The organism is Saonia sp., from assembly GCF_056326165.1.
On sequence record NZ_JBWFBN010000012.1, the window covers coordinates 1 to 57,671 of the forward strand.

At 35.8% G+C, this 57,671-nt stretch carries 49 protein-coding genes (1 of these 49 running past the window's edge); 21 read left to right on the top strand and 28 right to left on the bottom strand.

Features of this window, described 5'->3' with window-relative positions; translation table 11 throughout:
- Positions 1-333, top strand: a 333-nt coding sequence (locus AC000W_RS11245; RefSeq protein WP_474748375.1) for an OmpA/MotB family protein, incomplete at its 5' end; no start/stop codon positions are given.
- A 107-nt stretch (positions 334-440) separates the two neighbouring features.
- On the opposite strand, the gene AC000W_RS11250 is transcribed toward AC000W_RS11245, so the two are convergent.
- The 5 genes from AC000W_RS11250 to AC000W_RS11270 are packed head-to-tail and all read right to left on the bottom strand — an operon-like array spanning position 441 to position 6,118.
- Entirely contained in the window at positions 441-1,061 is a 621-nt protein-coding gene (locus AC000W_RS11250) for an L-threonylcarbamoyladenylate synthase (protein WP_474748377.1), read from the bottom strand.
- Positions 1,062-1,775: a DUF6624 domain-containing protein gene (locus tag AC000W_RS11255; RefSeq protein ID WP_474748378.1), complete on the bottom strand. Its 714-nt coding sequence runs from the start codon at positions 1,773-1,775 to the stop codon at positions 1,062-1,064.
- Between the two features lie 4 nt (positions 1,776-1,779).
- The gene (locus AC000W_RS11260; RefSeq protein ID WP_474748379.1) at positions 1,780-2,886 is read right to left on the bottom strand and encodes a serine hydrolase domain-containing protein; all 1,107 of its coding nucleotides are present in this window, start codon (positions 2,884-2,886) and stop codon (positions 1,780-1,782) included.
- A 27-nt stretch (positions 2,887-2,913) separates the two neighbouring features.
- A complete protein-coding gene (locus AC000W_RS11265) occupies positions 2,914-3,741 on the bottom strand; it encodes an alpha/beta hydrolase (protein ID WP_474748381.1) in 828 nt (275 codons plus the stop codon).
- Positions 3,742-3,790: 49 nt separating this feature from the next.
- The gene (locus AC000W_RS11270; protein ID WP_474748382.1) at positions 3,791-6,118 is read right to left on the bottom strand and encodes an ATP-dependent helicase; all 2,328 of its coding nucleotides are present in this window, start codon (positions 6,116-6,118) and stop codon (positions 3,791-3,793) included.
- Positions 6,119-6,261: 143 nt separating this feature from the next.
- On the opposite strand from AC000W_RS11270, the gene AC000W_RS11275 reads away from it, so the two are divergent.
- The 5 genes from AC000W_RS11275 to AC000W_RS11295 all read left to right on the top strand — a co-directional run bounded on the left by AC000W_RS11275 (position 6,262) and on the right by AC000W_RS11295 (position 11,114).
- Positions 6,262-6,807 (top strand): DsrE family protein, encoded by a 546-nt coding sequence (locus tag AC000W_RS11275; RefSeq protein ID WP_474748384.1) that lies wholly within the window; start codon positions 6,262-6,264, stop codon positions 6,805-6,807.
- Positions 6,808-6,818: 11 nt separating this feature from the next.
- Positions 6,819-8,129, top strand: a complete 1,311-nt coding sequence (locus AC000W_RS11280) for an amidohydrolase (RefSeq protein ID WP_474748385.1) — start codon at positions 6,819-6,821, stop codon at positions 8,127-8,129.
- Entirely contained in the window at positions 8,129-9,703 is a 1,575-nt protein-coding gene (locus AC000W_RS11285; RefSeq protein ID WP_474748387.1) for an FMN-binding glutamate synthase family protein, read from the top strand. Before AC000W_RS11280 ends, AC000W_RS11285 begins: the two co-directional genes overlap by 1 nt.
- 28 nt (positions 9,704-9,731) lie before the next feature.
- Positions 9,732-10,514, top strand: coding sequence for an OmpA family protein (locus AC000W_RS11290; RefSeq protein ID WP_474748388.1), 783 nt, complete (start codon positions 9,732-9,734; stop codon positions 10,512-10,514).
- A gap of 81 nt (positions 10,515-10,595) precedes the next feature.
- Positions 10,596-11,114 (top strand): DUF7935 family protein, encoded by a 519-nt coding sequence (locus AC000W_RS11295; protein WP_474748390.1) that lies wholly within the window; start codon positions 10,596-10,598, stop codon positions 11,112-11,114.
- A 78-nt stretch (positions 11,115-11,192) separates the two neighbouring features.
- Here AC000W_RS11295 and AC000W_RS11300 read toward each other — a convergent pair whose 3' ends face one another.
- Entirely contained in the window at positions 11,193-12,110 is a 918-nt protein-coding gene (locus AC000W_RS11300) for a patatin-like phospholipase family protein (RefSeq protein WP_474748391.1), read from the bottom strand.
- Entirely contained in the window at positions 12,107-14,188 is a 2,082-nt protein-coding gene (locus AC000W_RS11305; RefSeq protein ID WP_474748392.1) for a M1 family metallopeptidase, read from the bottom strand. Before AC000W_RS11305 ends, AC000W_RS11300 begins: the two co-directional genes overlap by 4 nt.
- Before the next feature lie 81 nt (positions 14,189-14,269).
- Here AC000W_RS11305 and recG point away from each other — a divergent pair, with 81 nt between their 5' ends.
- A complete protein-coding gene (recG, locus tag AC000W_RS11310) occupies positions 14,270-16,375 on the top strand; it encodes an ATP-dependent DNA helicase RecG (protein ID WP_474748394.1) in 2,106 nt (701 codons plus the stop codon).
- A 12-nt stretch (positions 16,376-16,387) separates the two neighbouring features.
- Here the strand turns inward: recG and AC000W_RS11315 are convergent, their stop codons facing one another.
- The 3 genes from AC000W_RS11315 to AC000W_RS11325 all read right to left on the bottom strand — a co-directional run bounded on the left by AC000W_RS11315 (position 16,388) and on the right by AC000W_RS11325 (position 18,717).
- Entirely contained in the window at positions 16,388-16,786 is a 399-nt protein-coding gene (locus tag AC000W_RS11315; RefSeq protein ID WP_474748395.1) for a GlcG/HbpS family heme-binding protein, read from the bottom strand.
- Between the two features lie 114 nt (positions 16,787-16,900).
- Positions 16,901-17,476 (bottom strand): Crp/Fnr family transcriptional regulator, encoded by a 576-nt coding sequence (locus AC000W_RS11320; RefSeq protein ID WP_474748397.1) that lies wholly within the window; start codon positions 17,474-17,476, stop codon positions 16,901-16,903.
- Positions 17,477-17,604: 128 nt separating this feature from the next.
- A complete protein-coding gene (locus tag AC000W_RS11325) occupies positions 17,605-18,717 on the bottom strand; it encodes a DUF2911 domain-containing protein (protein WP_474748398.1) in 1,113 nt (370 codons plus the stop codon).
- Between the two features lie 193 nt (positions 18,718-18,910).
- Between AC000W_RS11325 and leuC the strand changes: the two genes are divergently transcribed.
- The 4 genes from leuC to leuB are packed head-to-tail and all read left to right on the top strand — an operon-like array spanning position 18,911 to position 23,581.
- Entirely contained in the window at positions 18,911-20,329 is a 1,419-nt protein-coding gene (leuC, locus tag AC000W_RS11330; RefSeq protein WP_474748400.1) for a 3-isopropylmalate dehydratase large subunit, read from the top strand.
- A gap of 24 nt (positions 20,330-20,353) precedes the next feature.
- Positions 20,354-20,950, top strand: coding sequence for a 3-isopropylmalate dehydratase small subunit (gene leuD, locus AC000W_RS11335; RefSeq protein WP_474748402.1), 597 nt, complete (start codon positions 20,354-20,356; stop codon positions 20,948-20,950).
- Between the two features lie 48 nt (positions 20,951-20,998).
- The gene (locus tag AC000W_RS11340; protein ID WP_474748403.1) at positions 20,999-22,510 is read left to right on the top strand and encodes an alpha-isopropylmalate synthase regulatory domain-containing protein; all 1,512 of its coding nucleotides are present in this window, start codon (positions 20,999-21,001) and stop codon (positions 22,508-22,510) included.
- A gap of 15 nt (positions 22,511-22,525) precedes the next feature.
- Positions 22,526-23,581 (top strand): 3-isopropylmalate dehydrogenase, encoded by a 1,056-nt coding sequence (leuB, locus tag AC000W_RS11345; RefSeq protein ID WP_474748404.1) that lies wholly within the window; start codon positions 22,526-22,528, stop codon positions 23,579-23,581.
- A 71-nt stretch (positions 23,582-23,652) separates the two neighbouring features.
- On the opposite strand, the gene AC000W_RS11350 is transcribed toward leuB, so the two are convergent.
- On the bottom strand, positions 23,653-24,852 hold the full coding sequence (locus AC000W_RS11350) for an MFS transporter (protein ID WP_474748406.1): 1,200 nt from the start codon (positions 24,850-24,852) through the stop codon (positions 23,653-23,655).
- Positions 24,853-25,193: 341 nt separating this feature from the next.
- Here AC000W_RS11350 and AC000W_RS11355 point away from each other — a divergent pair, with 341 nt between their 5' ends.
- Together AC000W_RS11355 and AC000W_RS11360 are read left to right on the top strand one after the other, a co-directional pair.
- A complete protein-coding gene (locus AC000W_RS11355; RefSeq protein ID WP_474748407.1) occupies positions 25,194-26,321 on the top strand; it encodes an FIST signal transduction protein in 1,128 nt (375 codons plus the stop codon).
- On the top strand, positions 26,318-28,087 hold the full coding sequence (locus AC000W_RS11360) for a PAS domain-containing hybrid sensor histidine kinase/response regulator (RefSeq protein ID WP_474748409.1): 1,770 nt from the start codon (positions 26,318-26,320) through the stop codon (positions 28,085-28,087). Before AC000W_RS11355 ends, AC000W_RS11360 begins: the two co-directional genes overlap by 4 nt.
- Before the next feature lie 13 nt (positions 28,088-28,100).
- Here AC000W_RS11360 and AC000W_RS11365 read toward each other — a convergent pair whose 3' ends face one another.
- From AC000W_RS11365 to AC000W_RS11410, 10 genes are all read right to left on the bottom strand, one after another.
- Positions 28,101-29,693 (bottom strand): NADP-dependent glyceraldehyde-3-phosphate dehydrogenase, encoded by a 1,593-nt coding sequence (locus AC000W_RS11365; RefSeq protein WP_474748410.1) that lies wholly within the window; start codon positions 29,691-29,693, stop codon positions 28,101-28,103.
- An 87-nt stretch (positions 29,694-29,780) separates the two neighbouring features.
- Positions 29,781-31,256: a ketol-acid reductoisomerase gene (gene ilvC, locus AC000W_RS11370; RefSeq protein WP_474748411.1), complete on the bottom strand. Its 1,476-nt coding sequence runs from the start codon at positions 31,254-31,256 to the stop codon at positions 29,781-29,783.
- A 23-nt stretch (positions 31,257-31,279) separates the two neighbouring features.
- Positions 31,280-31,813, bottom strand: coding sequence for an acetolactate synthase small subunit (gene ilvN / locus AC000W_RS11375; RefSeq protein ID WP_474748413.1), 534 nt, complete (start codon positions 31,811-31,813; stop codon positions 31,280-31,282).
- A gap of 51 nt (positions 31,814-31,864) precedes the next feature.
- Entirely contained in the window at positions 31,865-32,458 is a 594-nt protein-coding gene (locus AC000W_RS11380; RefSeq protein ID WP_474748414.1) for an O-methyltransferase, read from the bottom strand.
- A gap of 2 nt (positions 32,459-32,460) precedes the next feature.
- On the bottom strand, positions 32,461-34,194 hold the full coding sequence (gene ilvB, locus AC000W_RS11385; protein WP_474748416.1) for a biosynthetic-type acetolactate synthase large subunit: 1,734 nt from the start codon (positions 34,192-34,194) through the stop codon (positions 32,461-32,463).
- A gap of 21 nt (positions 34,195-34,215) precedes the next feature.
- On the bottom strand, positions 34,216-35,892 hold the full coding sequence (gene ilvD / locus AC000W_RS11390; RefSeq protein ID WP_474748417.1) for a dihydroxy-acid dehydratase: 1,677 nt from the start codon (positions 35,890-35,892) through the stop codon (positions 34,216-34,218).
- 398 nt (positions 35,893-36,290) lie between these two features.
- Positions 36,291-37,130: a 5-oxoprolinase subunit C family protein gene (locus tag AC000W_RS11395; RefSeq protein ID WP_474748419.1), complete on the bottom strand. Its 840-nt coding sequence runs from the start codon at positions 37,128-37,130 to the stop codon at positions 36,291-36,293.
- A complete protein-coding gene (gene pxpB, locus AC000W_RS11400) occupies positions 37,123-37,860 on the bottom strand; it encodes a 5-oxoprolinase subunit PxpB (RefSeq protein ID WP_474748420.1) in 738 nt (245 codons plus the stop codon). Before pxpB ends, AC000W_RS11395 begins: the two co-directional genes overlap by 8 nt.
- Entirely contained in the window at positions 37,857-38,600 is a 744-nt protein-coding gene (gene pxpA / locus AC000W_RS11405) for a 5-oxoprolinase subunit PxpA (RefSeq protein ID WP_474748422.1), read from the bottom strand. The genes pxpB and pxpA overlap by 4 nt, the downstream gene beginning before the upstream one ends.
- A 4-nt stretch (positions 38,601-38,604) precedes the next feature.
- A complete protein-coding gene (locus AC000W_RS11410; protein WP_474748423.1) occupies positions 38,605-39,798 on the bottom strand; it encodes an Nramp family divalent metal transporter in 1,194 nt (397 codons plus the stop codon).
- Between the two features lie 210 nt (positions 39,799-40,008).
- On the opposite strand from AC000W_RS11410, the gene AC000W_RS11415 reads away from it, so the two are divergent.
- From AC000W_RS11415 to AC000W_RS11430, 4 genes are all read left to right on the top strand, one after another.
- On the top strand, positions 40,009-40,452 hold the full coding sequence (locus AC000W_RS11415) for a hypothetical protein (RefSeq protein WP_474748424.1): 444 nt from the start codon (positions 40,009-40,011) through the stop codon (positions 40,450-40,452).
- 40 nt (positions 40,453-40,492) lie between these two features.
- Complete coding sequence (locus AC000W_RS11420) at positions 40,493-41,038, top strand: hypothetical protein (RefSeq protein ID WP_474748426.1); 546 nt, start codon at positions 40,493-40,495, stop codon at positions 41,036-41,038.
- 173 nt (positions 41,039-41,211) lie between these two features.
- On the top strand, positions 41,212-42,471 hold the full coding sequence (locus AC000W_RS11425) for an aminotransferase class V-fold PLP-dependent enzyme (RefSeq protein WP_474748427.1): 1,260 nt from the start codon (positions 41,212-41,214) through the stop codon (positions 42,469-42,471).
- A 98-nt stretch (positions 42,472-42,569) separates the two neighbouring features.
- On the top strand, positions 42,570-43,997 hold the full coding sequence (locus AC000W_RS11430) for a M20 family peptidase (RefSeq protein ID WP_474748429.1): 1,428 nt from the start codon (positions 42,570-42,572) through the stop codon (positions 43,995-43,997).
- 9 nt (positions 43,998-44,006) lie between these two features.
- Here the strand turns inward: AC000W_RS11430 and AC000W_RS11435 are convergent, their stop codons facing one another.
- Both AC000W_RS11435 and AC000W_RS11440 read right to left on the bottom strand, forming a co-directional pair.
- Complete coding sequence (locus AC000W_RS11435) at positions 44,007-45,542, bottom strand: YifB family Mg chelatase-like AAA ATPase (RefSeq protein ID WP_474748430.1); 1,536 nt, start codon at positions 45,540-45,542, stop codon at positions 44,007-44,009.
- A gap of 1 nt (position 45,543) precedes the next feature.
- The gene (locus AC000W_RS11440) at positions 45,544-47,943 is read right to left on the bottom strand and encodes a penicillin acylase family protein (RefSeq protein ID WP_474748432.1); all 2,400 of its coding nucleotides are present in this window, start codon (positions 47,941-47,943) and stop codon (positions 45,544-45,546) included.
- Positions 47,944-48,111: 168 nt separating this feature from the next.
- Here AC000W_RS11440 and AC000W_RS11445 point away from each other — a divergent pair, with 168 nt between their 5' ends.
- On the top strand, positions 48,112-49,314 hold the full coding sequence (locus tag AC000W_RS11445) for a hypothetical protein (RefSeq protein ID WP_474748434.1): 1,203 nt from the start codon (positions 48,112-48,114) through the stop codon (positions 49,312-49,314).
- A 43-nt stretch (positions 49,315-49,357) separates the two neighbouring features.
- On the opposite strand, the gene AC000W_RS11450 is transcribed toward AC000W_RS11445, so the two are convergent.
- The 5 genes from AC000W_RS11450 to AC000W_RS11470 are packed head-to-tail and all read right to left on the bottom strand — an operon-like array spanning position 49,358 to position 55,360.
- The gene (locus AC000W_RS11450) at positions 49,358-51,325 is read right to left on the bottom strand and encodes a protein-disulfide reductase DsbD family protein (RefSeq protein ID WP_474748435.1); all 1,968 of its coding nucleotides are present in this window, start codon (positions 51,323-51,325) and stop codon (positions 49,358-49,360) included.
- Positions 51,322-52,629 carry a tRNA lysidine(34) synthetase TilS gene (tilS, locus tag AC000W_RS11455; protein ID WP_474748437.1) on the bottom strand — a complete coding sequence of 436 codons (1,308 nt, stop codon included), beginning with the start codon at positions 52,627-52,629 and terminating at the stop codon, positions 51,322-51,324. The genes AC000W_RS11450 and tilS overlap by 4 nt, the downstream gene beginning before the upstream one ends.
- Before the next feature lie 13 nt (positions 52,630-52,642).
- Complete coding sequence (locus AC000W_RS11460; RefSeq protein WP_474748438.1) at positions 52,643-53,467, bottom strand: lysophospholipase; 825 nt, start codon at positions 53,465-53,467, stop codon at positions 52,643-52,645.
- A 35-nt stretch (positions 53,468-53,502) separates the two neighbouring features.
- On the bottom strand, positions 53,503-54,816 hold the full coding sequence (locus tag AC000W_RS11465; RefSeq protein ID WP_474748440.1) for an anthranilate synthase component I family protein: 1,314 nt from the start codon (positions 54,814-54,816) through the stop codon (positions 53,503-53,505).
- Between the two features lie 10 nt (positions 54,817-54,826).
- Positions 54,827-55,360, bottom strand: coding sequence for an NADPH-dependent FMN reductase (locus tag AC000W_RS11470; RefSeq protein ID WP_474748441.1), 534 nt, complete (start codon positions 55,358-55,360; stop codon positions 54,827-54,829).
- Positions 55,361-55,482: 122 nt separating this feature from the next.
- On the opposite strand from AC000W_RS11470, the gene AC000W_RS11475 reads away from it, so the two are divergent.
- The 3 genes from AC000W_RS11475 to AC000W_RS11485 all read left to right on the top strand — a co-directional run.
- Positions 55,483-56,628, top strand: coding sequence for an acyltransferase family protein (locus AC000W_RS11475; RefSeq protein WP_474748443.1), 1,146 nt, complete (start codon positions 55,483-55,485; stop codon positions 56,626-56,628).
- A gap of 5 nt (positions 56,629-56,633) precedes the next feature.
- Entirely contained in the window at positions 56,634-56,975 is a 342-nt protein-coding gene (locus AC000W_RS11480) for a tRNA-binding protein (protein ID WP_474748445.1), read from the top strand.
- Positions 56,976-57,070: 95 nt separating this feature from the next.
- A protein-coding gene (locus tag AC000W_RS11485) for a TIM barrel protein (protein ID WP_474748446.1) crosses the window boundary here: on the top strand, positions 57,071-57,671 show its 5' portion. 593 nt of this gene lie beyond the right edge of the window; only the first 601 of its 1,194 coding nucleotides appear in the window; the start codon lies at positions 57,071-57,073; its stop codon lies off the right edge, out of view.

Here is a 57,671-nt window from a genome sequence, read left to right on the forward strand (position 1 = left end):
TTGGGCAAAGTTGCCAAAGTGGTCAATAACAAACCAGATTTTGAATTTATGGTTGAAGGCCATACAGATGATGTACCTTACAGAAAAGGTGTTTTATTGGACAACTGGGATTTAAGTACCAAACGTGCTACAGCTATTGTTAGAATTCTACAAAATGATTACAATGTAGATCCAAAACGTATGACTGCAGCTGGTAGAGCAAGCTACGTTCCTGTTTCTGCAACAGATAAGTCTAAGAACAGAAGAACTAGAATTGTTGTTCTTCCAAAAATTGACCAGTTCTATAGCATGATTGAAGAAGGAATGAAAGATCCAGCAATTAACGGAAACTAAATTTCTTTTCTATATAAAATTAAAAGCGACCTATAAGGTCGCTTTTTTTATGCCATTTTTTAAATAAAGTAGATTTTGGATATACTCAATCTGTACATCCCATTTATTTACAAAATATCCAAACTACCTTTTCCTTCTCTAATTACACTTGGTTCTCCTTCTGATAAATCAATAATGGTTGATGCCACATTATCACCATAACCACCATCAATTACTACGTCAACAAGGTTCTGCCACTTTTCATAAATAAGTTCTGGGTCAGTAGTGTACTCCAACATTTCATCCTCATCATGGATGGAAGTGGACACAATGGGATTTCCTAATTCTGTTACCAAAGCATGTGGAATGTTATTATCAGGAACACGAATACCAACAGTCTTTCTCTTCTTAAAGTTCTTTGGTAAATTATTGTTCCCAGGAAGAATAAAGGTATAAGGTCCTGGTAAGGCTCTTTTTAATATTTTAAAAGTGGCCGTATCTATTTGCCGAACATAATCCGAAAGATTGCTTAAATCTGCACATACAAAGGACCATTTGGCCTTGTCTAATTTAATACCTTTAATACGAGCCAAACGCTCCAATGCCTTGGTATTAGTAATATCGCACCCTAGGCCATAAACAGTATCAGATGGGTATATGACCAAGCCGCCCCTTCTAAGAACCTCTACTACTCTTTTAATTTCTTTAGGGTTTGGATTGTCTGGGTATATTTTTATAAAATCTGCCAATTATTTCTTTTTGTTTGCTTCAAATTCAGCGGTTCTTTTAATTTGCTCCTCTAGGTTCCAAATAAAATTAAACCTATTTTTCAAATATTCGGCAATAGGGGCCAATCCCAACTCTGCCCTTCTTTTATCAATATTCACCGGGTCATAAACTGGCCAAACGTTAAAACTTTTGGTCTCAGGGTAATATTTCATTTGACCTCCGTATATCTGTAACTTACCTTGTTCGGTAGCAATTCTATCTTCTGCCCTTACCAAATACCTAGCTTGCAGTTTTCCATTCTTAACAGCCTCCCGCATCATTGGCAGATACTTTAACCTAATTTCATTGTCGGAATGTTGAATTACATTACAAAGGGTTAAACTTCCCTCAAAACCAATAACATCTTCTCCTAACCAACCATACTTCTTTAATATATTGGCAACTTTCTCTTCGTTAATAATATGGTTCTTCTCACAAATTTTATCCTGTTCAAAGACTTCTTTGGATTCCGCTCCATATTTCTCGATTAAAGCGTCCCTTAACCGTATCGGCTCTTGTTCACTCCTAAATATCGTATCTAAAACTGCAATTAAATATTCGTTTCTTGGGTCTACTTCTTCTATTTCTTGAGGAATGGACTCATTTACCTTATTTAGTGCTTTACTTTTGTTTTGTCCACAAGACAATCCAAATATTAAAGTGAAAAGTGATATTGCAAATACTATTTTTCTCATGATATTATTCTGTTTTTACTTCGTCTATACTTTTCATTAAGTAGAAAGCAATGTCTTCTATATTAATCCTTTTAGGATGAAAAGCTGATACATTCGAAAGCACTACAACTCCATTTTTTGTTGCTGTATTAATAATAATCGAGGAGGTATACCCGCCTGTACCACCACCATGATTATGCCAAATAGCCCCTGATTTTCGATTTATGATATGCCACCCAAGACCAATATCCGATATATTATTTCTTTTAAATGTTTTTGTCCTTGTCAATTTTAGTTCTTCATTGGAATCATCAAACTGGGCAATTGCAAATTTTGATAAATCTTCTGTGGTGGACAACATTCCTCCTGCTCCCATCAATGCCGCTAAATCCCAATTAGAGGTTTCATTCCCTGAGGGATTAAGTCCTTTTACCAATATATCCTCAACTTTACTTCTATCAGTTGTTGAGTTTTTCATTTCATATTTTGATAAAATATACTTCTCCAATAAATTTTGATAGTCTGTACTATCAATTTTACAAAGCACATAACCCAAAAGTCCTGCACCAAAATTTGAGTATTGATATTTTTCTCCCGAAGGCTGAGACAAATACATTTTATTAGCTAAATAATCTTCTAATTTTTCTTCACTATAATTCTTATAGGGATTACTTGGATTGGATACCAAGTCTAAATTTGATGGCAATCTATCTAGCCCAGAAGTATGATTAGAGAGTTGTTTAAAGGACAGTTGCTTATTTCCTTTTATTGAAGTTTCTATATAATCATTAATCTTATCATCCAACTCTAGTTTGTTCTCTAGTGCAAAATCCGCAAGTAGTGTTGCTGTAAATACTTTGGTAATAGAGCCAATTTCAAAAGCATTTTTATGATTGTCAATACTACTAATAGTATCATTGATTCTAATTACTCCATAAAACTTAGGCGACCCATTTTCTATTAAAGCAATTGAGAGTTGTGTTTTATTTGGAAGCTCTTTAGTTTTTTCAAAAATTAAATCAGATTGTTCTTCTATTAAAATAGTATTCTCATTAAGCTGGCTGCTTGCTTCTTTTACAGCGTCTTTGCAGCTGATTATTAAGAATAAAACTAAGAATAAATAATTTTTCATTCATCTTCATATTAATATCACCAAATTCTATTTCTTAGAATTCAGGTATTCCAAGCCATCACATAATGCCATTAATGGAACCGTTCTATGGTTTTCATTTTGATAATATTTGATTTTTACCGTTGCCTGTTTTTTGGTTTTTTGCATTATCATTTCATAAAAATCATAATGTCTCTTTTTGTTTCTGGTATAGTTGGCTTCACCTTGATTGGCCGTTGCAATAAATAATTTTTTGTCAAAACTTTCAGATAAAATCATATTCACCTTGCTCTTCATCATATTAGCATCCCACCATACACTTGGGTCAATAGCAAGATATGCATCAAACAAACTGTTTTTATCCATATAGGAATTTAAAGTAAGTAACCCACCTAAAGAATGCCCTACTAAGGTTCTAAAAGGCAGTGTTCTATAATTTTTGTCTATCTGTGGTATTAGTTCTTTTTCAATAAAATTTAAAAATTTTCTTCCACCGCCCATTGTATTGGGGCGTACAGTTTTTATTTTAGTTACCGTAAAATCTCTTTCCCTATCAACATTAATAATTGAAACAATAATAGTTTCCGGAATAACATCAGTAGTAGTAACTTCAGAACTCATATAATTTACAACTTCCGTCGCTGTATTAAAATGACTATATCCGTCCAATAAAATCATGATTGGATATTTCTTTTCTGAAGTAGAAACATCATTATACGAACTTGGCAATTTAACCAAGTAGGTTCTCTCTTCATTTAAAATATTTGAATGAAAATTTACTTTGCCTTCAAGAGCTTTCTCATTCTGACAATATAAGACATGACTAACAATATTGAAAAAAGCAAAGAGCGGTAAAATTTGTCTATTTATTTTCATACTCAATATTAAATGGGGTTTCTGTTTACCGTAACAAACTAAAGAACCGTTACCCTATCACTTCCAACTTGGCAAACCGAAGCAATAGTTTTTTTATAGTAGTTTCAAATTGAATTTCCGCTTTTTTATCATTCCCCACACCTTCTATTTTTATAACCTTTCCTCTACCAAAACGGGTGTGGTTTACCAAAGAACCTTCTACTAGGTTAGGGTCTATTGTATTGGTATTGCCAACAGGCGTACTCAATTGCGGTTTTAATTTTCGCAATTTTCGGAGTTGATTCTCATTTGGTTTTGAAACACTTGGAGGTGTTCCATTCTTTGGCTTTGCTTGGCGCAATGTACTCTTGTCAACCTCACCAAAAATATCAGAATCAATTAAAGATTTATATCTATACCCCGCGTTGTCTATTGGTGTGAGGTTTTCAATATACTTTTCATCAATCTCTTCTAAAAAACGACTGGGTTCAGCATCTATTAATTTTCCCCATCTATATCTATTTTGGGCATAGGTAAGATAGGCTTGCTTTTCAGCACGTGTAAGAGCCACATAAAACAGCCTTCTTTCTTCTTCTAACTCACTTCTAGTATTCATGCTCATGGCCGAAGGAAATAAATCTTCTTCCATTCCAACAATATAAACATATGGAAATTCCAATCCCTTTGCCAAGTGAATAGTCATCAATGCTACCCTATCATCATCGCCTGTATCTTTATCCAAATCGGTTGCCAAAGCCACATCCTCTAAGAATTCTGATATATTGCCCGTAGCATCTGCTAATTCCTTTTGTCCTTCGACAAAATCTTGGATTCCATTCAGCAATTCTTCAATGTTTTCCATGCGGGCAATACCCTCAGGGGTTCCGTCCTTTTTAAACTCCAGAAGAATACCTGTTTTCTTAGCTACATGTTCCGCAAGCACAAAAGCATCCGTTCCTTCGTTCATAATTTGAAAACTCTTGATCATGGTCACAAAGTTCTGAAGCTTTGTTTTGGTTCCAGAATTTATCTTTAAATCCAGTTTATCCAAATGCTCCATGACCTCAAAAATTGAACGTCCATAATGATTGGCGGCAACAACCAATTTATCTATAGTGGTCTGTCCTATTCCCCTGGCCGGGAAGTTTACCACTCTTTTTAAGGCCTCTTCATCCTTTGGGTTGATAACCAAACGCAAATAGGCCAATACATCCTTTATTTCCTTACGCTGATAAAAGGATAATCCACCATAAATTCTATATGGAATATCTTTTTTCCTAAGCGCATCTTCTATTGCTCTGGACTGGGAATTGGTGCGGTACAAGACTGCAAAATTGCCATTTGGTAATTGCTCCTGCATTTTGTTTTCAAAAATAGAACTTGCAACAAACCTGCCTTCTTCGGCATCAGTAGGGCTTCGGTGAATTTTTAAAGGAGATCCTTCATCATTGCTGGTCCAAACTACTTTCTCTAACTGATTTTTGTTCTTTGCAATGATGCTATTGGCTGCATTTACAATATTTTTTGTGGAACGATAATTTTGCTCCAAACGATACATTCCTACTTCCCCATAATCTTTTTGGAAATTAAGGATATTACTAATGTTTGCTCCACGGAACGAATAAATACTCTGTGCATCATCACCAACAACACAAATATTCTGATAGCGGTCCGAAAGTGCTTTGACAATCAAATACTGGGAGTGGTTGGTATCTTGGTACTCATCTACCAAAATGTATCTAAACCTATCCTGATATTTTGCCAATACTTCAGGAAAACGAGTCAGCAACTCATTAGTGCGTAACAGTAAATCATCAAAATCCATAGCCCCAGCCTTAAAACAGCGTTCCACATAATTTTGATAAATTTCTCCAGTACGTGGTCTTTTGGCCATGGCATCCGCCTCCACTAAGTCTGGATTATTAAAATAGGCTTTTACCGTAATCAAACTATTTTTATAGGATGATATTCTATTCTGAATTTGTTTGTACTTATAGATATCCTTATCTAACCCCATTTCTTTAATGATGGAAGCTATCAATCGTTGAGAATCTTGGGTATCATAAATTGTAAAATTGCTTGGGTACCCAAGTTTATCTCCATCAAACCTTAATAATTTGGCAAAGACGGAGTGAAAAGTTCCCATCCATAGATTTTTAGCTTCAGAACTACCAACAATGTCAGCAATACGTTTTTTCATTTCGCGAGCTGCCTTATTGGTAAAGGTGAGTGCTAGAATATTAAAAGAATCCACTCCTTGGTTCATTAAATGAGCAATCCGGTAGGTCAATACCCTTGTTTTTCCCGATCCTGCGCCGGCAATTACCATTAAAGGCCCATCTTTATGTAAAACAGGTGCCTTTTGAGCTTCATTAAGTCCGTCTAAAAAATTATCCAATAGTATCGATTATTTAATCCTGATAGGAAATGTGAATTTAGCCATTATTCAATTGATGCTAAAATCATCATTTTAATAATTATGAACAATGCAAATGGGATTTCACCCTAATTTGAATATATTTATTGGCATAAACATGTTGTATGAAAATATCCCCTTTATTGCTTCTTTCATTTTTCACAGTTTTAGCCAATCAATCCCTTTTTTCGCAAGAAAAATCAACGGGGCCAATTATAGAGGAATATGGATCTGTCTATAAAGTGGAAAACTCTGATTATAAAGTTGATACTTCAAAGGAATTGAAAGTGGTTTTTGATATTATGAATAGCCCCGATAATTTGGGCGAGTTAAATGCCAGTATAGAAACAGCCGCAAGGTTTTTAAACATGCATGCCCAATCAGGTGTGCCAGTAGAACAGTTGAAAGTAAGCCTAGTTGTTCATAACAAAGCTTCTAAGGACATTATGACCAATGAGGCATATCAAAAAAAATATGGAATGGACAATCCAAATAGTGAAATGATACTTACTCTAATGGATGCTGGAGCACAATTTATCTTTTGTGGTCAATCCGCAGCATCTCGGGGTGTTGCAAAAGAAGATATGATTCCAGGAGTACAATTATCATTGTCCGCAATGACAGCCTTAATACAGCTACAGAACGACGATTATCGACTAATTAAATTTTAAAATAACTATCTATGAAAAAACTACTGTTTATTGCACCCTTCCTATTAAGCCTAATAGTCTCTTCTCAAAATTCTGTTCAGGAATCTGACTATGTGGATATAGAAAGTAAAATTATTGCTTGGAGGCATGATATTCACCAAAATCCAGAATTGAGTAATAGAGAATTTAAAACTGCTGAAAAAATTGCAAACCACTTAAAATCATTAGGAATTGAAGTAGAGACAGGTATTGCCAAAACTGGTGTTGTAGGCATTTTAAAAGGAAATGCTCCAGGAAAAGTAGTTGCTCTTAGAGCAGATATTGATGCACTACCCGTGACAGAAAGAAATGATTTGCCCTTTAAATCGAATATAAGATCAGAATTTTTGGGTGCTGAAGTGGGTGTAATGCATGCCTGTGGCCACGATACGCACACAGCCATCTTAATGGGTGTCGCCGAAATACTATCTAAAAACAAGGACAAAATAAAGGGCACGGTAAAGTTCATTTTTCAACCTGCCGAGGAAGGTCCTCCGCCAGGAGAAGAAGGTGGTGCAAAACTCATGATAAAAGAAGGTGTATTAGAAAGCCCTAAAGTAGATGCTATTTTTGGTTTGCATATAGATTCGGAAACAGAAGTAGGTACTATTAAATATAAAGCTGGGGGCATTATGGCTGGCGTAGAGCGTTTTGTAGTTAATGTAAAAGGAAAGCAAACACATGGCTCTGCACCATGGGGCGGTGTTGATCCCATTTACATTTCTGCAAAAATTATAGATGGTTACCAAAGTATCATCAGTCGAGAATCTAATTTATTGGTAGAACCAGCTGTAATCACTGTTGGTAAAATAACAAGTGGTGTACGTTTTAATATTATCCCTGAAAGTGCTGAACTCATAGGTACTGTAAGAACATTAGATCCAGATATGAGAAAACATATTATTAAACGTATGACTGAAATGACAGAAACTATTGCCAAAGCCTATGGAGGTGAAGCCGCAATAGAGTTTCAAGAAAATACCGTAGTTACTTATAACGACCCTGATTTAGTGGTCCAAATGCTACCATCATTACAAAAATCAGCTGGAACAGAACACGTAGTTTTAACAAAAGCTGAAACTGGTGGTGAAGATTTTTCATATTTTCAAGAAGTAGTACCAGGGTTTTATTTCTTTTTAGGAGGAATGACTCCTGGAAACACAGAAGCTTTTCCACACCATACACCCGATTTTAAAATTGATGATGCCGGGATGTTACTGGGCGTTAAAACATTGACAGAGATGAGTATAGATTATTTGAATGCTGGTTCCACTCAAATAAAACCAGAAATTAAAGGTAAATAATGCAAGAAATAATCCATTTTCTTTCTAGTATTTCATGGTGGGTCTGGGGGTTAGCTGTTTTGGCAATAGTTGCCATTCGGGATATATTCTTTCAACGTGCCCACACCATAAGTCATAATTTCCCTATTGTAGGGCATCTTAGGTATTGGCTAGAAAGTATTGGACCAGAAATGCGGCAGTATTTTGTTGCTAATAACAGGGAAGAACTTCCATTTAACCGTATTGAACGTGGTTGGATTTATGCCTCGGCAAAAAAAGAGAATAATTACGAGGGGTTTGGTACAGACAGAGATGTCTATGCGCATCATCATGTTTTTATAAAAAACCAAATGATGGCCTATAAAGTAGATGCCCATCATCCTAATGCCAGTGACAAAACTTTTTTGCCTTGTGCAAAGGTTATGGGAAGTTTTAATAAAAGAAAGAAACCATACAGACCTGCTTCCGTTATTAATGTATCAGCGATGAGTTTTGGTTCTCTATCCGCTGCAGCTGTGGAAGCTCTTAACAAAGGTGTTGCGGTCAGTGGGGCGTATCACAATACTGGTGAAGGGGGGCTATCCCCATATCACAAACAAGGAGGCGATGTTATTTTTCACTTTGGAACAGGTTATTTTGGCGTTCGTACCAAGGAAGGTAACTTCTCAATAGAAAAAATGAAGAAATTGGTTGCAGAAAATCCTTGTATAAAAGCTATTGAAATAAAATTATCACAAGGTGCCAAACCTGGAAAAGGAGGTGTACTTCCAGGAGTCAAAATAACTCCGGAGTTAGCTAAAATACGAGGTGTAGAAGTTGGGAAAGATGTATTGTCCCCTGCCTCCCACAAAGCTTTTGGTACCATTCCAGAATTAATGCAGTTGATAGAGGATATTGCAGAAGAGACAGGTCTTCCAGTAGGGATAAAAGGTGCTATTGGGAAATTAGACCAATGGGAGCAGCTAGCAGATTTAATGCTAAAAACTGGTAAAGGACCCGATTTTATAACTGTAGACGGCGGTGAGGGAGGTACTGGTGCCGCTCCTCCAAGCTTTGCAGATCATGTATCACTACCATGGGTATATGGTTTTAGTAGTCTGTATAAATTGTTTCAACAAAAGAAGCTTACGGATAGGGTTGTTTTTATTGGAAGTGGAAAATTAGGATTCCCTGCCAAGGCCGCTATGGCATTTGCCATGGGGGTCGATTGTATAAATGTTGCGAGAGAGGCCATGATGAGCATCGGGTGTATTCAAGCCCAGATTTGCCATACCAACAGATGTCCTTCTGGTGTTGCCACACAAAGTAAATGGTTGCAAAACGGAATAGATGTTACGCTAAAATCCCATCGGTTGGCACAATACTTTAAAACTTTCCGTAAAGAATTGGTAGAAATTACACATGCAGCAGGATACGAACATCCTTGTCAATTTACCATGGAAGACATACAGGTGAATGTTGACGATATTGATTTAAGTAGAAATTTAAGGTATACATATGGTTACGACAAAACCCCAGTATCCTTTGATAACATGAGAGCATTATACAATTGCACACATTTAGGTGGAAAGACATATATAGAAAATAACAAATAACTTATTTTTGAAATAATTAAAAAATCCTATGAAAAAAAACTACCTATCCCTCCTATTTTTGTTTTTTATCTGCCTCACCGTTCATTCTCAAAAGAAGAGCGAGCTTTTATTAGATATACAAAATCTAAAAATTGAATTGGACTCAATTAAAGCAAAAGTTATTGAAGCAAAGAAGAATGAAAGAGTGAGTCTTGCAAAAGCCGAGTCTTATGAGTCACAGGTAAAGGAATTACAGGCTGCCAATGCAACTCTAATGAGCAACCTAAATACCTTTTCTGAACTGTCCAAGCAAAACTCAAATAATGTAAACAAGGCTTTGGCCAGTTTGGAAAAAAAAGAAAATCAATTAAAAACAATCAATGATGCCTTGGCATCAAATGATTCCACTGCCATAATTGTACTTACCAATGCAAAACAAACACTTGGTGAGAATGCCCAAATTGGTGTGACAAATGGAGCCGTAGTCATTTCAGCTAAACAAGATATATTCTTTGCTGATGATACTTCCACAGCAGTAATAGAAACAGGCGTTCCTATGCTAGAGAAAGTAGCAGCAATACTAACAGCTAATCCAACTATGGCACTTACCATTGAAGGATTGAGCATGACAGGTGAATTGGATATTGCAGCTTCACAAGCTTCATCGTTATCCACAATTCTTCAAAAACAATTTTCAATAAACCCGGAACGTATTACAACTTTGGGAAAAGATGGTAATTTAAAAGAAGGTTTCAGCCTAAGAATCCACCCAAAATTTGATACTTTTTACATGATGGTAAGAGAAAGTATGAAAGAAGCTAATAAGAACTGAACATTCTAAAAAGAGAATCATAATTTTTATAAAATTCCAACGTTTAAATGCCATAACCATCCTAACAAAATATAAATTGACATGACAGGAGACGGAATTTTTCAACTTTTTGCTTATTTATTACCTGCAGTAGTAACTGGAGCTGTAGCTTTTTACTTTTTTAGATTACATACTAATAATGAAGAAGGTAGGAGAAGATTTCTATTGCATAAAGATTCTCAAAAAAACACTTTACCTATACGCCTACAAGCTTATGAACGCATGGCTTTATTTTTAGAGCGAATTGCGCTTCCAAGTCTTGTAGTAAGGGTAAAACCAAAATCTTCCGACAAAAGTGATTATGAGAACTTATTAATCAAGAGCATTGAAAATGAGTTTGAGCATAATCTTTCTCAACAAATTTATTTAAGCGATGAGTGCTGGAATGTGATAAAAGCTGCTAAAAGTGCTACCATACAAGCCATTAGAAGTGCTGGTATGAGTGAATCTGACAATGCAGATAAATTGCGTGAAGATATTTTGAGCAAAACCATGGACAAACAATCTCCATCTGCAACTGCATTATCCTATGTAAAAAAAGAAATAGGAGATTTGTGGTAATATTTTAAGTTATTTTGAATCGAATGAGGTGAGTGTGAAAAATCTTATTACGAATTCAAAAAAAAACATATCAATCAACTATTTATCAAACATCAAGGGTTGAATAGGATTGGTTTCCTCATTTTTATTTTTGGCATATAAATAGCCTCGTTTCCACCAAAGTGTCATTTTTTCTTTGTCAAAAATCAAGGAATTTGTAGTCAAAATTGTTGGTGTGTAATACAAATTTATAATAGCGTCTTTTTGACTGGCCACCAACTTTCCTATTCTAATATTCTGATATTCAATTCTATCCAACATAAATCCAAAAATTGTGGTCATTAGTTCAAAAGGATTTCTAGATGGCATCCTGTTCAAATAATTTACTTCTGTATGCAAGATAATGGCATCCACAATATCGGCATTTTGCCGCAAAGCTTCTTCTATGGGCACAAGACTTCCTAATCCACCATCTGCATATTCACATCCATTTTTCCGAACCAAACTCATGAAAGGTGCATAATTAGCTGATATCCAAATCCAATCACAATACTCGTCATACGTGCAATCATTAATGGACTTGTACTCTACTTGATTTAGGGACAAGTTAGAAACAGTAATAATTATGTTCTTTGGACCGTTCTTTAGTTCATTAAATTCATCCTCAGTAACACTATTTCTAATAAGCTCCCTAAGGTTATCGCTTTCTCCAAATGTTTTTTTTCCTCTAATAAAATTCTTCACCACATTCCAGTGATTAATGGAAATAGTTTCCACCCCATGCTTTTTGGTCACAATAAAAGGACAGCTGTTAAAAATACTTTTCTGATTGACTGAAGAGTAAATTTTCTTGATCTTATCCAATTTTCCTAAGGCCAAATGAGTAATTAGAAGGCTTCCTGTAGAAGTGCCCACGAAAATATCGTAATTCTGAGCCGACTCCTCTATCAGGTATTGTGCTACGCCACCTGCAAAAGCTCCTTTGCTCCCACCACCTGAAATTACTAATGCCCTCATTTTATATTCAACTTTTTCATTAAAAATTCTCGTTCGGTACCGTCCAATTCTATTGCCAACATTAAAAAGCGTTCTTTTAGTGCTTCATCCTCTAACAATTTGTCCAGCAAAGTACGGGCGAACTTTTTAAATTGCCAAGAATGGTGCATACAAGCGTTGACCAAATCTTTTAAATTTTCATCTGGAAACCCAAATACATCTTGTAAATACAAGAACACAGTTTGGCGAATTTCAAAATTATAATTGTCTTTTGTATAGCGACTTAGTTCGTTAAAATGATTTTGTTCATAGTCCTTGGTGAGAATTGCTAAGGTTAGCCATAGCAACCGAATATTTTTATTGGGAAGTCCTACCATATTCTTTGTTGCATTCAAATACTTTGCTCTGTCTTCTGGAAAATATACCCATAACTTATATAGGGCTTTTTCAATAGTCACATAACTTTTATCATTCAAAAGAGATTCAAATTCTTGTTTTAGTTCCAGTGGAATTCGCTCCATTTCCAAAGCAAGAGTTTGCCTTACTTTTAGATTATCTTCCCTAAAAATCTCTTTGATGAACTCTGTTGAAAGTGATGCATGGTAGTTAGCTATAATTGCTTGTTTAAATTGAGTTGATGTTGCGTTATACCAATACCGTTTAATAATTACCTCATTACTTTCACTACTAGATGTGAGTTCCCATTGCAGATCAAAAAAATCTGATAACGACTCATTAGATGATTTTAAAGCTTGTTTGGTTTTTTCAAAAGGAAACTGTGTTCCTTGCAGCCATTCCTCTTCAAAATTTTCTAAATCCTTCCCGCTTGCCAATTTAATTTCAATTAAAAAATCTTCAATGGTTACATTCATAAATTGATGCTTTTCCAAATATGTTTTAATCCCGCTTTTAAAAGCTTCCTCACCTACTACTTCTTTTAACATATGCAATGCCCAAGCTCCTTTTTCATAAAAGGTAAGACTACTTGCCTTGGGATTGGTCAAAGCTTCACCCTTGCCATCACGGGACATTTTATCCAATTGTTTTGCAGTTTCCCAGAGTTTCCAATAATAATAATCCTCCCCAAAAATTTCTTTTTCGGCCAAATAAGCGTAATAGGTTGCAAAACCTTCATGCAGCCAATGGTGTTCACTGCTTACTTCTGTGACTAAATTACCAAACCATTGGTGAGCAAGTTCATGGGCATTAACGTTTACATAATTTTTGTCCACAAACCCAATAGAGTCAACCACATATGAATCGGCAAAAATAGTGGCCGTTGTATTTTCCATGCCGGCATACATAAATTCGCGTACAGGGACCTGTTTATAGTTCTGCCATGGATAAGGAATGCCTATCTCCTGCTCCATAAAATCAAATATTTGCTTGGTATAACGATAGGTAGGTTCCACTTTTAAGCTGTCCCTTGGGTAAAAGTAATTTTCAATAAGAATTCCACTTTTGGAGGTTAATTGGTTCTTTTTATGATTGCCAAGAACAAAGGCCAATAAATAACTGCTCATGGGTTTTTGCATATCAAAAACCCATGAGGGTTTGCCTTTATATAACAACATATTTTTCTCTATTAATTTTCCATTGGCAACAACAACCATGTTTTTATCGGTTGTAATTGTTATATCAAACTCCACCTTTTCCGTCATGTCGTCAAAACTGGGCAACCAATGGCTGGTATATTTCCCTTGTCCTTGTGTCCAGGCCTGTCCCGAACCTGTTTCTACATCTTCCTCATTTATAAAATAAACGGTTTGTTTGGGCTTGGTTTCATAGGACAAAAGCAATTTATATTGTTTTCCTTTTTTGAATTTTTTACGAACCGTAATGGTTCTTTGGTCATTGTTGTAACCAATTTTTTTTCCATTCAAGCTAACTTCATTAAACTTCATGTTTTTTGCATCCAAAAAAACAGAATCAACCTTGTTTTTGATATAAAAACTATAGGTGACACTACCGCGAACAACTTCATTCTTACCAATTGGAATAACTTCTGCTTTCGCATGAACAAAATCAACCTTATCCTGGTGTTGGGCTACAGAAAAGCCACTAAAAAAGAGAAAAGAAATTAATAAAAATGACCTCATGTACTAATGATTGTAAAAGTTGCACCAAATTAAGCAATTTGGTTTGTTGCAGTTGTATGGGCGAAGCAGTATTTTAGTCCTATGAATCCCAATTTCCTGCAAACTCCCATTGCATATCTAAAAGGTGTTGGCCCAAATAGGGCCGAAACCTTGGAGTCTGAATTGGGGATTTCTACCTATCAGGACCTAATAAATCTTTTTCCAAATAGGTATCTGGACAAAACCCAGTACTATAAAATAAATCAATTACAACGTAGCGGCGCAGATGTACAGGTAGTTGGGAAAATTGTGCATATAAAAACAGTAGAGCAAAAAAAAGGAAAACGTTTAGTGGCTTCTTTTGTTGATGAAACTGGGGAAATGGAACTCATATGGTTTCGAGGTCAAAAATGGATAAAGGAAAACTTAAAATTAAATACACCTTATGTCATTTTCGGAAAAACCAATTGGTATAATGGGAAGTTTTCCATGCCCCATCCAGAAATGGAATTCTTGACAGAGCATGAACAAGGGCTAAAAATATTTATGCAGCCAATTTACCCTTCTACTGAGAAATTAAGTGCTAAGGGAATTACAAATAGAGTGTTGAATAAATTAATGCAGCAGCTATTTTTGGATACCAAAGGGCAGTTTATGGAAACCCTATCCCCTAACCTTCTTACTGAGTTAAAACTCATATCCAAAAGTGAGGCCCTTTTCAATATTCATTTTCCCAAAAATCAAGAGTTATTGGCTAAAGCACAATTCAGGCTAAAATTTGAGGAACTTTTTTACATACAACTTCAACTTATTACCAAGAAACTCATCAGAAAACAAAAAATAAAAGGATTTAATTTTGACCAAGTTGGAGAATTCTTCAATGCATTTTATGAAAAGTACCTACCATTTGAACTTACCAATGCCCAAAAAAGGGTTATTAAAGAAATTAGGGGAGATTTAGGAAGTAATGCACAAATGAACAGGCTTTTACAAGGTGATGTAGGTTCTGGAAAAACAATTGTTGCTTTAATGACCATGCTTTTAGCCATTGATAATGACTACCAAGCATGTATCATGGCTCCAACAGAGATATTGGCAAATCAGCATTACACTGGTATAAAGGAATTTCTTGGCGAAATGAATGTTTCAGTTGCCTTGTTGACAGGTTCCGTAAAAAAATCAAAGCGAAAAATAATTCATGAACAGCTAGAAAATGGTGAATTGCATATTTTAATTGGCACCCATGCAGTTTTAGAGGATAAAGTCCAATTTAAAAATTTAGGTTTGGCTGTCATTGATGAACAACACCGTTTTGGTGTGGCACAACGCTCAAAATTATGGCATAAAAATGAAATGCCCCCGCATATTTTAGTGATGACTGCCACGCCCATTCCAAGAACTTTGGCCATGAGCTTATATGGCGATTTAGATATTTCAGTCATTGATGAACTTCCACCAGGAAGAAAACCAATAAAAACAGTGCATCGCTTTGATGCGAACCGATTAAAGGTCTTTGCATTTATTAAGGATGAAATTAAAAAAGGAAGACAGATATATGTCGTATATCCATTGATTCAAGAATCCGAAGCCTTGGATTATAAAGATCTAATGGATGGCTATGAAAGTATTGTACGTGATTTCCCCCTACCCGATTACCAAATATCAATTGTTCATGGAAAAATGAAACCTGCCGATAAAGATTATGAAATGGCTCGTTTTGTAAATGGTGAAACCAACATTATGGTCGCAACAACAGTAATTGAAGTTGGAGTAAATGTACCCAATGCTTCTGTAATGGTTATTGAGAGCGCAGAACGTTTCGGTCTATCTCAGTTACACCAATTACGTGGACGTGTAGGACGTGGAGCTGACCAAAGTTTCTGTATTCTAATGACCAGTTTTAAATTATCATCAGATGCTAAAACTAGATTGGAAACTATGGTACGTACCAATGATGGTTTTGAAATTGCAGAAGTTGATTTAAAATTAAGAGGTCCCGGTGACCTTATGGGTACCCAACAAAGTGGTGCACTAAACTTAAAAATAGCGGACATTATAAAAGACAATGATATTCTAAAAACCGCGAGATATTATGCTTTAAAAATTCTAAAAGAAGACCCATCCTTAGAAAAGGATGGGTGCAAAATAATTAGATATACCTATTCTCAGTTGGTAAAACATAAGAACATCTGGACGTATATAAGTTAATTTTCTTTTTGTTTAAACTGCTTCTGCTCCCGCAACCGCAACTGTGTGGTCATTTTCAACTGAGCTACCACTTACTCCAATAGCTCCAATAATTTCTCCTGAAGCATTAGTAATTGGCACACCTCCTGGGAAAGTAATAAGACCTCCGTTAGAATGTTCAATATTATACAAAGGTTCACCTGGTTGTGATAGTCCTCCAATCAACCCAGTGTTCATATCAAAAAAACGGGCAGTCTTTGCTTTTTTTAACGATATATCGGCAGAACCCAACCAAGCACCATCCATTCTTACAAATGCCACTTGATTTGCCCCAGAATCAACAACGCAAATATTCATTTTTGTACTAATTTCAGTTGCTTTTTCTTTAGCAGCTGCTAGTGCACGCTCTGCTTGTTCCAATGTTATATTCATAATTTTATAATTAATGGTTAAACTAGTTTTTATATTCAAGTTTCACCAAAAATAGAAACAGAGATAGCCTAAGCTAATTGATATATGTTAAGATTGATTGTTAAAAAATGTTAATTATAATTCTTTGCGTATCCTACTAAGGCTTTCTGGTTTAATTCCCAAATAGTTTGCGATATGGTAGTTTGTTACCCTTTTCTCTATGCTAGGGTATGTCTTGCAAAACTCAATGTACCGTTGAGTATTGGTTTTTAACAAAGAAGACATTACTCTTTTTCTAAGAGCTACAAAGGCGTTGGTATGTAGAATTCTAAAAAAGCGTTCAAACTTTGGAATCCGTTTATATAATTCCTCTCTTATTTTAATATCAATACCCAATAAAACACAATCCTCAATCGCCTCAATATAAAGCTCAGCTGGTTTTCCTTCAAATAAAGCTTCAAAATCGGTTATCCACCAATCTTCAATAGCAAATTGAATAATATGTTTATTTCCAAATTCATCTAAATAATATGCCTTTAAACATCCTGAAACAACGTAATACATATGGTTCACAACCATATTGGGTTCATAAAGGTATTTTTTTCTAAGTACTCTCTTCTCAAGTAAAATCCCTAAAAATTCTTCTTTATCTTTTGGAGATAATGTAATGTGATTTTCTACATGATTAATTATTGAACTATAAATGGACATATTATTATGGATATATAATTGTAAAAGTAACACATAATAAAACCATAAAAATTACTGTCTATACACACATAAATTAAAAACACCCGGCTTTATGGACCAGGTGTTACTTATTTTGGAGTAAAAAAAAATTAATTAATGTCTTTCCCGTTTACTAACTTTTCAATATTAGCTGCAATAGCATCTTTGTTAGCTTGATCAGGGGCTCTATTTGCTGCTATTTTTAAATGTTTAAGAGCAGATTTATAGTCTCCTAAAGCTGAGTACCCTCTTGCCAATCCATAATTTACTGGCCATATTCCTTTATTTTTTTTGGCATTTTTCTTAAAAACTTCCAATGCTTTCTCCTTCTGCCCTTGACTTAACAATTGTCGCCCATACCCATGGACTTGTAGAATTCCTCCCATTTCTAAAGCCTCGTTCATAACAGATTCCGCTTCTGTTGTTTTTTCTAGCTTATCCAAAATTTGCGCCTTAACACTTAAATTACTAAAATCTTTTTGGCTATAAAACTGCCCTGAAATGGCATTGTTTATCCACCCCAAGGCTTCATCTAAACTTCCTCCATTGTTCATGGCATAGTTTGCTGCTTGCACCCAAGTTTGTCTAGTAAATCCAGGCGAGGTTTGTAATTTTTCTCTAATATCTGCTAAAACAAGATTGGATACGTCTAAATCCACTTTAAAGGGAATTTGTTTTTCTCCCCAACTTAGGGCTACTATTGTAGAGGTTGGAGTCACTTGGTTAAACTCATATGTAAGCTGTTCTGTATGTGCCACTTCCCCAGTTGTAACATTCACTCTTAAAGCATCTTCTGATGGTTCATAAAAATAACTTCCCCATGCATTATGGTTTTTTGAGAAAATAACTGTTGCTGTGTTGTTTTCATTCACAATCATGTGAAGACCATACTTTCCTGCCGCCAAGTCCTTACCTTCAACTTTAACATCACTAGAAAATTTAATGATTGTATTTTCATTGGCACCAGCCCTCCATGGAGATTCTTTTGCTGTACCAAAACCAAGATTATTCATTCCGTAAGGAACTAATTTTCCCCATATTTCTCTCTTGTTAACACTGGGTCTAGAGTATATAACAGTAATGTCTGTAATTCCAACTCTTTGAGATACTGTTGCCTTTTGGCTTCCTCGTGGCAAATCATTTAATTGGGCATTTCCAGAAATAGAAAAACCCAAAGCAAACAACATCATAACAATAGCATATTTTTTGTACAATTTTTTCATTTTTTTTATTTGATAGTTAAGTTTCGAATGTATTAAGACCAGACTTCTAAATAAGTTACAGTAATGTTAAACTTCACCTTTGCGGTGTTAAACTATTCGTTATTGAATACGTTGAACATCGTAATTTTAAACAGCAAAAGTTTCTTATATATACTAGTTTTAATAGTTTTGTTCTCTTAGAATTAATTGAGGAATGAGTACACAAAAAACATTATTTGATAAAGTTTGGGACTCCCATGTAGTCCACAATATAAAAAATGGTCCTCAGGTACTGTTCATTGACCGCCATTTGGTTCATGAAGTAACTAGTCCTGTGGCGTTTTTAGGATTAAAAAATAGAGGCGCTGAAGTTTTATACCCTAAAAGAACTTTTGCCACTGCAGACCACAACACACCAACCATTAATCAACATTTACCTGTAGAAGACCCGCTTTCTGCTAATCAGCTTAGAGCTTTAGAGCAGAATGCTAAGGAGCATGGGATTAGTCATTGGGGGCTTGGGCATGAAAAGAATGGAATTGTCCACGTAGTAGGTCCCGAATATGGAATTACCCAACCTGGAGCAACCATTGTATGTGGAGATTCTCACACATCAACTCATGGTGCTTTTGGAGCCATTGCTTTTGGTATAGGTACTTCAGAAGTAGAAATGGTATTGGCCACACAGTGCATTATGCAGCCAAAACCAAAGAAAATGAGAATCAATGTAAACGGTGAGCTTAGTTTTGGTGTTACCCCAAAAGATGTGGCACTTTATATCATCTCTCAGTTGACCACTTCTGGGGCTACGGGCTATTTTGTTGAGTATGCTGGAGATGTTTTTAGAAATATGAGCATGGAAGGCCGTATGACGGTTTGTAACCTAAGCATAGAAATGGGTGCTCGTGGTGGTATGATTGCTCCAGACGAGAAAACATTTGAATATATAAAAGGCCGTGAATTTACACCATCTGGCGAGGCATGGGACAAGGCCATGGCATACTGGGAAACGCTTAAGACAGATGAAGGTGCTGAGTTTGACAAAGAATTGACCTTTGTAGCTTCTAATATTGAGCCCATGATTACCTATGGTACCAATCCTGGAATGGGAATGGGAATTTCCAAAAGTATTCCCAATGCGGATCAAATTGAAGGTGGTAAAGCTACTTATGAAAAATCTCTCGGGTATATGGCCTTTAATCAAGGTGAGGATATGATTGGGAAACCCATAGATTTTGTATTTATTGGTAGTTGTACCAATGGCCGTATCGAAGATTTTAGGGCTTTTGCCTCTATTGTTAATGGAAGGCAAAAAGCCTCTAATGTAACTGCCTGGTTAGTTCCTGGCTCACACAAGGTGGAAAGCGCCATAAAGGAAGAAGGGCTCTTAGATATTTTTACTAAAGCTGGCTTTGAACTTCGTGAACCTGGTTGTTCTGCTTGTTTGGCAATGAACGATGATAAAGTGCCTGCAGGAAAATATGCAGTAAGCACATCCAACAGAAACTTTGAAGGTAGGCAAGGTCCTGGTTCCAGAACGTTATTGGCCAGTCCATTGGTTGCAGCAGCAGCAGCAGTTACAGGAAAAGTTACAGATCCACGAGAATTGATGGAGCCTGCTACTATCAACTAATTACTAACGACTATCAACTAAATTATGGCATACGATAAATTCAACATACTAACTAGTAGTGCGGTTCCACTTCCAATTGAGAATGTGGATACGGATCAAATAATTCCAGCGCGATTTCTAAAAGCTACTGAACGAAAAGGTTTTGGTGATAATCTCTTTAGAGACTGGAGATACAATAATGATGATACTCCAAAAGAGAGCTTCATTTTAAACAACCCCATCTATAGTGGTAAGATTTTGGTTGGAGGGAAAAATTTTGGTTCTGGTTCATCTAGGGAACATGCGGCTTGGGCTGTATATGATTATGGTTTTAGATGTGTGGTTTCTAGCTTTTTTGCCGATATTTTTAGAGGCAACTGCCTAAATGTAGGTGTTTTACCTGTCCAGGTAAGCCCAGAGTTTTTGGACAAGATATTCCAAGCAATTGAAGCTGACCCAAAAACTGAGTTGGAAATAAATTTACCAAATCAGACTATCACCATAAATTCAACTGGGGAGCAAGAGCCTTTTGAAATAAATATATACAAAAAAGGAAATTTATTAAATGGTTTTGATGACATTGATTATTTATTGAACATCAAGGATAATATTGAAGCTTTTGCACAGAATACACCTCTATAGAGAAATTAGAACAAATTTTGGGTATACATTGGGTATACTTAATGGAAAATGAAAAGAAGAATTGAAATAATGGACACAACACTCCGAGATGGTGAACAAACCTCCTCGGTGTCCTTTTCTGCATCGGAAAAACTAACATTGGCCAAATTACTTTTGGGAGAGCTAAAAGTAGATAGGATTGAAGTTGCCTCGGCTAGGGTTTCAGAAGGTGAATTTCAAGCAGTAAAAAATATAACAGAATGGGCAACAACTCAAGGACTCATAGACCGTGTTGAAGTCTTGACCTTTGTAGATAATGGTGTTTCCTTAAAGTGGATGCAAGATTCGGGGGCAAAAGTCCAAAACTTATTAACCAAAGGCTCTCTTAACCATTTAACTCATCAACTAAAGAAAACTCCCGAGCAGCATTTTAAAGCTATTGGCAAAAGCATTACAGAGGCAAAAAAAGTTGGAATTGATACCAATGTGTACTTGGAAGATTGGAGCAATGGGATGAGAAACTCTCCAGACTATGTTTTTCAGTATTTGGATTTTATGTCTCAACAACCTGTAAAACGTATTATGCTGCCAGATACATTAGGGGTTTTAACACATACAGAATCCTATAGTTTTGTATCTCAAATAGTAGAGAAATACCCTAATGTTCATTTTGATTTTCACGGACATAACGACTACGATTTAAGTGTTGCAAATGTTATGGAAGCTTTAAAAGCTGGTTGTCATGGATTGCACTTAACGGTCAATGGGATGGGTGAGAGAGCCGGGAATGCTCCGCTAGCAAGCGTTGTGGCCGTTATCAATGATTTTCTGCCAGAAATAGAGATTTCTGTCAATGAGTCAACACTATTTAAGGTAAGCAAATTGGTATCTACTTTTACTGGATTTGGAATACCTGCCAATAAACCAATTGTTGGAGATAATGTTTTTACCCAAACAGCTGGAATACATGCAGATGGAGATAGCAAAAAGAATCTTTATTTTAATGATTTGTTGCCTGAAAGATTTGGAAGAAAGCGTAAATACGCTTTAGGAAAAACATCTGGAAAGGCAAATATTTTAAAGAACCTTCAAGAGCTAGGACTAACACTTAATGATGAAGAATTAAAGAAGGTAACAGAGCGTATTATTGAGCTTGGGGACAAAAAAGAAAAAGTAACTAAGGAAGATTTACCATACATTATTTCTGATGTTTTGGATAGCGATTACCAACAAAAAGTATTTGTAAAATCATATGTGCTTACACATTCAAAAGGGTTAAAGCCATCAACTTCGGTTTCAGTTGAAATAAATGGGGAATCCTTTGAAGAAAATGCCCAAGGTGATGGTCAGTTTGATGCTTTCATGAATGCTATTAGACAAGCTTATAAAAAGAAAAAAATAGAGTTGCCAAATTTAATTGATTATGCTGTGAGGATTCCTCCAGGAAGTCATTCTGATGCCTTATGTGAAACAATTATCACTTGGGAGAGAAACGGAAAAGACTTTACTACACGTGGATTGGATTCCGACCAGACTGTTTCAGCTATAAAAGCAACTGAAAAAATGTTGAATATCATATAATTATAATACATATAAATGAAATTAAATATTGCCCTTTTAGCCGGAGACGGAATTGGACCTGAAGTAATTGATCAAGCTGTAAAGGTATCTAACGCCATTGCAAAGAAATACAATCATGAAATCAACTGGACACCAGCATTGACAGGTGCTGCGGCTATAGATGCTGTTGGAGAACCCTACCCAGATGAAACTCATGACATTTGCAAAGCCGCTGATGCCGTCCTTTTTGGTGCCATTGGTCATCCTCGATTTGACAATGACCCATCTGCCAAAGTAAGACCAGAACAAGGGTTGCTTAAAATGCGTCAGAAACTAGGCTTGTTCGCCAATGTAAGACCAACGTTTACATTTCCATCGCTAATTGATAAATCTCCCTTAAAAAGAGAGCGAATAGAAGGAACTAACCTTGTTATTCTTAGAGAACTTACAGGTGGTGTTTATTTTGGGGAAAGAGGCAGAAAAGATGATGGAAATACTGCTTTTGATACTATGACTTATACAAGGCATGAAATTCAACGTTTGGCAAAAAAGGGATTTGAGCTTGCTATGACTCGTTCCAAAAGACTGTGCTGCGTTGACAAGGCTAATGTATTGGAATCTTCAAGGCTTTGGAGAGAAACCGTACAGGCAATGGAAAAGGACTATCCCGAAGTAGAGGTTTCTTATGAATTTGTAGATGCTGTAGCAATGCGTTTGGTACAATGGCCAAGTTCTTATGATGTTATAATTACTGAAAACCTTTTCGGAGATATTTTAACCGATGAAGCTTCTGTAATATCTGGGTCTATGGGATTAATGCCCTCTGCATCAGTTGGAGAAGAAACATCTTTGTACGAACCCATACATGGTTCCTATCCACAAGCGGCGGGAAAAGATATTGCTAATCCTTTGGCAACCGTATTGTCCGCAGCTATTATGTTCGAAGATTTTGGACTTACGCAAGAAGCACAAGAAATAAGAGATGTGGTAAACAAATCCTTGGCAGATGGTATTGTTACAGAGGATTTGGCAGATGGTGGAAAATCCTACAAGACTAGTGAGGTTGGAGATTGGTTGGCCAATAAAATTTAAGTTATATACTAATAAAAAAGCCTTGAAAAAATTCAGGGCTTTTTTATTACAATTCTCTTTTTCAATACATTTTAAGGGTGGTATGGCATAAGCCTTCTTTGTATTTGACTTCTTCTTCTAAAGAACAAGATAGTCATGGCGATAAAAATTCCCGAACCAGCCATTAAAGACCCCACCAATCCAGCTGTGGTAAAACTATATCCCAATGCTATTGGCAGTCCTCCTAGATAAGCACCCAATGCATTTCCCATGTTAAAGGCACTCTGTGTCATAGAAGACCCCAACATTTTAGATTCTTTTGCAGATTTTATAACCGCCATTTGAATTGGTGTTGCCACGCTAAAGGAAACTACTCCTATTATAAATGTCAATATTAAAATTGCAATAGGACTAGTAGCTATCATTGCATTGATGATTAAGACGGCCACCATTAAAGTCAAACTAATTACTACCGCCTTTAATGGATAGTATCTCTCTGCCATTTTTGCTCCAACAAAATTACCTACAACCATTCCCAAACCAGCAATAATCATGGCGTAACCAACCATATTTTCACTTAAGCCTGAAACTTCTGTTAATAATGGAGCAATATAACTGTACCATGCAAAGAAACCACCGGTGCCAATCATAGTTAATAAAATAAGTCCCATGAACTCTGGTTGCCAAAGAACTTGAACATCTCTTTTAAAACTTGCTTCTGGCTCATTTTCAATTTTAGGCATCCAAAAATAAATACTTAACATGGTCAAAAGCCCAACAACCCCTACCATTAGAAAAGAAATACTCCAATGGTATTCATGCCCCAAATAAGTGCCAATTGGCACTCCAATAACATTAGCAATAGTTAAGCCTGCAAACATAGTTGCTATTGCTTGTGCGGTCTTTCCAGGCTTACTTAATTTCCCAGCAACTACAGCACCAATACCAAAAAAGGCTCCATGTGGCAATCCTGATAAAAATCTATATACCAATAACATGCTGTAATTCTCAGCAAATGCTGATAGTGTATTGAAAACTGTAAACCAAATCATTAGGTACAATAATATCTTATGTGGCTCCCATTTATTGCTTATAGATGCGATTACTGGTGCCCCAACCACAACTCCAAGAGCATATGCCGCAATAAAATGTCCAGCTTGCGGTATGGATATGTTCAATGCTTTAGCTATATCTGGCAATATGCCCATAATAACAAACTCCGTCAATCCAATTCCAAATCCTCCGATTGCCAATGCAATCAGTGCTTTTCTATTTGTTTTTCCTAAAATCATATCTGTTAGTATTTATATATCAACACACACAAGAGTGTACCAATATGATTAAACAGAATCATACTTATTTAGGGGGCAAAATTAATTACACTAATTGTTTCATTTATATGGTGGGTTAACCAATATATGTGGTTTTCTAACAATTTTCTAGATATAACTATTAACAATCTGAATTAAAGTGAATTAACTATAACTAGGTGTAGATGATATTACATTAATCTTTAGTAAATCAAAAAAATATAATGATAAAATCCATGTATAATTATACGATTATGAATTGTGATGCGTTAAAATATTTGAGTAGTCTTTTTCCTACTTAATAAATAGTATAATCTTATAATATGAAAATTTATCAGCAAAAACTATCTAACCTTGAAGACTTAGATAAAATTAATATGGAGTTTACTCCAGATGTATTCTTCCTTTTTGTATCACCTACATTCCAAAATGTGGAAGGTTTAGTTTCCAGCCTTCATAAAAAATACAGTAGTTCTAAATTTATTGGATGCTCTACGGCTGGAGAAATAATTGGAAATCAGGTGTTTGACTCTTCTGTTGCTTTAACAGCAGTGAAATTTGAAAAAACCAAAATTAAAATTGTTGATGTAGATTTAGCTGAATACAATTTAGACAGTTACAAAGCTGGAGAGAAAATAAGTGAACAACTATTAGATGAAAACCTGCGACATATTTTTGTGCTTAGCGATGGCTTAATTGTGAATGGGGCAGAATTGGTCAATGGATTACATTCCAATATCAATAAATCAGTTTCTATAACTGGTGGTTTGGCAGGTGATGGTTCGGATTTTGAAAATACATTTATTATTAACAATAACGAAGTTCATTCTAAAAAAATAGTTGCGTTGGGTCTATATGGAAAAGACCTTAAAATTGGTTTTGGTTCCAATGGAGGTTGGGACAGCTTTGGCATGGAAAGAATGGTCACCAAGTCTGAAAAGAACATTCTTTATGAATTAGATGGTGAGCCCGCTTTAGAACTGTACAAATCCTTTTTAGGAGAACAAGCAAAAGATTTACCTGGATCTGGTCTTTTATTTCCATTAAGCATGAGAAATGAAGATGATAAGATTCCAGTAGTTAGAACTATTTTGGCTGTTGATGAAGAAAAGCAAAGTCTCACTTTTGCTGGTAATATTCCCCAAGGATCTTATGTAAGGCTAATGAAAGCAAATGTAGACCGAATAATAAACGGGGCAGAACAATCAGCTATTATTACTAAGGAGGGAGCAGAAAATGAACATCAATTGGCCTTTTTAATAAGCTGTGTAGGTAGAAGGCTGGTTATGAAACAATTAGTGGAAGAAGAACTGGAAGCTGTAAATGATGTCTTTGACAATAATATTTTTACTACAGGATTTTATTCATATGGTGAAATTGCACCTTTTGATAAGTCTTCACCTTGTACACTACACAATCAAACAATGACAATTACAACTTTTGCGGAATGAATACCTTTCATAGATTATTACAAAGACAGCTAAAGAAGGCAGATTTAAGTGAACAGGAGCTAAATAAATTAGCCCCTTTCTTTATGCAGATAGATGAGGCATACAAGTCATTTGACAAAGATGTACATCATATTGAAACAATTTTAGAGAAAAGTTCTCAAGAGCTATATTTGGCCAATCAGCAATTAAAAAGTAACGTTGAAACCATTACAAATCAACTTACTAAAGTAGCAAGTAATATTAAAGAAGTAATCTTTGAGGTAGATCTCAAAGGGAATTGGTCTTATATTAATTCTGCTTGGGAAGAGCTTATTGGTTATTCTATAAAAGAGACCATAGGACAGCCATGTTATGAATTTATCAAAGATGTTAATGGCAAGCCTTTTAAAGAGCTCTCCATGTTTATGGATCCGGATTTTACTTCGGCTAGAAAAAGTCTAGAAACCATTACCAATAGAGGCGAAAGAAAATGGTTGGACATCACTGTGAAACTTGTAAAAAATAAAGAAGGAAAAGCAGAAGGATACATTGGTACCATAGCAGATATAACAGATTTAAAAAATACAGAAATAGAACTCATTGCGGCAAAAGAAAAAGCAACCTTAGCCAACAAAGCTAAAGATGAGTTTTTATCTACAATGTCGCATGAAATAAGAACACCGTTAAATGCAGTAATTGGTGTAAGCCACCTATTAATTCTAGAAGAACCAAAGCCAGAACAATTGGAAAACCTTCATGCACTTAGGTACTCATCGGAACATTTATTAGAACTAGTGAACGATATTTTAGATTTTAATAAAATTGCATCTGGTTCTATTGAACTAGAGGATGCAGATTTTAGCATAGACAGAACCCTTAACGGTCTACAAAGTATTTTCTATCATAAAGCCAATGAAAAAGGAGTAAAATTCACCATTAAAAAAGATAATTCCTTACCTAGCATGTTAATGGGTGACAGTACACGCATAACACAAATTCTAACCAATTTAATTAATAATGCTATAAAATTCACAGAAGAAGGCAAGGTGATAATGGACATAGAACTTGAAGAAGAAAGTCAAGATTCTTGCCAAATGAGATTTGAAGTACGCGATACAGGTATTGGAATTCCAGAAGATAAATTAGATAAGATTTTTAGGTCATTCTCACAAGCAAATTCGGATACCACTAGAAAATATGGAGGTACAGGATTAGGTTTAGCTATTTGCAAAAAACTGGTGGAACTTATGGGAGGTGATCTCACTGTTGAAAGTACACTTGGGAAAGGATCAACTTTTGGTTTTTCTCTAACCCTAAAGAAAAGTGAAGTGTTAGAAGTTGACAGAGAAGAAGAGGATTATTCTGAGGCCTTTAATATGGACGATGTAGAAAGCTTAAAGGGCATAAAAATTCTTGTAGCGGAAGACAATCAACTTAATGTTTTGGTCATAAGAAAGTTCTTATCTAAATGGGACGTTAACTTTGAAATTGCCGAAAATGGTAAAATTGCTATAGAAAAAGCCGAAGCCAATTGCTATGACATGATTTTAATGGATCTTCAGATGCCAGAAATGAATGGTTTTGATGCTACTAGGGCCATTCGGGATGGTAATAACGCACTAAACAAAACTATTCCCATCTACGCTTTGTCGGCTTCCGCTGGTGTGGATATAAAAAACAAAATCATAAAATATGGTATTGATGGTCTTATCTGCAAACCCTTTAATCCAAAGGAACTGTATAGAACTCTTTCAAAAATTGTTCATCAGGGAGAAACTGTTTTATAATACACATTAAACGCTATAATATGTAGTCCGTACTAAGGAAATTGGAAAGCTTAGCTTCCAAAAGTTGTTCTATGGTTTCGTTATTTAAATCATTGTCTTTAAAGGCAACAAAGGTTCTTATTGAAAATGATCGCAACGCATCGTGAACACTCAATGTGGCCTGTGCAGAGTCTTTTCTTCCTGTAAACGGATAGACATCTGGTCCACGCTGGCACGAACTATTTAAATTCACCCTACACACTAAATTCGCCAACGTATCAATCAATGGTGCCAAGGCATATACATCTTTTCCAAACAAACTTACTTGCTGTCCATAATTGGATTCAGCCATGTCATCTAGGGGCTCTTCAATATTTTTGAAAGAAACTATGGGAATTACTGGGCCAAATTGCTCTTCTTGATACACTCTCATATCCTTTGATACAGGATGTAGTATAGCTGGCCATATATAATTATCAAAATGTTGTCCCCCTTTTTTGTTCCATATTTTTGCTCCTTTAGCTACCGCATCATCAATTAACTCTTGGATATATGCAGGTTTATCAGCTTCAGGTAATGGCGTTAGTTTTACACCATCTTCCCAAGGGTTTCCAAATTTTAAAGCATCAACTTTAGCAGTGAACCGCTTCTGGAATTCTGATAAAATATCTTCATGTACATAGACCACCTTTAAAGCGGTACAACGCTGTCCATTAAAAGACAACGTACCAGCAATGCATTCGTCTATCGTCAAGTCTAAATCAGCATCTGGTAATACTATTGCTGGGTTCTTTGCTTCCAATCCCAGAACCAAACGCAGTCTATTACTTTTTGGGTGCTGGTCCTGTAATGCATTGGCAGATTTGCTATTACCAATCAAGGCCAATACATCAACCTTCCCTGTTTGCATAATTGGTGCTGCCACTGCCCTGCCCCTACCAAAAAGAATATTGATAACACCCTTTGGAAAACTAGATTGAAAAGCCTCAAGCAAAGGAGTAATCAATAAAACCCCGTGCTTTGCTGGCTTAAAAATAGCTGTATTTCCCATTATAATGGCAGGAATCAAAAGAGCAAAAGTTTCATTTAAAGGATAATTATAGGGTCCCAAACACAGAACAACACCCAAAGGTCCTCTTCGTATATGTGCATAGACACCTCCATGTTTTTGAAACTTTGCGGAATCTCTATCTAATTGTTTATAATCTTCAATAGTATCATAAATATATTCCACTGTACGATCAAATTCCTTTTTAGAATCTGGCAAGGATTTTCCAATTTCCCACATCAATAACTTTACAACTTCATCTCGCTTGGTTTCCATCTTCTTTACAAAAGACTCCATACATTCAATTCGGTCTTTAATACGCATTGTGGGCCAAACTCCCTGTCCTTTATCATATGCTGCTAAAGCAGAATCTAAGGCTTCTAGAGCATCCTTTTCTCCCATATCTGGAATACTTCCTAGCAAAGTTGGTGCATATTCCTCAGTAGAAGAAATAGTTGAATACACTTCAGAAGTATTTCCTTCCCATTTTTTAAGTTCTCCACCAACCAAATACTTTCTTTGATGGATTGGTCGTAAAATTTCAAATTCTTCAGGAATTGTAGTTAATGAATTGCCCATTGTCCAGTGTTCTTAAATTTTATAATATAAAAATAGTCCATATCAACCAAACATAGTTGCTATGGACTATTTTGATTTAATATCTTGTTAAACTATAGGTTTCATAGCAGTCATCGCACTTCTTAACCTTGCACCCACAATTTCAACAGGGTGTTCTCTTAGCTCCTTATTTACTTCTATTAATTTAGCATTGGAAACTCCATTCCCTTTACCTTCTCCATAGGTATTACCAATAATATCAGTATCCACCGTTTTCATGAAATCTGCTAACAATGGCTTACAGGCATGATCAAACAAGTAGCAGCCATATTCAGCTGTATCAGAAATAACACGATTCATTTCAAATAATTTTTTTCTTGCAATAGTGTTTGCAATTAAAGGTGTTTCATGCAATGATTCATAATACGCTGATTCAGCAATAATACCAGAATCGGTCATGGCTTCAAAAGCAAGCTCCACTCCAGCTCTCACCATAGCAACCATCAACACACCATTGTCATAAAATTCTTGCTCAGAAATCTCAACATTACCAGCAGGAGTTTTTTCAAAAGCTGTTTCTCCAGTTGCTGCTCTCCATCCTAATAAATCTTTATCATCGTTAGCCCAATCCTCCATCATTGTTTTAGAGAAATGACCTGTCATTATATCATCCATATGTTTTCTAAACAAAGGGCGCATAATTTCTTTAAGCTCTTCTGACAACTCAAAAGCCTTAATTTTTGCAGGGTTTGATAAACGGTCCATCATATTGGTAATACCTCCATATTTTAAACCTTCTGTAACAGTTTCCCATCCGTATTGAATCAATTTTGATGCATACCCAGGTTCAATACCTTTTTCTATCATTTTATCAAAGCAAAGAATGGAACCCGTTTGGAGCATACCACACAATATGGTTTGTTCGCCCATTAAATCCGATTTTACCTCTGCAACAAAAGATGATTCCAGAACCCCAGCTCTATCACCACCAGTAGCAACAGCATAAGCTTTTGCTTGTGCCAACCCCTTTCCTTCTGGGTTATTATTTGGGTGAACGGCAATTAACGTAGGAACACCAAACCCTCTTTTATACTCTTCTCTAACCTCTGACCCTGGGCATTTTGGCGCGACCATGATTACCGTTAAATCTTCACGTATCTGCATTCCCTCTTCAACAATGTTAAATCCATGGGAATATGTTAAGGTTGCCCCTTTCTTCATCAACGGCATTACAGCCGAAACGACATTTGTATGTTGCTTATCTGGTGTTAAGTTACATACAACATCCGCGGTAGGAATTAATTCCTCATAGGTACCTACATTAAAACCGTTTTCACTTGCATTAACAAAAGATTGTCTTTTTTCTTTGATTGCCCCCTCCCTTAATGCATAAGATATATCCAACCCAGAATCTCTCATATTAAGTCCTTGGTTTAATCCTTGGGCTCCACAACCAACAATTACTACTTTTTTACCTTTTAAAGCCGATACACCATCAGAGAATTCAGTAGATTCCATAAACCTACATTTTCCTAATTGTTCTAGTTTTTCCCTTAATGATAGTGTATTAAAATAATTTGCCATTTTCTATTTAGTTTTCTTTTTGATTATTTACTATTATGTTGATATCCATTTAAAATGGAAGATATAGGCATTTCAGCTTTAGAAATTGCTATTCTCCCCGAACGTACAAACTGCATAATACCGTACGGTTCTAAAAGGTCATGCATTTCATCTATCTCTCCCTTTCTTCCAGATTTTGCAAGTACAAAAAAGTCCCTGGAAACAGTCACTATTTGCGAGTTGCTTTCCTTTATAATGTTTTGAATCTGTCTTTCATCAAACAATAAATTTGAAGCTATTTTAAAAAGAGCAGATTCTTGATAGATAGTCTCATCATCCGTGTGATAAAATGCTTTTATCACTTCAATCTGTTTTTCTATCTGTCCAACAATTTTTCTTACAATCTCTGTAGATGCGAAAACAACTATTGTAAATTTTGAAACATTTTCAATTTCTGATTTAGAGACATTTAAACCCTCAATATTAATGTGTCTCTTTAAGAATATACCAGATATTCTATTTAATAATCCTACGTTATTTTCTGAATAAACTGATATGGTGAACCATTCTTTTTCCATAAGTCTCTATTCCATGATTCCAATCATACAAATGGGTGGAATCCTGTAAATTTAATTGTTATTTCCTTTTATTTTAACCGCAATAATTACTCCTGTTGACCAGTTCATTTTGGTCAAATTAAAGTCTTTTCTGTTTTCCAGGTAATCAATTAATTCATCCACATTTTTTTGATGTCCCTCTGGCCAATTAGGTTGGGCAGTCATATCATCAATTACATAAAATCCGCCGACTTTAACCAAATCCAAAACCTCATCAATTTCACTATATTTTCCAGGCCAGGCATCTGCAAAAATTAAATCGAATTGACTCCCTTTATAACCTTTTATCCATTCTGATCCGTCCCCACAAATCACATCTACTCTATTATCATTGCCAAAATAATCATTGGCAATTTCAATTAACTTAGAGTCATTATCAATAGTGATTATATTGGATTCTGCATCCATTCCATCTACCATCCATGACAAAGAAAGCCCAATTCCAGTACCCAATTCCAATACATTGGCTTTAGGTCTAGAGGCTATCAGGGTTTTTAACAAGACGCCAATATGCAAATCAGATGGCATTGTAAACCCAATCTCATTGGACTTGCGCTCTATTTCAGCATGAATACTTGGCTTATCAAGAATATTTTGGTCGTTCATGTCTATTTTAATCTAACATCGGAAACTGACGCCCCCGAAGGAATCATTGGAAATACATTATCCTCTTTCTCCACACATACCTCCAAGAAATAGGCATCTTTAGAGGCTATCATTTCCTCAACAGCATCCTTTAAATCTTTTCTTTCTTTAACCCTTCTTGATTTAATATTATACCCTTCTGCTATTTTTACAAAATCTGGATTGGTCATAACAGTAGAGGCATATCTACTTTCAAAAAACAATTCTTGCCATTGACGAACCATTCCCAAATGATCATTGTTTAAAACCACAATTTTTACAGGGGTTTTATTTTGAAAAATAGTTCCCAGCTCTTGAATCGTCATTTGATAGCCGCCATCACCAATAATTGCAACAACTTCTCTATCCATTACTCCCATTTTTGCTCCAATGGCTGCTGGTAAAGCAAATCCCATAGTCCCCAAACCACCAGAAGTAATATTACTTTTAGTTTGCTTAAACTTAGCATATCTACAAGCAATCATTTGGTGCTGACCAACATCACTGACAATTACAGCTTTAGCTTTTGAAGCAATATTGATTTCTTCCATCACCTCGCCCATAGTTAATCCTTCTTTGGTTGGATGAATGTCATTTTTTATAACTGCATCAAACTCAATTGCATGCTTCTTCTTAAACTCATTATGCCAAGCTTCATGGCTATTTTTATTAATCAGAGGTAATAACAAATCCAATGTTTCCTTAGAATTACCCAAAACTGCAACATCAGTTTTTACATTTTTGTCAATTTCTGCAGGATCAATATCAAAATGAATGATTTTAGCTTGCTTGGCATACGTATCCAAACTTCCAGTTACCCTATCATCAAAACGCATCCCAATAGCAACTAAAACATCACATTCATTGGTCAATAAATTGGGGCCATAATTACCATGCATACCCACCATACCTACATTTAAAGGATGGTCTGTATCCATAGCTGAAAGCCCTAAAATGGTCCATGCTGCCGGAATACCCGCTTTTTCTACCAAAGCTTTCAGTTGTTCTTCTGCTTTGCCTAAAATTACTCCCTGTCCAAATACAATGAAAGGCCTTTTAGCTAAGTTAATTAACTCTGCAGCTGCCTCAATTTCCATAATATTTGGCTTAGGAACTGGATTATAGCTTCTTACCTTTTTACAGGGCTCATAAACAAAATCCAATTCGTCTATTTGGGCATTCTTAGTAATATCCACCAATACTGGTCCTGGACGACCTGATCTAGCAATATAAAAAGCCTTTGCCATAATTTCTGGTATCTCCTCAGCCTTTGTAATTTGATAGTTCCACTTAGTCACTGGAGTAGAAATACCAACAATATCTGTTTCTTGAAAAGCATCTGAACCCAACAAATGCCTTGCAACTTGACCAGTTATACAAACCATAGGTGTTGAATCTATTTGAGCATCAGCCAAGCCAGTTACCAAATTCGTAGCACCAGGTCCAGAAGTAGCCATTGCCACCCCTACTCTTCCCGTAACTCTAGCATACCCCTGAGCAGCATGTGTAGCTCCCTGTTCATGCCTTGTCAAGATATGTGTTAACTTATCTTGAAACTTATACAACTCGTCATAAATGGGCATTATGGCTCCTCCCGGATAACCATATACCAGATTGGCTCCTTCAGCAAGTAAACAATGGATAATAGCCTCTGCTCCACTAATTTTAATGGATGCTTGTTTATTGGCTTTGGCTTGCTTCTCTTTCAATGTTTCCATATCAAGTAATTTTATTAAAAACTATATTTCATCAGTTACACAACCTTGTGAGGCCGATGAAACTGTTTTGGCATATTTGTATAAACTCCCTTTTCTAACTTTAAGTGGAGGTTGCACCCATGCTTTTTTTCTAGCATCAATCTCATCATCAGTAAGGTTCACAGATATACTATTCTTCTCTGCATCTATGGTAATGATGTCACCATCTTCAACCAAAGCAATGGTTCCTCCATCTTGTGCTTCTGGAGATACATGTCCCACAACAAAACCGTGAGTTCCTCCAGAAAATCGCCCATCGGTTATCAACGCAACATCTTTACCAAGACCAGCTCCCATAATGGCCGCGGTCGGCTTTAACATTTCTGGCATTCCAGGACCGCCTTTAGGTCCTTCATACCGAATGACCACCACATTTCCTTTTTTCACCATACCAGCTCCAATTCCTGCATTTGCCTTGAATTCATCCTCAAAAACTTTTGCCGGACCAGAAAAATATAACCCTTCTTTTCCTGTAATCTTGGCAACCGCACCATCTTTAGCAAGGTTTCCGTATAAAATTCTTAAATGACCAGTTTCTTTAATAGGAGCATCCAGAGGCTTAACAACTTTTTGCCCCTCTAATAAACTTGGAACATCTGCCAAATTCTCGGCAATAGTTTTACCAGTAACCGTAAGACATTCTCCGTGAAGCATTCCGTTTTCCAACATAAACTTCATGACTGCAGGAACACCTCCTACTCGGTGTACATCTTCCATTAAGTATTTTCCACTAGGTTTTAAATCGGCCAAAAACGGAGTAGTGTCACTTATTCTTTGAAAATCATCCAATGTAAACTCAACCTCTGCTGCTTTGGCTATTGCCAAAAAGTGAAGTACCGCATTTGTAGACCCGCCCAAAACTGTAAGCAACCTTACTGCATTTTCAAATGATTTTCTAGTAATGATATTACTAGGCTTAATATCATTCTCTAGCAAATGCTTCAATGCTTTTCCAGAAGCTACACAATCATTCTTTTTCTCGCTGCCTATTGCTGGGTTAGATGAACTATAAGGCAAAGCCATTCCTAAAGCCTCTATTGCAGATGCCATTGTATTTGCCGTATACATACCCCCACATGCTCCTGCACCTGGACAAGCATTGTGTATAACTCCTTTATAATCTTCTTCATTCATTGTCCCAGCAACCTTCTCTCCCCAAGCTTCAAACGCAGAAACAACATCTAATTTTTTATCTTTAAAACATCCAGACGCTATGGTGCCTCCATATACTAAAACTGAAGGTCTATCCAAACGAATCATAGCCATTAAAGCTCCTGGCATATTTTTATCACAGCCAACAACGGTGACCAATCCATCATAATTCATAGCCTGCACTACTGTTTCCATAGAATCGGCAATAATGTCTCTTGATGGTAAAGAATAACGCATACCGTATGTTCCCATAGATATTCCATCACTAACACCAATAGTATTAAAAACCAGACCCACTAAACCTTCGGAGTTTGTTCCTTCTTTTACGAATTGGGCCAAGTCATTAAGGTGCATATTACAAGGATTTCCTTCATAGCCCGTACTGCCAATTCCAATTAAAGGTTTCTTTAAATCATTATCGGTAAGACCAATCGCATGCAACATAGCTTGTGCTGCTGGTTGCGTTGGGTCCTGAGTAACATTTTTGCTGTATTTGTTTAATTCCATTCCGTGTTTCGCTTCAATTTTCTTCGTTATAAAATGAATGCTTCTATCAAAGATAAATCTTTAAAAAAGCCTATACTTTCAACAATAGTATCTGGTTTAAATTCAGTTTAATAATTATTAATTTATATTTCTGATAATCAATTACATAGCCATGTTATTCATACCATATTCAACGCTTTTTATATATAGTATTAGTATTCTTTTTTTAATATTAAAAACCTATTTTAAAGAAAAAGCCTGTATCCATTTACTAGATACAGGCTTTAACAATCAATTAAAAGTCTATATCATCCCAAGTAAGGGACAATAATGACTAAATTGATTCTATTTCTTTTGTTCTCCATTGGTGTAAAATTAGTTAAAAAAGATATCCAATCAAAAACCAAAATCTATTATTTCTATTTTAATCTAAATGAAATAATATCCCCTGATTTTTTTTGTGCTAAAACCGATATGGCCCTGTCCGATAACTGTAGTATTCTAGGATACCCCCCTGTAGTTTGTCCATCTTTCATTAAAACAATTAGTTTTCCAGAAGATGTAAGTTGTACTGTTCCTGGAAGTGTGGCAGAAGTCAACATAGAAATGGCATGTCCTTCTATTAACCCTTCTAATTGGTATGCCATTCTATTGTTCTCATTGGCTATGACAAATTCATTAAAAAACAAAACCTCAAAATGTTTGTCGCCTAGCAAATCATATTCAGGGCCTTTATGGACTTCCAAAATAGTTTCATCTAAAAAAGAATCTATGGGTAGTTTTTCTAACTTAGGAACAAACTGAGAGCAAGGCTCATAAGGTATTTCTACCTTATCCTTTATACATGCCATGGTAGTAATTGGATTGTAAAGTGATTTACTCCCTAATTTACTATCAGCTATGAGCCCATTTTTAACAGCCAAATAAGCACGGAACCCTTTTTCTAGTTTACCATAAGAAAGTAAATCTCCTTTTTTAATTTTATATACCTTGTAATTAACTATAGGCATATTATTCAAAGTAGCCGACATTTCTGCCCCTCCCAAAGAAATATAAGTATCTTCCTCAAATTGCAATGTAGGTCCCGTCATGGTAATTTCCAATCCAACTGTATTATCATTATTCTCTAACAGAACATTGACCTTGTGGAAAGAAGTAGCGTCCATTACTCCAGACACGGGCACTCCCTTGTCTCTGTAATTGAATCTTCCGTCGTCTTGGATTGTTGTAAAAAAACCCGCTTTAAGAACTTTAAGCATTCATACTTTCTTTTTCCAGTTCATAAATCCCAACTTCTCCCTCTATTTTATGCAAATCATATTCAGCCCTAGAAATTTGATAAAATTGTATTTTATCTCCTACATTAACAAGACAGGGTTCTTCTTTATTTCCATTAAAAACAGGCACAGGGCAATTACCGATAATATTCCAACCTCCTGGAGATTCTTGAGGGTAAACCCCCGTTTGTTTTCCTGCCAATCCCACAGCACCCTTCTCAACTTTTAAACGAGGACTGGCTTTTCTAGGGACTTCTAATTCCTTTGGAAGACCACCCAAATACATAAAGCCCGGCAAAAACCCTATTCCGAATACCGTATAAGGACTTTGAATATGCAAGGCTATTATTTCGTCGGCACTTCTACCTAGTTCTTTGGATACTTCTTCTAAATCAATCCCAAAATTTAAATCATAGCATACAGGAAGTTTCCAAATATATCTTTCCCCTAAATCAACCTTGTTTTTTTCCAAATACCATTGTTGCAATTGGTTTCCAAAGCTCTGGAAATCTATTGAGCTGTCTTTTTGGATGAGTGTGAGAGAATTATATGCAGGGACTGATTCCCAAGTATTTTTATCTAAACATTTTTGTAGTAAATACTGGTTAAATTGAATGATATCTTCTAATATTTCTTCATCAACTTCATTTGGCCACTCCACAAGAATAGCATGTTCACCAAATGGCTTAATTGAGATGGGAAAAACATTCACTTTTTAATGAAAATATTTAGTTTGGTCAATTCTACTGAAAGATACATCAATATTTTCAATGCATTAGGAGTATCCCCATGAATACAATAGGTGTCTGCTATAATTTCAACAAATTCACCTTCAGAAGTTTTAATTTTATTGTCCATAATCATCCTCATCAAGTGTTCTTTTACCATAGTTGGGTTTTCTATCAAGGCATTTGCTTGCTTACGCGAAACCAAACTTAAGTCTGTATTATAATTCCTATCTCCAAAGGCTTCTCTTTTTATCATAAAACCGCTTCTTATTGCCATTGCTTCAATAACAGAATTAAATGGCACATAGAGATATACATTTTTTTTATACTTCTTAATAGCATCAAGAAAAACAGCCGCTTTTACTTTATCCTTGGCAATATCATTATATAAGGCTCCATGCGGTTTTATATGATGGAGAATAGAATTATGTTTAGACAAAACGGCCAATAAATTATCAACTTGTTGCTTTATGGCCTCCTTTAATTTATTTGATGAAACGGACATGGATACCCTTCCAAAATTTTCTTTATCTGGATACGAAGGATGTGCTCCTATTTTAACCTGATACTTTCTAGCAAGCAGAACAACTTCTTCTATACTATTAAAATTCCCAGCATGACCCCCACAAGCAATATTACAAGAAGAAATATAAGGAAATAGGCTGCTTTCATTGCCTATACCCTCACCTACATCACAATTAATATCAATCTCTATTCTATCCATTTAATTAAAGTAAACCAAATACCGTAAAAATGCTTTTTGCACCTAAAATAATAGTCAGTACTATTATGATAATACCAATAACATTTTGAAAAGGCTTATTCTTGTATTTGCCCATTACCGCTGCTCTATTAATTATCCACAACAGGAAAATAGCAATAAAAGGAAGTAAGATTCCATTGGCCACTTGGGCAAATTTGATAATCTCGATAGGTTTTATTCCAAATGATAAAAAGAAAACGCCTAAAACCAAAATAAAAAACCAGACCATTCTGAATTTAATATTCTTCATGTCATTTTTCCATCCAAAACAACTATTGGCAACATAGGCAGCTGCCAAAGGAGCTGTTATTGCAGAAGTAATGCCCGCAGCAAACAGCCCTATCCCCATAAAATATTTAGCGCTTTTACCGTATAAGGGTTCCAATCCTTTGGCCAAATCCAAGACACTTGTAACACCTTCACTAGATATTGTAGTGGCGGCAACAACAATTGCCATAGAAACCAATCCACCTATGGCGATAGATAAAATTGTATCCTTTTTAGCAATTTTAAGGTCACTTTTAGATTTCCATTTTTCACTCACTATGGAAGCATGTAGAAACAAATTATAAGGAACAACAGTTGTCCCAACAAGAGCGATAATTGTCAAAATACTATTCTTTGGTATTTTAGGAACAAGAAGACCCTTTACAATTTCACTCAAATTAGGTTTGGTAATCACTGCTGTAATTAAAAAAGATAGGCTCATCAATAAAACTAGCATAACCAATACCTTTTCCAACACCTTATAATTCCCAAAATATAGTAGTAAGAAGGCCAGAAATCCTATAATGAGCGGGTAATATTTAACTGAGGTTTTCCCAAAAATAGCCTCCATACCTAAAGTAGCCCCACCAATGTTTCCTGCTTCATAAGCTGCATTCCCTACAACAATAGCACCCAAAATAATAATAATGACCAAATTTCTTATCCATGGAGTTTTTAATTCATCTTTAATTACCTCTGCTAAACCTTTCTGTGTAATTATTCCCAATCTGGCTGCCATTTCCTGTAATACTATGGTTGCTATTATAGACAATAACAAAGCCCAAAGCAGGGAATATCCAAATGCAACCCCAGCCATGGTGCAGGCAGTAACCGTGCCTGGCCCAATAAATGCCGCAGCTACCAAAACCCCTGGACCTATTTTTTTAAACATGTATTTATATTCTAGTATTTAAAATAGATAGTAAATATAAATGGTAGGGAATTAAAATTGACCGATGAAGTGTTTGAATTGTTCAAAAAATATGCATTTCGTCTAAAAATTTGCATTTCATCTAAAAGTGGGGTTCCATACATCGATACTTTATAATATTCCAAAAAAGTAATGGTTATACTATTCCCGAACCTTAAACAACCTACTTGAATGATGTGCTTGGAATGCAATAAAAAACTCAATTATCTAGAACATAGAAAATCTATTGATTCTTTTGGGGTAGAACTATGTGAACAACATAGAGTACGAATTGAAAAGTTAACCCAGATTAACGACACCCCTATAGAAGCTGTTCAATTATACTATGCTCTAAAAGAAGCTGGAGTTTATGCCATGTTAGAATGGTGGGACGGCAAAAAGTTTGTTGACCTAGCAATTTCTAGAGTAAAATTAAATATTGAAGTAGATACAGAATATGAACTTATTACCCATGAGCAAGCCATGAAGGACTTGGAAGAAGCAATGCATTCTTTTAAAAATGGGTTCACCACAATACGAATACCACACATTGTTATAAAATACAATCTTTATAAGACGGTAAACAATATTTTGGGTATTGTGGAGGGATTAAAAGCCAATATAAAAGTTATATAAACTTTTGTGTTAGGCAAAATAACCAATAAAAAAATGCCTTATGTCAAACCAAAAAAAATACCTGACAATTCCTATTAGAATTTCTTTGTTGTTAATTCTTTTAGGTATGTTATTTAAAGCATTACACTGGGTACCAATGATTACAAATGGTATCATCCTAAGTAGTTTTGTAGCCATAAGCGTTATGTATACATTGCGTTTTTCTAAAAAACCTACCAAAGGCTCCATTGCATATATAAAACTGGTATTGGTATTATTTTGGTCATTAAATGGCATTTTTACCATACTACATCTTCCATATGGAGAAGTATTTCAAATAGTTAGTCTTATTGCATTCTTATTTTGGGCTGCTATGGAGGGTACAAGCTATTTCTTTAATAAAGAAGCGCAAGAAAGCAACCCCAATTATCTTTTATGGAATGGCATCATGATTTTAGGGGCTTTTTTAATTGTAATGGGCGCGCTTTTCAATTTTCTTAATTGGGATTACTCTGTGCATTTATTAGTTTTAGGTATTAGTTCTGTAATCTTATATATTCTAAGGGATGTTTTTGCCCAAAAACGTGAAGAAAACCCTACCTCCTAAATTCCAGTATTAGATTCCCAGTTTAAAATCTTAAAAAACCGCTTTCAAAACTAGAAATTGTCAAGAAAGTGAGTTTCAAAATTGTAATATGAGATATTTGACAATTATCTTATAACACCCCGCGTATTTCTTCTTATTTTTTAATATATTTCATTAGAATTCAATGAAATATCATGAAAAAAAGGGACTTTATAAAAAACATGGGGAGTGTTGCTGTTGGACTGCCGCTTATATCATTTGATTTACCCAATCAGAAATCAAAAATCAATAAACCATACCCTCTTGATGGTGATGCGTTTTGGAAGCGTATCCGAGAAGACTATACTCTAAAAGAAGACTATGTAAATCTTGAAAATGGGTATTACAATATTATTCCCAATCCTACTTTGGAAAAATTCATGTCTCATGTAAAAATGGTCAACAAAGAAGGTTCCTATTATATGCGAACGGTTCAGTGGGAAAACAAGAAAAAAATGGCGAGTAAGTTAGCTGATTTTGTTGGATGCAAACCAAATGAACTCATTATTACCCGAAACGCAACAGAATCCCTAGATACAATTATCGCTGGGTTTCCATGGAAGGAAGGAGATGAAGCCATTTATGCATTACAGGATTATGGTGCCATGGTGCAAATGTTTAAACAAACTGCCAAAAGGCATGGAATAGTTAATAAAGTAGTTTCCGTTCCCAATCATCCAAAATCTGATGATGAATTGGTGGCATTATACAAAGAACAAATTACTCCAAAAACTAAACTTCTGTTTGTTTCCCATATGATTAACATCACTGGGCATATTCTTCCTATTCGCAAAATATGTGACATGGCTCATTCCTATGGTGTTGATGTTCTAGTTGATGGTGCTCATTGTATTGGTCATTTTGATATCAATATTGCTGAACTTAACTGTGATTATTATGGTTCTAGCCTCCATAAGTGGTTAAGCACCCCTTTAGGTGTAGGAATGTTATATGTAAATGAAGAAAAGGTTTCCAAAATATGGCCTTTGATAGCAGATTATGAGCGTGATTCCAATGATATTTTAAGGTTAAACCATACTGGGACGCATCCCGTACATTCCGATTTGGCCATTGAAAATGCCTTGGACTATTTAGAAATAATCGGCATAGAGCGAAAAGAAAAGAGAATGCGCTTTTTACAACGTTATTGGTCTAATCAGTTACGAGATGTAAAAAACATTGTTATAAATACTCCTGTTGATGAACAACGTAGCTGTGGCATTGCCAGTGTTGGAGTTGCTGGGTTGGAGCCCACAGAACTTGCCAAAATACTTTTGGAAGAATTCAAGGTTTACACCGTTGGGGTAAATTGGAAAAATGTGGTAGGCTGTAGAATTACTCCCAATGTATATACAACCATAAAAGAATTGGACCATTTTGTAACATCCATGAAAACTATTGCCGCGCGTGCATAAATTAAATTCCAAAGGATTTTATGTAACTTTATCGTGCTATCCCAGAATTGTTTAGTTTAAAAATCAACTAAAAAAATTAATTTCTATAACCAAACCAAATGAAAAAAATCCTTTACTTACTACTAGTTATTTTAGTAATCGTTGCAGGTATATTACTTTTTAATACATTGAGGTTAACCTCCAAACAGGTAGTTTCGGAACCTGTGGAAAAATTGAACATTTCAGACAACGTATTTAAGAACCTCGCCCAAGCAGTTACTTATCCCACAATTTCTTTTAGTGAAGAGTCAATTCCAGATTCAACCGCTTTTAATGGCTTTCATCAATTTCTAGAGAATACCTTTCCCTTAGTACATGAAAATCTTTCCTTGGAAAAGATTAGTGAATATAGCTTGTTATACAAATGGGAAGGTTCCGATTCCAGTAAAAAACCCATTATATTAATGTCTCACCAAGATGTGGTACCTGTTGATGAGCCAACTCTAAAAGATTGGGAAGCTGGACCTTTTGAAGGAAAAATCACGAGTACCCATATTGTAGGGAGAGGAACAATGGATGACAAAAGTTCCTTAATTGCATTAATGGAGTCTGTAGAACTTCTATTGGGAGAATCTTTTGTTCCTTCCCAAACCATTTACCTAGCCTTTGGTCATGATGAAGAAGTTGGTGGTGGCAATGGAGCTCATGAAATTGCAGCTTACCTAAAGAAAAAAGGAATACATGCAGCAATGACCCTTGATGAAGGTGGCTTTCTTGCCGATGATTTGGTTCCTGGTATAGAAAGCACTGTAGCTATGATTAATCTAGCGGAAAAAGGGTTTGCCTCATTTCGCCTTATTGTGGAAACAACAGGTGGGCATAGTTCTCAACCACCCCGCGAAAATACTATTGGAATGCTAGCGCAGGCTATTGTAGACTTAGAAAACAATCAATTGCCATACAAACTGGTAAAGCCGATAGACTACCAATTTGAGTATATGGGAGCAGAACTACCTTTTTTTAAAAAATTGGCTTTTGCAAATCCATGGTTGTTTAAGAAACCTATCCTAAAAGCATTAAATGCCCATACTACTACGGCTCCAACAATTATTGATGGCGGCGTAAAGAACAATGTAATCCCGACAGTGGCCGAGGCCACCATTAACTTTAGGATTCTTCCTGGTGAAACCATAGAATCTGTTCAACAACATATTGAAAGTACCATCAGTGATAAAATAAAAGTGGAGCCTGTTGGTTTTCTCACCAATCCTTCTCCTGTCTCAAAGATTGATTCTAAGGCATTTAAAACTCTGGAAGGCACTATAAAATCTGTGTTTCCTGATGCCATAGTGGTACCCGGACTTGTTGGGGGTGGTACAGATGCACGTTATTTTTATGATATTTCAGATGATGTATATCGCTTTTATCCCATGCGAATTACACCAGAAAATATGACAAGATTTCATGGTATTGATGAGAAAATAAGCAAGGAGAATTACAAGGAAATTATTGAATTTACTTATTACTTGATTAAGAAATTTGGTTGAAGTAATTAATTACCCCAACCACCCCTCTCTATCCAAACTACGATATTGAATAGCTTCACCTATATGGGTTCCATTAACGTCTTGGGTGCTTTCTAAATCAGCAATGGTACGGGCAACTTTTAAAATTCGGTCATAGGCCCTCGCAGAAAGATTTAAGCGCTCCATGGCATTTTTAAGCAACTCTTTTGAAGCATCATCTAACTTGCAATACTCCCGAATCTGTTTGGTATTCATCTGCGCATTGTAATGCACATTGTCCATTTCTTTAAAGCGTTCTGTTTGTATCTCTCTCGCTGCAGTCACTCTTTTTCTAATATCCACACTACTTTCCCCTTTTCTGTCCTCTGAAAGTTTTTCGAAGGGAACGGGTGTCACTTCTATATGGATATCGATACGATCCAACAATGGCCCAGAAATTTTGCTCAGATACCGTTGCATCTCCATAGGTGAAGAGGTTACAGGGGCATCTGGGTCATTAAAATAACCGCTGGGACTAGGATTCATACTTGCCACCAGCATAAAACTACTGGGATAGGTTACCGTAAACCGTGCTCTAGAAATAGTTACTTCCCTATCTTCCAAAGGTTGGCGCATAACTTCCAGCACACCTCGTTTAAATTCTGGCAATTCATCCAAAAACAAAACACCATTGTGCGACAAGGAAATTTCTCCAGGTTGTGGATAGGCTCCGCCACCCACTAAAGCTACATCGCTAATGGTATGATGTGGGCTGCGAAACGGCCTCTGACTCATTAAACCCATATTCTTCACCTTGCCCACTACACTATGTATTTTGGTAGTTTCCAGTGCCTCGTGCAAAGTCATGGGTGGCAAAATGGATGGTAAGCGTTTGGCTAACATAGTTTTTCCTGCTCCCGGTGGACCAATCAATATAATATTGTGTCCTCCAGCGGCGGCAATTTCCATACAGCGTTTTATACTCTCTTGTCCCTTTACATCTGAAAAATCAAATTCAGGAAAATCTAAGCTTTTGTAGAACTCTTCCCTAGTATCTATAATGGTCTGCTCTAAATTAGTCCCTTTATCAAAGAAATCAATGACTTCTTTTATATTATCAATACCATATACTTTCAAATCTCCAACAATAGCGGCTTCTTTAGCATTCTCTTTGGGTAAGATAAAACCTGTAAATCCTTCTTTTTGTGCTTTTATGGCAATGGGCAATGCTCCTTTTATAGGTTGTAAGCTACCGTCTAAAGAAAGTTCTCCCATGATAATATATTTATCAATATTTTCAGATTTAATTTGGTCGGAAGCTGATAGAATGCCCAATGCCAAGGTAAGGTCATAGGCCGAACCTTCTTTCCTCATATCGGCTGGAGCCATGTTGATGGTAATCTTCTTTCCGGGAATCTTATACCCGTTATTTTGAAGAGCTGCGGCAATACGGTAATTGCTTTCCTTTATGGCATTGTCTGGCAAACCAACTAAATGGTAGCCAATTCCCTTATCAATATTAACCTCAACTGTAATAGTCTCCGCTTCTACGCCAAATACAGCACTACCATAAATTTTTGTAAGCATATTAATCTTCTGAAGGCTTAAATATAAGTAAAGACCTTGCTTTTTTTACTATTTCATCTTTATTCATCATCATTTTTCTGAATTCTCCATTTATATACATTTCCGCTTGGTCTTTGTAATGGGGGCTAAATGGATTTCCTGACTGCCCTGTTGGCAAAATACTCATACTATTTTCTACATCAGAAAAATCTATAACTCTTCTAGTTGATGGTCCTGCAGTGACTTTATACTTTCCTGTCCCATCAAAAACAAATGCAAGGTTATTGATTACCTCTCTAGAACCTGCTACTGGAAAAGGTCCTACATTAAAGAAGGAACGTAATGATTCCACCTGCCCGATTGGATGACCGTGCTCTATTGTATGCACTTTATCCCATGTCCAACTTCCCACTTTAGCACCAAAATCATCTCGCAAAGATTCCATCGCCTCTATATAGGATTGATGTATGATATCTTGTATTGTTTCATTCACATCACTTGTATTTACATTGTCCCACCAAACAGAAGCATGGTTCTTAACTAAGGGTGCTATCAATCGCTTATGGAAATGGGTTGATAAAAATTGCTTGAACATATCTTCTCCCAATTCGTCTTCAAAAGTGTTTTTTAGAACAAAATATAGCCATCTAGTATATACAGTTGCCTCTACACTTTCCAAATCGTAGGTGCCATTCCATAAACTAAGTTTATCCAGTAAAATAATTTGTTCATCCAATAATTCCTTTGTTTTTACCTTGTTATAAAGATTCAAAAGTATTCTTGAGTCAACCGCAGATTTAACATCGTTAATCATTTCACCAACCGCATCCTTGTCCCAATCATTTCTGGGTTCTAAAAGCTGAACAATTCTTTTAGCTCTATTTTCGGGTAAATAATATCCAGGGTACAACATTCCAGCAATAGAATCTGGTTGGTTGTTGGCCGAATACACATAATTCCATGATGGATTAATAGCTTGAGGATTTTTTGAAAAATCTAAGTATTTAATAGGTTCTTCCTTGCCCGATGTACCATCCAGAATAAACTTTGTATGCACACTATCTGGCATTTGATATAGTTTAGCACTTGCAAACCAAGCAATATTATCTTCTGCATCTCCATACATAATATTTAACCCTGGAGCATGTAAACTGGGTAATACAGCCTTAAATTCTTCAAGGTTATTGGCATGGGACATCCCATATATTACATTTACAAGTTTGTTCTCTATTTTTGGGTAAATCCATGACATACTAATAGGTACTTCCCCAGTTATTTGGTTTGCAATTCCATTTAAAACTGGTCCATGATCTGTTTTCTTAAAATTAAAAGAAACATCTTCACTATCTTTTACTTTAATAGTTTTACTAAAGGTTTCATAAGTTTTCCATCCTTCCACAGTTTTGTACTGTGTACTATCCTGTGGATTTGTTTTTTCGTAGTAAAAATCAATATCATCATTCTCGAACATGGTAAGTCCGTAAGCCAATTTTCTATTGTGCGCCAATAAAGGAAAGGGAACACCTGCTAAATGATATCCATATTTTTCATAGGTTGGTGTGCTCAAATGGGCCTCGTACCAAACAGATGGCTGTGCAAAACCAATATGGGGGTCATTGGCAAAAATGACTTTGCCATTTTTTGTTTTCCCTGCACCAATTACCCAACTATTACTGCCTTCAAATTGGGGTATGGGCAATCCTTCCAAGGAGTTGGTGACTGCGGCCATGACATTTCCAAGTAAAGAATCGTTTGATTTTTTATTATGGTTTTTTATCAAGGTAGAATTAGGGTGGATATCAATTGCCAAATCTCTTAAATATTCAGATCCCAGCTTATTTTTAATATCGGTCAACAATGGGTCTGTCTTATGTGCCATTGCAAAACTAAAGCCCATATACCCCAAAGTATTGTACACATCGGTCAATGAAAAGGGTTGTTTTTCTATTCCAGTAAGATAAAACTCAATAGGTGTTGGGCCTTCGTCTATAAACTGATTAATTCCATCTAAATAGGCTTCGGACAATTTAACCATAGGACTGTTTACATCCAAGTTTTTTAAAGCTTTGGCCGTTGCATCATCTATTCCAAGAGATAGGAAAAACTTATCGGTTCCCACCATGTCCTTTCCAAAAACTTCCGAGAGTCCTCCCCTACCAATTCTACGCAATAATTCCATTTGCCAAAGTCTGTCCTGTGCATGCACATAACCAAGTGTTCTTATGGCATCTTCTTCATTTTCTCCATAAATATGAGGTATACCATAGGTGTCATAATATACTTTGACTTCATGAGTTAGTTTCTCCAACTCTTCTTCTCCACTATAGTCCGGTTTCAACGTATTGATAAATATCCAAGCGCCAATTGTCAATAACAAAATAAGAATGCCCAGCACTCCCAATACTCTTTTTATCTTTTTCACAACTTAATTTGTTAGGGATTTAAAGATAATTCTTTTTAAAAACTATTGAAGTACATTTTATTGGCCTGTGTTGTTTGCAATTTTTTTACAAGTCTATTTTTTATGTTAAAATTTTCATTAATTTAATCAGCAAACATTAAAAACATAACCACTATTAAACACCCTATTATGAAAAAAAACATTACTAAGTTATTTGTCAGTGCTTTAGCATCTTTCTCCTTCCTTGTTTCTTGTTCCAAAGAGGAAGCTTTTTTTGATGAAACAGAAACGTTAAAAGCCGTTAAATCCACTGCTTCTACCACATTTGAAAATGATTTATCTATCCCCTCGCCTACAATACAGATTCCTAAAAGCATGTTATTTAATGACATTCCATTTGATTTAGAAACTGCCGTGGAACCAAGTGAATGTATGACTACTCCGTTTGACGATGTAATTAATGCTTCAATTGCCAGCAATTTAGATGCATTGGGAGCAGAATGGTATGGATTGTATGCCGAAATGAATTTTTACCATACCATTACTGATGATGGATGGCAATATTTTGGGGATCGTGGACAATACACCCATTTAGTAAGAAATATTAAACGTGGATTAGAACGTTTTTGGAGGATGTCCAATGAGGTAACGGTTAGGGGGCAGCATAATGCTACTCTAAACGATCCAGATAAAATTGTAGACATACTTACATTTTGGTATGGACTTACAGAAGAAGAAGCCTTGATCTATGCCGACTATTTTATTAATTATGTAAATGTTGAAAGCACTTTCTTGACAGAGACCCCATTATTATCATTTGATGGTTTTGCCATTGCCCTGGACGGTTTGTTTGATCAAGAGGATTTAATTGTCATTGGAGACGGGCTTGTAGAACTGGCATCTGAAACAGGGATTAGACCCGCAGTGGTATGGACAGGTATTATGGCTCACGAATGGGGACATCAAGTACAGTTTAACAATTTTGATAGCTGGTATCCAGGTGGTGCGGCGGACAATGCTCCTGAAGCAACTAGAACTACTGAACTAGAAGCAGATTTTTTTACCGGTTATTACTTAACACATAGAAGGGGTGGGACTCATAATTGGAAAACAACACAACAGTTTCTTGATTTATTTTATAATATAGGGGATTGTTCTTTCACAAGTGATGGCCACCATGGAACTCCGCAACAACGTATGGAAGCAGCTCGTAGAGGATATGAACTTGGAAAAAGAAATTATAGGTGGAAAAATAGATTTGGACACCGAAACAAATTCAACCGTCATCGTAACAAACATGTCATGAATGCAAATGAGGTACATGAGGCATTTTTAGATGAACTAGATGAAATTGTTGGCACAAGTGCTGGTGATGACCCTTCCCTTTTATAAAAACTATAAAATAATAGAAACAGGCTGCTTTTAGCAGTCTGTTTTATTTTGTAAAATTGTTAAGACCCACTTGCAGCCAGCTCATATATGTATCCTTGTCCACATATTGAATAGATGAGTTAAGCACTTCCATATCTGGTGAGAGTAATACATAAAAAGGTTGTGATGCAGCATTAAAATTCAACGTTTGGAAGGTCCCCCATTTTTTCCCAATAGTGTTGATGGTTTTTACCCGACCAGAATCATATTTAAAATCGAATTTCTGATTCTCTGGAAGTTCCTTTCTATCATCTACATAAAGAGAAATTAGAACATAATCTTCATTTATAATCTTATAAACATCTGGCTCACTCCAAACATTCTCTTCCATTTTACGGCAGTTTACGCATGCCCAACCAGTAAAATCCAACAAGATAGGTTTGTCTACTTGCTTTGCATATGCAAGTCCTGTATCAAAATCCTTAAAACAGTTTATTCCCAGAGGGCAATCATTCTCTTTTTCTACAACAGTATAAAAATCTGGAGGTAAAAATCCAAATAATTTTAGGTCCAACACATTTAAAGCACCCAAGCCCAAATACAACGCAAAAGCCCCAGAAGCAATACCTCCAAGCATTCTGGTTATTGATAATTTCTTTTTAGACTCATCATGTGGGAACCTAATAATTCCAAACAGATACAAGGCCAGCAAAACAAAAATGATGATCCAAATACCAATAAAAATTTCTCTTTTTAAAAAGCCCCAATCCCCTACTAAATCTGCATTGGAAAGAAACTTAAATGCCAATGCCAGTTCTAAAAAACCTAAAACCACCTTTACCGTTGTCATCCATCCACCAGATTTAGGCAAGGAATTTAACCATGCGGGAAATAATGCAAATAGCGCAAATGGTAATGCCAAAGCCACTCCGAACCCTAGCATCCCTGCGGACAAGTTAGTAGCAACATCCCCTTCTGCCAAAGCGGTACTTCCCAATAAGCCCCCTAAAATAGGGCCAGTACATGAGAAAGAAACAATCGCCAAAGTGACAGCCATAAAAAAGATGCCTATGACTCCTCCTGCCTTTGTGGAAGCATCATCCATTTTATTGGCCCATGAACTGGGTAACGTTAATTCATAATATCCAAAAAAGGAAAAGGCAAAAAAGACGAAAATCAGAAAGAAAAATACATTGAGCCAAATATTGGTAGCAATGGTATTAAGAATTTGAGAATCAACCGAATCAAACAAATGAAAAGGAAGACTCAATAGAAAATAAATTATCACTATAAATAATCCATACAGAACAGCATTTGCAATGCCTTTGGATTTAGTTTTAGATTGCTTTGTAAAAAAAGATACGGTTAAGGGAATCATTGGAAACACGCAGGGTGTTAACAAAGCTATAAGTCCACCTAAAAAACCCAGACCAAAAATGGTCCACAATCCAGAACCTTCTTTAGCAACATCTTCTAATCCTTCATTAAGCCTTTCTTTCTTTTTTAAATCCAAAAGCATTCTATCGCTTAAGGACTTGCTTTTGTCATCAATGGTTTTTTCTTCTATAACAATAGGAGCTCCACTGAGGGAGATGCTAAAATCAAACTCTTTATTAAAACATACTTCTTTACATACCTGATAAAAAAGATTAACGTCTATTTGATCTACACCTGGTTTTAATACTTTTATTTTTTGGGTAAAAATTGCAATGTCCGAGAAGAAGGTTTCATCTACTTCAAAAACATCGCTAAATTCTGTATGAGTTTCACTTTCCAGTGTTTCACCGACCAGTTCATAGTCTTCACCTTCATTTTTAAAAGTAAACTCACTTGGCAAAGACCCCCCATCGGATGTATGTTGAGAATATACATGCCAATCCTTTAATATAATACCAGTGAAAACCAATTCATATTCTGTATCAGAAACCTTATTCACCGCATGTGACCATGCAACTGGATCATCTTCTGATTGGGCAGTACCGAAAGAATAAAAGAATAAAATGCAAAATAATACTAGAATCTGTTTTATCACAGCAACGTAAATTTTAAAATTGATTTGGTTGTACTTCTTATTTTATAACGCTCATCTGCCCTTTTTCCTATAATCCAGACTATTTTATTGTCCGAACACAAAACCCATTGCTTTTCCTTATCAATAAGGCTCATTTTCTCGTCCTTAAAAAATTTGGAGACCTTCTTTTTTTGCCCATCCATACCAAAAGGATAAAAATAGTCGCCTTTTCGCCATTTTCTTATCACCAAAGGGTATTTTAACTTTTCTTTATCTATATATAAAATACTTTCAGAGGTTTTATCCATTGTATTCGCAATGGAAACTAACATACCAAATGGTATATCGATTTTTTTCTGGTCTTCACCAAGCTCATAGTTTACATTTTCTTCTTTAGCCAATTCTTGTAACAAAAGATGGTTCCTATCTCGTAGTAATCTATGGGTTTTAGAAAAAACTTTCTTTCCGCTCATCCCAGAAATAAGCCCAACAACATCGTCCAATTCTGTAAACCCAAAATTTTTAAAAAGCTCAAAAACATAGGGTTTAATGGGGCTTAATTTTTGTAATTTCTCAATTTCAATTTTTATTATATCTCCTTCTCTTATAAAAAGTGATTCTTTTAATTGATTGATATAATTATCTATCAATACGGCGGATTGACCCAAATAATTTTGAGTGTTCGCAAAATTATTAAGAAATGTAGGGTTCAATTCCTTCAGTAACGGCACAACTTGGTGCCTAATCTTATTCCTTAGATATTTGGTTTCCTTATTACTGCTATCTTCTCTCCATTTTAGTTTTTTTGAACTTGCATACTCCAAAATTTGTTCACGGGAAAACTTAAGTAAGGGTCTTGCTATTGAATCTGTTTTTTGCGGAATACCAGTAAGTCCATCAAGCCCTGTGCCTCTAGAAAGGTTAATAAAAAAGGTTTCCAAATTATCATCTGCATGATGGGCTGTAACCAGCTTCTCAATTCCATTTTCCTTCATTAATTTGTAAAACCAATCATATCTTAACTCTCTTGCTGATACTTGTAGTGATACTTTTCTTTTAGACATGTAATCAATTGTATCAAAACTAATTACAAAATATTTTTTGTTGAATTTTTTTGCTAGATTCTCTACAAATTTCTCATCTACGTCACTTTCATCTCCTCGTAAATTAAAATTACAATGTGCCAATGCAAAATTTAAGTTTAACTCTGTGCAAAGATACGCCAAGACAACACTATCCAATCCGCCACTACATGCCAAAAGGAATGAGGCTTCCGTAAGCTCCGTGAAATAGTTTTCTATATGTTGTTGGAATTCTTTTAGCACCGAACAAAAGTACTCAAAGTTGTTGCTGTAACCAATTTTGTATGGTTTCCAGCATTTCATCTCTACAGAGGTCATAATGTAATTCGTGATAACCTCCTTCAAAAAGTTTTAGTTCTGTCATGGATGAATTCTCATGAAAGGCAATTGTTCCCTTATGGTCAATAATAGGGTCAGCTGTTCCGTGTAATAATAATGTCCTTGTTTTAAGTTGGTCTGCGTTAGTTATTGCCCACTCCCCAGCATCAATAACAGGAAAAGTAAACATAGGGCTCACTTTGTCGTGTACCAATTCGTCATTTACATATTTATCAACTTCCTGCGGATTTCTTGAAATTCCATTTGGGTCTAATCCTGAAGGTAATGTTATGGAAGGCATAATGCCCATCATCAATTTACCCATCATCATTTTTCCTCTGGGTGGGACCAAAGCCAATCGAAGAAATGGACTTGTGACGATAACACCTTTCAAACTAGGAACTTTTCGTAAAACATAGTTAAGAACTAAATTCCCGCCCATACTATGTCCGTAAAGAAAACGTGGTTTGGCCGGAAATAAAGTTTCTGCTTTAATCAATACTCTAGTTAGAATATTTATTAAACCATCATAACTTGGACAATGTCCTCTTTTTCCTTCCGACTTTCCGTGCCCAACGTTGTCATACAAAACTACTGCCAGAGAACATTTTAAAAGCGCAGGCACCACATGTTCCAAATAACGGCCTGAGTGTTCTCCCATTCCGTGAACCAATATCACAACTCCCTTTATTTCTTCTGGTTGAGCAAATTGCCCAAATATGGATGCTCCATTATATTGAAATGCAAATTGTTGAAAATCCATTGGTTGATAAAGTTTGGCGCCATTAATTTAATAAATTATTTTGAAGTATTGGAATCTTCCAATACTTCTCTCATCGCTTTGGCCTTAACCAAACATTCTTCGTATTCTTTTTCTGGGGAAGCCTTGGCCGTAATAGCACCTCCAACAGAATAGGATACATATTTGTTAGAAGCATTATACAGAATACTGCGTATTACCACATTAAAATCAAAATCATTATCTGGTGTAAAATAACCTACTGCACCACTGTACAACCCTCTTTTTGTGGCTTCAAGCTTCTCAATAATGTTCATGGCTGATACTTTGGGAGCACCTGTCATACTTCCCATAGGAAAGGTTTCTTTTATAATTTCTACTGGATTTTTTGATTTTGACACCTTAGCGGTTACTGTGGAAATCATCTGATGCACTTGGTCAAAAGTATAGACTTTGCATAATTCTTTTACCTTAACACTCCCTTTTTTAGCACTTTTAGAAAGGTCATTCCTTACTAAGTCCACAATCATAATGTTCTCGGCTCGTTCCTTCTCATCCTCAGATAAGTTCTTTACCAATAAAGCATCCTCCCTTTTATTGGTCGACCGTTTAGCTGTGCCCTTAATAGGTTGGGAAATGACTTTTCTTTTTTCTTTTTTTAAGTATCGTTCTGGTGAGGCGGACAATAAATATTTATCCCAAATTTTAACAAAGGTTGCAAAAGGAGCTTGGGAAATTTTATTGAGTTTGTTATATATTTTTAATGGATTAATGATTGTGTCCTGCGCATAAAACTCTTGACAAAAATTAGCTTCATAAATATCTCCTCTTTGAATATGATTCAGCATTTTTCCCACTCTTTTAAAATATTCATCTTTAAAAATTCTAAGTTTTATCCTTACAGGGTGGGTTTCAATAATTGGAGTATTCTTTTCAAAATTCCTATTGGAGATGAATTTAAAATCTCTTTCAATTTCATCATCAACCATATTTAGGTAAAGAAAAACAACTTTATCTCCTTGGATTCTAATTATTTTTTTTGGTTGAAAAAAACAGAGGTCAGGAAAATTTAGCCCGTCAAAGTTATGGGATGACAACGCCTCAACATCATTTTTTAAATCATAAGAGAGGTAGCCAAAAATCCAATCCTTGGTTTGGGTATGGTATTCCTTTAATTCATCAAATGCATTTTGGGAATCTGTAACCAAACTTGTAAGAGCATCTACTGCCAACAAGCCATCAAAAGAACTGTACTTGCTCTTATGCCCATTACTATCTAACCAAACAACTTCATCAAATTGTTGCGCCCATAGTAACAATGATTTTTTAAATTCATTGATTTTAGGAACAGTAAATGAAGCCTTTTTACGCAAGCTCTCAGTTTTAGAGTGAACCCAAAAATTTATTCAAGGCTGTCTGGTAAGCATCAGACAAGGCAGAATCAGAAATCCCATTTTTTTCATCAAAATTATGATTAAAAGAAGGCAGGGGAAATGTAGCGACTAACTCTGCACCAAAGTGGGAAAATGATGTGGAGACAACACCTAAAGCCCCGGTGGCTCCCCCTCTCCCTGGAGAAGTTGACATTAAAAGCACCTTTTTGTTTTCTAAAAAATTTCTTTCGATTCTAGATAGCCAATCCAGCAAGTTTTTAAAATACGCAGACAGGCTACCATTATGTTCATTTACAGAAACAACCAGTGCATCAGCAGCTTTTATTTCATTCATAAACTCAACTAGTGAGTTAGAGTACCCATTTTCTTTTTCATAATCCTCACTGAACATAGGAAAAGGGAAATTTGCCAAATTAAGAGTTTGAACTTCATGATTCTTAATTTGTGATGCGGTATACTTTACTAATTTAAAATTGATGGATGTTGACGAGTTGCTCCCCGCGAATGCCAATATCTTTGCCATAGTATCTTTTTAGAGGACTAAAATACCCCAAATAACATCAAATTGCGAGGAATTTGCATAATTTTGCGCAGCAAAAAACTAAAAGCTACTGACTTACAAGTATCTATAGTCAATCTATAAAAATGAAGCAGAGAACGGGTCGTTTGTATTTTATTGATGCCATGAGGGCATGGGCCATTCTTATGATGCTTCAAGGGCATTTTGTTGATGGGCTTTTAGACAATGCTTTTAGAGATGATACAAATTGGGCTTATACAACATGGAAGTATTTTAGGGGAATTACAGCCCCAGTATTTTTTACAGTTTCTGGATTTATTTTTACCTTCTTATTAACCCGAGTTGACCGAAAAGGCCTCTCTAATCCTAGAGTTAAAAAAGGTCTAAGGCGTGGATTACAACTACTTGTTATTGGGTATCTGCTTAGGCTTAATTTTGGCGGCCTTCTTAAAGGGCATATTTATGGAGGTTTTTATTTAGTAGATGTGCTGCATTGCATTGGTCTTTCCTTAATTGGAATCATCATTATTTATTTAATTAGTTATAAAAGTATAAAGGTTGTTTTCCCTATTCTCTTATTGGCCGTTAGTTTACTTTTGTTTATTTATGAACCACAATATAAGCCCTTAACCTTTTCTTTTTTGCCAGAAGCCTTGGCCAATTATTTAACTAGGGCAAATGGCTCAGTATTTACCATTATTCCATGGCTGGGCTATACAGCAATTGGTGGTTTTTTATCCACCCTTTTTAATCGATTTAAAGATGTAAAACATTTATATATCTATGCCATTTCCATTGCCAGTATATTGGGATTGTGGCTTATATACAAATCTTCCTCGTTTTTTGTTCTCTTGGAGAGGTGGACAGGCTCCGAACTCTTTAAAGGAGTATATTCCAACAACTATTTGTTTATTAGGTTGGGAGATGTCTTTTTGGTCTTTGCAGTTTTTATGCTTCTTAGAAGACTTATGGAAAACAAAACCTTATTAAAAATAGGGCAAAGCACTTTATCCATATATGTTGTTCACTTTATAATTTTATATGGCAGTTTTACAGGCATGGGGCTCTATCGCTATTTTAACCATTCACTTACGCCACAAATAGTTATCCCTTGTGCCATTCTATTTATGATTGCGTGTACCTTTATTGCGCTACAGTATGAAAAGCATAAAGAATTAATTAAAGGTTTTCTCTCAGCTACTAGAAAATATATTTGGGAGCATATAAAATATTGGAGGAAACTTGGTTTGCAATTTTTCAATAGAAAATAAGTACCATGGCAGATACACAATTAAATTGGGAAGATTTTTTGAAGGTAGAAATGAGGGTTGGCACTGTCTTATCAGCAGAAGTATTTAAAGAAGCCAGAAACCCTGCTTATAAACTCTTGGTAGATTTTGGAAAATATGGCCAGCTAAAAACCTCCGCGCAAATTACTGCCCTATATCATCCAGAAGAACTTATTGGAAAGCAGGTAATTGCAGTTGTAAATTTTCCTCCAAAACAGATTGCTAATATCATGAGTGAATGTTTAATCCTCGGAGGCATTGGAGAAAACAAGGAAGTGATTTTAATTCAGCCTGAGAGAAAAGTAGAAAATGGCACTAGAATAGGATAGTTTAAAGCCCGTTCTTCTTTCTATTTCATAAAGACTATTTGTTCAGAGGCTTTTTTTTTACCTAAATTTGATAAGAACCAATTAATCAACATATTATGAAAAAAATTATCGTGGCATTAATAATTGCCACTTGCTTTGTACAGATAAATGCACAAGAAGTAGGTATTATCATGGGCACAGCTAGAGAACTTGTGAGAGATGATGTAGAGGACGGACTTATTAAGCTCAAAGAAATGGGCGTAAAATATATTGAGGGCGCTGGCTCCAGAAGCATGCCCAGAGACCAATACAAAGCTCTATTGGACAAACATGGTTTTGATGTGGTAGCGGGTGGAACTGGTTTTGTAATGTTACAGCACCGTGACAGTGTTTCCAAAGTCATAGAAAATTTAAAATTCTTTGGAGCAGAATATGCTGTGTGTTATTGGATTCCCCATGATGGTAATAACTTCACCTTTGATGACATGAAAAAAGGTATTGAGGTCTTTAATAAGGCTGGGAAACAATTCGCCGAATCCGGAATTTCATTTCTATACCATGCACATGGCTACGAATTTAGACCCTATGATGGCCCTGGCACTATGTATGATTATATGATGGAAAACACGGACCCTCGTTATGTTAATATAGAAATGGACGTATTTTGGACAAGAAACCCAGGGCAAGACCCAGCTGCAATCCTTAGAAAGTATCCGG

What these genes read in the sequence shown, in the direction of transcription:
- AC000W_RS11340 (WP_474748403.1), top strand. Translation starts at nt 20,999, where the DNA reads ATGAAAAGAAGAATTGAAATAATGGACACAACACTCCGAGATGGTGAA.
- recG (WP_474748394.1), top strand. Translation starts at nt 14,270, where the DNA reads ATGAATCCCAATTTCCTGCAAACTCCCATTGCATATCTAAAAGGTGTT.
- AC000W_RS11380 (WP_474748414.1), bottom strand. Translation starts at nt 32,458, where the DNA reads ATGAACGACCAAAATATTCTTGATAAGCCAAGTATTCATGCTGAAATA.
- AC000W_RS11470 (WP_474748441.1), bottom strand. Translation starts at nt 55,360, where the DNA reads ATGGCAAAGATATTGGCATTCGCGGGGAGCAACTCGTCAACATCCATC.
- AC000W_RS11275 (WP_474748384.1), top strand. Translation starts at nt 6,262, where the DNA reads ATGAAAATATCCCCTTTATTGCTTCTTTCATTTTTCACAGTTTTAGCC.
- AC000W_RS11350 (WP_474748406.1), bottom strand. Translation starts at nt 24,852, where the DNA reads ATGATTTTAGGAAAAACAAATAGAAAAGCACTGATTGCATTGGCAATC.
- ilvN (WP_474748413.1), bottom strand. Translation starts at nt 31,813, where the DNA reads ATGGAAAAAGAATGGTTCACCATATCAGTTTATTCAGAAAATAACGTA.
- AC000W_RS11460 (WP_474748438.1), bottom strand. Translation starts at nt 53,467, where the DNA reads ATGGATTTTCAACAATTTGCATTTCAATATAATGGAGCATCCATATTT.
- ilvD (WP_474748417.1), bottom strand. Translation starts at nt 35,892, where the DNA reads ATGGAATTAAACAAATACAGCAAAAATGTTACTCAGGACCCAACGCAA.
- AC000W_RS11395 (WP_474748419.1), bottom strand. Translation starts at nt 37,130, where the DNA reads ATGCTTAAAGTTCTTAAAGCGGGTTTTTTTACAACAATCCAAGACGAC.
- AC000W_RS11365 (WP_474748410.1), bottom strand. Translation starts at nt 29,693, where the DNA reads ATGGGCAATTCATTAACTACAATTCCTGAAGAATTTGAAATTTTACGA.
- AC000W_RS11355 (WP_474748407.1), top strand. Translation starts at nt 25,194, where the DNA reads ATGAAAATTTATCAGCAAAAACTATCTAACCTTGAAGACTTAGATAAA.
- AC000W_RS11325 (WP_474748398.1), bottom strand. Translation starts at nt 18,717, where the DNA reads ATGAAAAAATTGTACAAAAAATATGCTATTGTTATGATGTTGTTTGCT.
- AC000W_RS11300 (WP_474748391.1), bottom strand. Translation starts at nt 12,110, where the DNA reads ATGAGGGCATTAGTAATTTCAGGTGGTGGGAGCAAAGGAGCTTTTGCA.
- AC000W_RS11475 (WP_474748443.1), top strand. Translation starts at nt 55,483, where the DNA reads ATGAAGCAGAGAACGGGTCGTTTGTATTTTATTGATGCCATGAGGGCA.
- AC000W_RS11320 (WP_474748397.1), bottom strand. Translation starts at nt 17,476, where the DNA reads ATGTCCATTTATAGTTCAATAATTAATCATGTAGAAAATCACATTACA.
- AC000W_RS11295 (WP_474748390.1), top strand. Translation starts at nt 10,596, where the DNA reads ATGACAGGAGACGGAATTTTTCAACTTTTTGCTTATTTATTACCTGCA.
- AC000W_RS11415 (WP_474748424.1), top strand. Translation starts at nt 40,009, where the DNA reads ATGATGTGCTTGGAATGCAATAAAAAACTCAATTATCTAGAACATAGA.
- AC000W_RS11315 (WP_474748395.1), bottom strand. Translation starts at nt 16,786, where the DNA reads ATGAATATAACATTGGAACAAGCAGAGCGTGCACTAGCAGCTGCTAAA.
- AC000W_RS11410 (WP_474748423.1), bottom strand. Translation starts at nt 39,798, where the DNA reads ATGTTTAAAAAAATAGGTCCAGGGGTTTTGGTAGCTGCGGCATTTATT.
- AC000W_RS11265 (WP_474748381.1), bottom strand. Translation starts at nt 3,741, where the DNA reads ATGAAAATAAATAGACAAATTTTACCGCTCTTTGCTTTTTTCAATATT.
- AC000W_RS11280 (WP_474748385.1), top strand. Translation starts at nt 6,819, where the DNA reads ATGAAAAAACTACTGTTTATTGCACCCTTCCTATTAAGCCTAATAGTC.
- pxpA (WP_474748422.1), bottom strand. Translation starts at nt 38,600, where the DNA reads ATGGATAGAATAGAGATTGATATTAATTGTGATGTAGGTGAGGGTATA.
- leuD (WP_474748402.1), top strand. Translation starts at nt 20,354, where the DNA reads ATGGCATACGATAAATTCAACATACTAACTAGTAGTGCGGTTCCACTT.
- leuC (WP_474748400.1), top strand. Translation starts at nt 18,911, where the DNA reads ATGAGTACACAAAAAACATTATTTGATAAAGTTTGGGACTCCCATGTA.
- AC000W_RS11305 (WP_474748392.1), bottom strand. Translation starts at nt 14,188, where the DNA reads ATGAGGTCATTTTTATTAATTTCTTTTCTCTTTTTTAGTGGCTTTTCT.
- ilvC (WP_474748411.1), bottom strand. Translation starts at nt 31,256, where the DNA reads ATGGCAAATTATTTTAATACACTATCATTAAGGGAAAAACTAGAACAA.
- AC000W_RS11435 (WP_474748430.1), bottom strand. Translation starts at nt 45,542, where the DNA reads ATGCTTACAAAAATTTATGGTAGTGCTGTATTTGGCGTAGAAGCGGAG.
- AC000W_RS11290 (WP_474748388.1), top strand. Translation starts at nt 9,732, where the DNA reads ATGAAAAAAAACTACCTATCCCTCCTATTTTTGTTTTTTATCTGCCTC.
- AC000W_RS11420 (WP_474748426.1), top strand. Translation starts at nt 40,493, where the DNA reads ATGTCAAACCAAAAAAAATACCTGACAATTCCTATTAGAATTTCTTTG.
- ilvB (WP_474748416.1), bottom strand. Translation starts at nt 34,194, where the DNA reads ATGGAAACATTGAAAGAGAAGCAAGCCAAAGCCAATAAACAAGCATCC.
- AC000W_RS11480 (WP_474748445.1), top strand. Translation starts at nt 56,634, where the DNA reads ATGGCAGATACACAATTAAATTGGGAAGATTTTTTGAAGGTAGAAATG.
- AC000W_RS11360 (WP_474748409.1), top strand. Translation starts at nt 26,318, where the DNA reads ATGAATACCTTTCATAGATTATTACAAAGACAGCTAAAGAAGGCAGAT.
- AC000W_RS11260 (WP_474748379.1), bottom strand. Translation starts at nt 2,886, where the DNA reads ATGAAAAATTATTTATTCTTAGTTTTATTCTTAATAATCAGCTGCAAA.
- AC000W_RS11425 (WP_474748427.1), top strand. Translation starts at nt 41,212, where the DNA reads ATGAAAAAAAGGGACTTTATAAAAAACATGGGGAGTGTTGCTGTTGGA.
- leuB (WP_474748404.1), top strand. Translation starts at nt 22,526, where the DNA reads ATGAAATTAAATATTGCCCTTTTAGCCGGAGACGGAATTGGACCTGAA.
- AC000W_RS11430 (WP_474748429.1), top strand. Translation starts at nt 42,570, where the DNA reads ATGAAAAAAATCCTTTACTTACTACTAGTTATTTTAGTAATCGTTGCA.
- AC000W_RS11255 (WP_474748378.1), bottom strand. Translation starts at nt 1,775, where the DNA reads ATGAGAAAAATAGTATTTGCAATATCACTTTTCACTTTAATATTTGGA.
- AC000W_RS11445 (WP_474748434.1), top strand. Translation starts at nt 48,112, where the DNA reads ATGAAAAAAAACATTACTAAGTTATTTGTCAGTGCTTTAGCATCTTTC.
- AC000W_RS11285 (WP_474748387.1), top strand. Translation starts at nt 8,129, where the DNA reads ATGCAAGAAATAATCCATTTTCTTTCTAGTATTTCATGGTGGGTCTGG.